The organism is Halogranum amylolyticum (assembly GCF_900110465.1).
Classification (GTDB): Archaea; Halobacteriota; Halobacteria; order Halobacteriales; family Haloferacaceae; genus Halogranum; species Halogranum amylolyticum.
In genome coordinates, this window is the sequence record NZ_FODV01000018.1 from 1 (window position 1) to 57,671 (window position 57,671).

General features: G+C 55.6%; 43 protein-coding genes and 9 pseudogenes (1 of these 52 running past the window's edge). 22 read left to right on the forward strand and 30 right to left on the reverse strand.

From position 1 onward, the window contains the following. A partial coding sequence (locus BSG17_RS20265; protein ID WP_170864893.1) for a ParA family protein occupies positions 1–163 on the reverse strand: 163 nt, incomplete at its 3' end. A 110-nt stretch (positions 164–273) separates the two neighbouring features. On the opposite strand from BSG17_RS20265, the gene BSG17_RS20270 reads away from it, so the two are divergent. Further along, positions 274–453, forward strand: coding sequence for a hypothetical protein (locus BSG17_RS20270; protein ID WP_089827231.1), 180 nt, complete (start codon positions 274–276; stop codon positions 451–453). Between the two features lie 343 nt (positions 454–796). Here BSG17_RS20270 and BSG17_RS20275 read toward each other — a convergent pair whose 3' ends face one another. Further along, positions 797–3,010: a TrmB family transcriptional regulator gene (locus tag BSG17_RS20275; RefSeq protein WP_089827232.1), complete on the reverse strand. Its 2,214-nt coding sequence runs from the start codon at positions 3,008–3,010 to the stop codon at positions 797–799. A gap of 295 nt (positions 3,011–3,305) precedes the next feature. On the opposite strand from BSG17_RS20275, the gene BSG17_RS20280 reads away from it, so the two are divergent. Genes BSG17_RS20280 through BSG17_RS20305 form a run of 6 tightly spaced genes read left to right on the forward strand, consistent with a single transcriptional unit; the run spans position 3,306 to position 10,302 of the window. Then, complete coding sequence (locus BSG17_RS20280) at positions 3,306–5,249, forward strand: glycoside hydrolase family 32 protein (RefSeq protein ID WP_089827278.1); 1,944 nt, start codon at positions 3,306–3,308, stop codon at positions 5,247–5,249. Positions 5,250–5,309: 60 nt separating this feature from the next. Continuing rightward, a complete protein-coding gene (locus tag BSG17_RS20285) occupies positions 5,310–6,449 on the forward strand; it encodes an ABC transporter ATP-binding protein (protein WP_089827233.1) in 1,140 nt (379 codons plus the stop codon). Between the two features lie 43 nt (positions 6,450–6,492). Then, positions 6,493–7,854: an extracellular solute-binding protein gene (locus BSG17_RS20290; RefSeq protein ID WP_089827234.1), complete on the forward strand. Its 1,362-nt coding sequence runs from the start codon at positions 6,493–6,495 to the stop codon at positions 7,852–7,854. A gap of 10 nt (positions 7,855–7,864) precedes the next feature. Beyond that, positions 7,865–8,788: a carbohydrate ABC transporter permease gene (locus tag BSG17_RS20295; protein WP_089827235.1), complete on the forward strand. Its 924-nt coding sequence runs from the start codon at positions 7,865–7,867 to the stop codon at positions 8,786–8,788. Further along, entirely contained in the window at positions 8,781–9,650 is an 870-nt protein-coding gene (locus BSG17_RS20300; protein ID WP_089827236.1) for a carbohydrate ABC transporter permease, read from the forward strand. Before BSG17_RS20295 ends, BSG17_RS20300 begins: the two co-directional genes overlap by 8 nt. 4 nt (positions 9,651–9,654) lie before the next feature. Beyond that, entirely contained in the window at positions 9,655–10,302 is a 648-nt protein-coding gene (locus tag BSG17_RS20305) for a hypothetical protein (protein ID WP_211609249.1), read from the forward strand. A 322-nt stretch (positions 10,303–10,624) separates the two neighbouring features. Here the strand turns inward: BSG17_RS20305 and BSG17_RS26350 are convergent, their stop codons facing one another. From BSG17_RS26350 to BSG17_RS20320, 4 genes and pseudogenes are all read right to left on the reverse strand, one after another. Continuing rightward, on the reverse strand, positions 10,625–10,951 hold the full coding sequence (locus BSG17_RS26350; protein ID WP_139246733.1) for a Zn-ribbon domain-containing OB-fold protein: 327 nt from the start codon (positions 10,949–10,951) through the stop codon (positions 10,625–10,627). Beyond that, a complete protein-coding gene (locus BSG17_RS20310) occupies positions 10,948–12,126 on the reverse strand; it encodes a thiolase family protein (RefSeq protein ID WP_211609250.1) in 1,179 nt (392 codons plus the stop codon). Before BSG17_RS20310 ends, BSG17_RS26350 begins: the two co-directional genes overlap by 4 nt. 270 nt (positions 12,127–12,396) lie before the next feature. Further along, a pseudogene (locus BSG17_RS20315) lies at positions 12,397–13,314 on the reverse strand (IS4 family transposase); the annotation flags it as partial. 108 nt (positions 13,315–13,422) lie between these two features. Next, positions 13,423–13,798 (reverse strand): annotated as a pseudogene (locus BSG17_RS20320) (IS4 family transposase); the annotation flags it as partial. Positions 13,799–13,932: 134 nt separating this feature from the next. On the opposite strand from BSG17_RS20320, the pseudogene BSG17_RS20325 reads away from it, so the two are divergent. From BSG17_RS20325 to BSG17_RS20340, 4 genes and pseudogenes are all read left to right on the forward strand, one after another. Then, positions 13,933–14,561: pseudogene (locus BSG17_RS20325) on the forward strand (IS6 family transposase). 56 nt (positions 14,562–14,617) lie between these two features. Continuing rightward, positions 14,618–15,880, forward strand: coding sequence for a CaiB/BaiF CoA transferase family protein (locus BSG17_RS20330; protein WP_089827239.1), 1,263 nt, complete (start codon positions 14,618–14,620; stop codon positions 15,878–15,880). A 536-nt stretch (positions 15,881–16,416) separates the two neighbouring features. Then, complete coding sequence (locus BSG17_RS20335; protein ID WP_342028360.1) at positions 16,417–17,199, forward strand: IclR family transcriptional regulator; 783 nt, start codon at positions 16,417–16,419, stop codon at positions 17,197–17,199. Positions 17,200–17,240: 41 nt separating this feature from the next. After that, on the forward strand, positions 17,241–18,440 hold the full coding sequence (locus tag BSG17_RS20340) for an MFS transporter (protein ID WP_089827241.1): 1,200 nt from the start codon (positions 17,241–17,243) through the stop codon (positions 18,438–18,440). A gap of 32 nt (positions 18,441–18,472) precedes the next feature. On the opposite strand, the gene BSG17_RS20345 is transcribed toward BSG17_RS20340, so the two are convergent. Then, positions 18,473–19,459 (reverse strand): NADPH:quinone reductase, encoded by a 987-nt coding sequence (locus BSG17_RS20345; RefSeq protein WP_089827242.1) that lies wholly within the window; start codon positions 19,457–19,459, stop codon positions 18,473–18,475. A gap of 164 nt (positions 19,460–19,623) precedes the next feature. Here BSG17_RS20345 and BSG17_RS20350 point away from each other — a divergent pair, with 164 nt between their 5' ends. The 3 genes from BSG17_RS20350 to BSG17_RS20360 all read left to right on the forward strand — a co-directional run bounded on the left by BSG17_RS20350 (position 19,624) and on the right by BSG17_RS20360 (position 23,255). After that, positions 19,624–20,730: a TAXI family TRAP transporter solute-binding subunit gene (locus BSG17_RS20350; protein ID WP_089827243.1), complete on the forward strand. Its 1,107-nt coding sequence runs from the start codon at positions 19,624–19,626 to the stop codon at positions 20,728–20,730. Between the two features lie 27 nt (positions 20,731–20,757). After that, entirely contained in the window at positions 20,758–22,779 is a 2,022-nt protein-coding gene (locus tag BSG17_RS20355) for a TRAP transporter permease (protein WP_089827244.1), read from the forward strand. A 65-nt stretch (positions 22,780–22,844) separates the two neighbouring features. Continuing rightward, complete coding sequence (locus BSG17_RS20360) at positions 22,845–23,255, forward strand: cupin domain-containing protein (RefSeq protein WP_089827245.1); 411 nt, start codon at positions 22,845–22,847, stop codon at positions 23,253–23,255. A gap of 265 nt (positions 23,256–23,520) precedes the next feature. Here the strand turns inward: BSG17_RS20360 and BSG17_RS26355 are convergent, their stop codons facing one another. After that, entirely contained in the window at positions 23,521–23,793 is a 273-nt protein-coding gene (locus BSG17_RS26355; protein ID WP_139246734.1) for a hypothetical protein, read from the reverse strand. 381 nt (positions 23,794–24,174) lie between these two features. After that, positions 24,175–24,629 (reverse strand): annotated as a pseudogene (locus BSG17_RS20365) (IS630 family transposase); the annotation flags it as partial. A gap of 8 nt (positions 24,630–24,637) precedes the next feature. Between BSG17_RS20365 and BSG17_RS20370 the strand changes: the two are divergent. Both BSG17_RS20370 and BSG17_RS28730 read left to right on the forward strand, forming a co-directional pair. After that, a pseudogene (locus BSG17_RS20370) lies at positions 24,638–24,799 on the forward strand (transposase); the annotation flags it as partial. 235 nt (positions 24,800–25,034) lie between these two features. Beyond that, a complete protein-coding gene (locus BSG17_RS28730) occupies positions 25,035–25,286 on the forward strand; it encodes an OB-fold domain-containing protein (protein WP_170864891.1) in 252 nt (83 codons plus the stop codon). Positions 25,287–25,445: 159 nt separating this feature from the next. Here BSG17_RS28730 and BSG17_RS20375 read toward each other — a convergent pair whose 3' ends face one another. The 3 genes from BSG17_RS20375 to aceB form a co-directional block, all read right to left on the reverse strand. Then, positions 25,446–28,547 (reverse strand): FAD-binding and (Fe-S)-binding domain-containing protein, encoded by a 3,102-nt coding sequence (locus BSG17_RS20375; RefSeq protein WP_089827247.1) that lies wholly within the window; start codon positions 28,545–28,547, stop codon positions 25,446–25,448. Positions 28,548–28,706: 159 nt separating this feature from the next. After that, a complete protein-coding gene (locus BSG17_RS20380) occupies positions 28,707–30,458 on the reverse strand; it encodes an L-lactate permease (RefSeq protein ID WP_089827248.1) in 1,752 nt (583 codons plus the stop codon). Positions 30,459–30,967: 509 nt separating this feature from the next. Next, positions 30,968–32,275 (reverse strand): malate synthase AceB, encoded by a 1,308-nt coding sequence (aceB, locus tag BSG17_RS20385; protein ID WP_089827249.1) that lies wholly within the window; start codon positions 32,273–32,275, stop codon positions 30,968–30,970. A 296-nt stretch (positions 32,276–32,571) separates the two neighbouring features. Between aceB and BSG17_RS20390 the strand changes: the two genes are divergently transcribed. From BSG17_RS20390 to BSG17_RS20400, 3 genes and pseudogenes are all read left to right on the forward strand, one after another. After that, positions 32,572–32,943 (forward strand): VOC family protein, encoded by a 372-nt coding sequence (locus BSG17_RS20390; RefSeq protein WP_089827250.1) that lies wholly within the window; start codon positions 32,572–32,574, stop codon positions 32,941–32,943. Positions 32,944–33,640: 697 nt separating this feature from the next. Next, entirely contained in the window at positions 33,641–34,399 is a 759-nt protein-coding gene (locus BSG17_RS20395; RefSeq protein WP_089827251.1) for an IclR family transcriptional regulator, read from the forward strand. Between the two features lie 127 nt (positions 34,400–34,526). After that, positions 34,527–35,522: pseudogene (locus BSG17_RS20400) on the forward strand (IS630 family transposase). Positions 35,523–35,577: 55 nt separating this feature from the next. Here BSG17_RS20400 and BSG17_RS20405 read toward each other — a convergent pair. The 7 genes and pseudogenes from BSG17_RS20405 to BSG17_RS26365 all read right to left on the reverse strand — a co-directional run. After that, complete coding sequence (locus tag BSG17_RS20405; protein WP_244531638.1) at positions 35,578–35,988, reverse strand: EamA family transporter; 411 nt, start codon at positions 35,986–35,988, stop codon at positions 35,578–35,580. Positions 35,989–36,493: 505 nt separating this feature from the next. Continuing rightward, positions 36,494–38,089, reverse strand: coding sequence for a BCCT family transporter (locus BSG17_RS20410; RefSeq protein ID WP_089827252.1), 1,596 nt, complete (start codon positions 38,087–38,089; stop codon positions 36,494–36,496). After that, positions 38,086–38,944: pseudogene (locus tag BSG17_RS20415) on the reverse strand (transposase). Before BSG17_RS20415 ends, BSG17_RS20410 begins: the two are co-directional and overlap by 4 nt. 154 nt (positions 38,945–39,098) lie before the next feature. Further along, positions 39,099–40,613 carry an aldehyde dehydrogenase family protein gene (locus BSG17_RS20420; protein WP_089827253.1) on the reverse strand — a complete coding sequence of 505 codons (1,515 nt, stop codon included), beginning with the start codon at positions 40,611–40,613 and terminating at the stop codon, positions 39,099–39,101. 118 nt (positions 40,614–40,731) lie between these two features. Further along, positions 40,732–41,931, reverse strand: a complete 1,200-nt coding sequence (locus BSG17_RS20425; protein WP_089827254.1) for an iron-containing alcohol dehydrogenase — start codon at positions 41,929–41,931, stop codon at positions 40,732–40,734. A 291-nt stretch (positions 41,932–42,222) separates the two neighbouring features. Next, on the reverse strand, positions 42,223–43,026 hold the full coding sequence (locus BSG17_RS20430; protein WP_089827255.1) for an IclR family transcriptional regulator: 804 nt from the start codon (positions 43,024–43,026) through the stop codon (positions 42,223–42,225). Positions 43,027–43,205: 179 nt separating this feature from the next. Then, positions 43,206–43,319: pseudogene (locus BSG17_RS26365) on the reverse strand (IS5/IS1182 family transposase); the annotation flags it as partial. Between the two features lie 1,116 nt (positions 43,320–44,435). Between BSG17_RS26365 and BSG17_RS20445 the strand changes: the two are divergent. Continuing rightward, positions 44,436–44,861 (forward strand): annotated as a pseudogene (locus tag BSG17_RS20445) (hypothetical protein); the annotation flags it as partial. Between the two features lie 176 nt (positions 44,862–45,037). Here the strand turns inward: BSG17_RS20445 and BSG17_RS20450 are convergent. Both BSG17_RS20450 and BSG17_RS20455 read right to left on the reverse strand, forming a co-directional pair. Beyond that, positions 45,038–46,237: an AGE family epimerase/isomerase gene (locus tag BSG17_RS20450; RefSeq protein ID WP_089827280.1), complete on the reverse strand. Its 1,200-nt coding sequence runs from the start codon at positions 46,235–46,237 to the stop codon at positions 45,038–45,040. Positions 46,238–46,312: 75 nt separating this feature from the next. Continuing rightward, on the reverse strand, positions 46,313–47,197 hold the full coding sequence (locus tag BSG17_RS20455; protein ID WP_089827257.1) for an NAD-dependent epimerase/dehydratase family protein: 885 nt from the start codon (positions 47,195–47,197) through the stop codon (positions 46,313–46,315). 143 nt (positions 47,198–47,340) lie between these two features. On the opposite strand from BSG17_RS20455, the gene BSG17_RS20460 reads away from it, so the two are divergent. Continuing rightward, positions 47,341–48,291 (forward strand): mannonate dehydratase, encoded by a 951-nt coding sequence (locus BSG17_RS20460; protein WP_089827258.1) that lies wholly within the window; start codon positions 47,341–47,343, stop codon positions 48,289–48,291. Between the two features lie 41 nt (positions 48,292–48,332). On the opposite strand, the gene BSG17_RS20465 is transcribed toward BSG17_RS20460, so the two are convergent. The 8 genes from BSG17_RS20465 to BSG17_RS20495 form a co-directional block, all read right to left on the reverse strand. After that, entirely contained in the window at positions 48,333–49,193 is an 861-nt protein-coding gene (locus BSG17_RS20465; protein WP_089827259.1) for an SMP-30/gluconolactonase/LRE family protein, read from the reverse strand. Positions 49,194–49,420: 227 nt separating this feature from the next. Continuing rightward, positions 49,421–50,248 (reverse strand): IS5 family transposase, encoded by an 828-nt coding sequence (locus tag BSG17_RS20470; RefSeq protein ID WP_089827260.1) that lies wholly within the window; start codon positions 50,246–50,248, stop codon positions 49,421–49,423. Positions 50,249–50,284: 36 nt separating this feature from the next. Continuing rightward, complete coding sequence (locus tag BSG17_RS26370; protein ID WP_139246736.1) at positions 50,285–50,428, reverse strand: hypothetical protein; 144 nt, start codon at positions 50,426–50,428, stop codon at positions 50,285–50,287. 124 nt (positions 50,429–50,552) lie between these two features. Then, complete coding sequence (locus tag BSG17_RS20475; protein WP_089827261.1) at positions 50,553–51,731, reverse strand: ABC transporter ATP-binding protein; 1,179 nt, start codon at positions 51,729–51,731, stop codon at positions 50,553–50,555. Positions 51,732–51,828: 97 nt separating this feature from the next. Continuing rightward, entirely contained in the window at positions 51,829–52,710 is an 882-nt protein-coding gene (locus BSG17_RS20480; RefSeq protein ID WP_089827262.1) for a carbohydrate ABC transporter permease, read from the reverse strand. Beyond that, positions 52,710–53,660: a carbohydrate ABC transporter permease gene (locus BSG17_RS20485; protein WP_244531642.1), complete on the reverse strand. Its 951-nt coding sequence runs from the start codon at positions 53,658–53,660 to the stop codon at positions 52,710–52,712. The genes BSG17_RS20480 and BSG17_RS20485 overlap by 1 nt, the downstream gene beginning before the upstream one ends. Positions 53,661–53,705: 45 nt before the next feature. Continuing rightward, complete coding sequence (locus BSG17_RS20490; RefSeq protein WP_089827263.1) at positions 53,706–55,121, reverse strand: extracellular solute-binding protein; 1,416 nt, start codon at positions 55,119–55,121, stop codon at positions 53,706–53,708. Positions 55,122–55,164: 43 nt separating this feature from the next. Next, complete coding sequence (locus BSG17_RS20495; protein ID WP_089827264.1) at positions 55,165–56,190, reverse strand: zinc-dependent alcohol dehydrogenase family protein; 1,026 nt, start codon at positions 56,188–56,190, stop codon at positions 55,165–55,167. Between the two features lie 279 nt (positions 56,191–56,469). Between BSG17_RS20495 and BSG17_RS20500 the strand changes: the two genes are divergently transcribed. Continuing rightward, positions 56,470–57,234: an IclR family transcriptional regulator gene (locus BSG17_RS20500; protein ID WP_089827265.1), complete on the forward strand. Its 765-nt coding sequence runs from the start codon at positions 56,470–56,472 to the stop codon at positions 57,232–57,234. 421 nt (positions 57,235–57,655) lie between these two features. On the opposite strand, the gene dgoD is transcribed toward BSG17_RS20500, so the two are convergent. Further along, a protein-coding gene (gene dgoD, locus BSG17_RS20505) for a galactonate dehydratase (RefSeq protein ID WP_089827266.1) crosses the window boundary here: on the reverse strand, positions 57,656–57,671 show its 3' end. 1,136 nt of this gene lie beyond the right edge of the window; 16 of the gene's 1,152 nt are visible here — the last part of the coding sequence; the start codon falls outside the window, past its right edge; the stop codon is at positions 57,656–57,658.

The following is a 57,671-nucleotide window of genomic DNA, read 5'->3' on the forward strand; positions in this document are numbered from 1 at the left end:
ATTCGTCGGTGAATCCGAGTGTGCGTGTGGTATAGCCCTGTGGGTCAGTATCGACGATGAGGACGTCGTGGCCTCGAGAAGCCAGTGCCCCGGCAATATTGATCGAGTTTGTTGATTTTGCGACGCCGCCTTTCTGGTTCGACACGGCTATATTTACGCTCATATCGTTCAAAGAACGATGTTCGCTCTTTCCTTGTAAATCTATGTCAGACAAATATCGCTCAGACGAGTCTAGCCTCTGATTCTATACTGGTAACGCCCAAAAATGAGGTCATGGAGAGCTTCGGCACTCAGCAGTTCACGCTGCTCGTGATTGGTGTGGCGATGATTGCCGTCGGATATCTCGGGTTAACCGGGCAGATCATAGATACTGATTATGTGCTTGTGGGATGTTTCATCGCGGTGATGGTGCTGTCATTCTCTCTTGGCCGCCAATCAGCACGTTATGTATAGCTCTCATTGACCCAGCTTTTGCTCAAAACAAACGCTGTCACGTCAAGGATCATCACTGCGTAGGATTCCCACCGAGCTACCTGCTTTATCATAGCCATACTCACGCAACTCATAGCGGAAGTCTTCGTACTCTTCAACGTCATACGTTTCCTCTCTACTGAAACTTGTGTGTTGAATAGAGCGCGTATATCTCGAGTCGTGAGTCATTCTATCTGCCTAATCACCATCTGGAGAAAAGATGGCGTCACCAGCGATACCAGTGCAAGAATAAGGAGACACCACCGATACTGCGATCCACAGCGAACTCCGATGCCGGAGGCGAATCCAACGCTTAGATCACCGGCTAAGTGTTAGAGAAGTACGTATCGTACTCTGCGATGAACGATCGTAGCTCCGCGGATTTGGGATCACGGTTGTGTCGCATGAAGAAACTAGCGACAGAGTTCGCGAGGACGAGTGACGCACCAGGCGACAAGTCCTCCGCGAGTGCGAGCGTCATCCCGCTGAGGAAGTGTTCTTCGGCGTTACGGAGTCGGTGTGGGTCCACTACTTGCGGCGCTCTCGCCGAGATTACTTCGTCTGGCGTCGCGACGATGGCACCGTTCTGTGATTGCATAACGTATCGTGAGACGCCGAACCGTTGTCTGAGACGTTCGACCGTCGGCTCCGTGTCATTACTGTCGTCGAGGAGGACGTCACGGAATCGCCGTGTTTGGCTTCGACTCGCGGTGATTGTCACCCTCGCGATATCGTCGAGAGCAGTGAGCGACTCACAGCCACGCTCGATCTCGGCCGATGAGAGGTGGGTAACTTCACCGGGGACGAAGTGAACGTGTTTCGGTGGCGAGGAGAGTCTCGGCCACAGCTCGGTTCGGAATGCGTCAACGATATCGACCAGTTCGGCCGTTGAGTACCATGAACCGATAGAGAGGACTGCGTTCCCGTCTACGTAGCCGGCGAACTCGTTTGCACCGACTCGGTCTTCGATAACTTGCCAGTTGATGTGGTCAAAGTTTGGTTCTGTGAGCAGGAATTTTCGGTCCTCGAACCAGACGTAATCGGTGCTTGTCACCTGTCCCAGCGTGACCAGTGTCTGATCTTGAAAAGTGTGAACGAACTCGGAACGAATAGGGTCGCCCAGCCGACCCATCAGTGTGACGTCGTATCCGAGTTCATCGAAGACGCCGCCGATATGCGCGACGAGGCCACCCGGTTCGGTTCTGGTCTCCCGCCACTCGATGCGGGGAGGCGCATCACTCGCTTCATACCGGACGAGTTCTTCACGAAACGCGTCGAACTTGCGAATCTGTTTGTAGTCGCCACCTTCCGTCCGGTGGATGAACTCGCGCATGCGGTCGATGAACGCGTCGAAACAGATAACCGCAGACACGTCGCTGGGAGTGTCCGGCAGTTCCGTTCGACAGGCCTCGAGATGTCGCTGTGTCTCCGAGTCAATCTCGCTCATGTGCGTTGTACCGTTCTGACGGAGTTTGATTCTGGAAGCAGCGTAATCGACGTTTCTGGCGCCGGCATCGCCAACAGTTACGACTGATGAATCGATTGACTCCGCGTCGGTACCGACGTTCACCGTCAGCGATGCACGGATGTCGTACTCGGTGTAATAGTAACTGGTAAGGGTTCCCCGTTTGGTCACTTTATCCCCGGTCTCCGTGTCATACCCCTCGAACTGGACCTCGAAGGCGTCGACGGGATACGCCGTCGTAAGTAACGATAGGTCGGCTAAACAATCTCGAATTCGAATGTACTCCTTCGGGAGAGTCGGCAGTTCCGTTTCGTCGCTGAGTGGAGTAGCTAGCGGCCAGATAGATTCCGAGAGGAATCGGTCAAGAACCAGCGCCAGACTGGGATTCGTCACGTAGTATCCTTGGCCGTCGTCGTCAACGTGTTCGTAGCCCTCCTGGACCCAGTACAGACCACGCCGCCGGTCTGCCGTGAGTGCGAAGTCTTCGCGGGTCGAGACAAACCGAACTTTGTCGACGGTGTCCGGTATCGACAACGCTTCGCTGAGATCGTCCGACTCCGGCGAGACGTTTGAGACTACAAGTCTGATCTGTTGCTCTGTGCAATTCGCGAGATCGTCAACAACCACCCCCAGTTTGCTGATGGGGACGAGCAAGAAGATATCCCGTTCGGCCGTCTTCATCAGGTCGCCGACGTACCGTTTGATCGTACTCTCGCTCTTGAACAGGGCAACCCCACTTTCAACCTTTTCGACGGTGTCGTGAAGTTCTTCGAGGTAGGTCTCTGCTTGCGACAATTGATCACGAATCGACGAGAACGATTCGCTGGGATCGACAGCGTAAGCCTTCTGCGGGTAGTCGTCGATGACTTCGACCAATCCGCGTTCGCGGAGATTCCCGACGATGTCGTACACCCGTTGTTTGGGGACATCGCTCGCCTCGGCGATGTCGGTCATCGTCTGGGTGCCTCCTCGAACGAGTGCGAGATACACCTCTGTCTCGTACGTCGTTAGGTCAACATTGGACTGGAGGGTCTCGCGAAGGCGTGCGAGTTTCGCGTCGTCCTCGGCGGTCATTGGCCTATTCTCGTACTACTACGGTAAGCCATTTGCTGATCTAGACTCGGTCTCGGTAGCACGTGTCGTAGTAACGCGACCGACACACATAATACTATAGACTTTCCTCACGATAGTTGTGAATATGGAATCCAGATATGGCCATGAACTCCATGAGGCCACTCATCGAACGGCGCGCCTGATTGTCGAGAGAGACGAACACAGCAGGTCGGCTGACGAGACGGTGTCACTGTCCGACCTTGCGAACGACGAACTCGCTGAGTACGACGTTCTGTGGTGGCATCGAGAACAGCCGATGGGTAGTTCCGCCCGAGCACGACTCGATGACGCCAGTAACAGTCTTCGTGAGTTCCTCTCCGCAGGTGGCGGTCTCTTGCTGACCCATGGAGCGGTTGAGGCAGCAGAAGCGCTCGGTATCGAGACGAGTCGACCGGATGTGGTCGAGCAGACGGACGCCGAAGAGTCCGGATTTCTGGTCCGGCCGCAGTATAAGCACCATCCCATCTTCGAGGGTATCGACACGCTCAGACCGGAGCCCGCACCCGCAAGTGATGCTGTAACTGTCGCTTACGACTCACTCTACCCGCGCGATGCAGACGTCCTCGCATCTCGTCATCTCGACGGTGAGGACTGCCCGAGCGAATCGTCCATTTTGTGCTGGACTGTCGGGGATGGACGCGTCGTCGGTGTTGGAAGCGATCTCTCCGGCCGACACACCGAGACGCAGCGGCGACTGTTCAAGAACTGTCTCGCCTACGCTGCGGGGGCCGAAGAAGCCCCAGCGACGACAGGCCGACCGAAGGACCGCGAAGAGTTCGAAGCCCTCCGTGAAGTGGTTCCAGACGAGAATCACCGGCCAGCGTATCACTTTACTGCGCCGGCGAACTGGCTCAACGACCCCAACGGGCTGGTGCAGTGGAACGGCCGGTACCATCTGTTCTACCAGTACAATCCCGCAGGGCCGTTTCACGGGAGCATCCACTGGGGACACGCCGTCTCCGACGATCTCGTCTCTTGGACCGACGAACCGGTCGCACTCGCGCCGGACCAAGACGGTCCGGACGCCGACGGCGTCTGGTCCGGATGTTTCGTAGACGACGATGGGACGCCCACGGTGATGTATACCGGTGGCGCGAGTAACGACCAGTTACCCTGTCTTGCACGGGCCACCGACGGCGCGTTGCGAAACTGGAAGAAGGATCCGCGAAACCCGCTGATTCAGCGGGTGCCCGATGAGGTAGATATCCTCCAGACTATCGATTGGGACTACGAGTTTCGCGACCATTGTGTCTGGCGAGAAGACGAGACGTGGTACCAGGTAATCGGCTCGGGTATCGACGGTGAAGGAGGCGCAGCTCTCCTCTTCGAGTCAGACGACCTGCTCGAGTGGGAATACTGCCACCCGTTGCTCACCGGCGATTGGCGACGCACGGGACCGATGTGGGAGTGTCCCGAGTTGCTTCGGTTCGACAACGGCGCGGTGCTGCACGTCTCCGACTACTCCAAGGTCGTCTGGTTCGCCGGCGAGTACGATGAGTCGACCCGTCAGTTCGACTCGGAGGAGACCGGTCTGCTCGACCACGGCGTCTTCTACGCACCGCAGTCGTTCGTGGATGACGACGGACGGACCCTGATGTTCGGCTGGCTAAAAGAGGACCGCGACGGGGAAGCCCAGTGGGACGCCGGGTGGTCCGGCGCCATGTCGTTACCTCGCGTCGTCTCACTCACTGAAGACGGAGCACTCCAATACTCGCTTCCGGAGGAAATCCAGAGGCTGCGCGAGACGCACCATTCGTACGCTGATCTCACAATATCTCCAGACGAACCGACGACGCTCTCCCCCGTCGAGGGTGACATGCTGGAGTTGAAACTCACCGTCGATGCGACGAACGTCGGCGAGTTCGGTATCGTCCTCCGCGAGACGCCAGATGGATCGGAGCGGACGGTGGTGCGGTGTAATATCCGAAAACGAACAGTGACCGTCGATCGATCGCAGTCCTCTCTAAGCGACGCCGTCAACGATCAACCTCACTCGATGCCTGTCTCACTCGAATCCGACGGGTCGCTGTCGCTTCATCTCTACTTAGATCGATCGGTCTTGGAACTGTTCGCGAACGATGCACAGGCGCTCGCCACCCGCATCTATCCGACCCGTGAGGACAGCACCGGCGTCTCACTGTACGCCGCCGACACCGACGTATCGGTTGAGGCGCTCGAAATCTGGGATCTTGGAGCCTAAGAAGAATTAATCACTTTCGTTGGGAAAGCTTGAAATAGCTGCGTGATAACGGTTGTGTCGATGAGTGGAATAACAATTGACCATGTACGAAAGGAGTATGACTCCGACTCCGGTCCGATACGTGCCGTCGACGACGTGAGCCTGGACGTCGAGGACGGGGAGTTCCTCACTATCGTGGGGCCATCCGGGTCGGGGAAATCCACGCTTCTTCGGATGATCGCGGGGCTAGAGGACATCACGAAGGGCGAGATCAGAATCGGCGACACCGTTGTGAACAACATCGCACCGCAGAACCGCGGTGTCGCGATGGTGTTCCAAAACTACGCGCTGTACCCGCACATGAGCGTTCGTCAGAACATGTCCTACGGGCTGAAACTGACTACGGACCTCGGTAGCGAGGAGATCTCCCGACGAGTCGAGGACACTGCGGAGATGATGGGCATTGGGGACCTCCTCGACAAAAAACCGAACAACCTCTCGGGCGGTCAACAACAGCGTGTCGCGACCGGACGTGCTATCGTTCGCCAGCCCAAGGTGTTCCTGTTCGATGAACCCCTCTCAAACCTGGATGCGAAGCTTCGTCTCCACATGCGGACCGAACTCCAGCGCATTCAGGAGGAGCTAGAGACCACGTCCGTGTACGTCACCCACGATCAGACCGAGGCGATGACGATGTCCGACCGCATCGTCATCCTCTCGGATGGGACAATCCAGCAGGTAGGCACGCCCGCCGAGGTGTACGCTGAACCGGTTAACAGATTCGTCGCAGACTTCATCGGGTCGCCGTCGATGAACTTCTTCGACGTGGAACTCGCGGGAGAGGCTCTGCACGGCGAGGACTTCGAGTATCAGATACCATCCGAACTAGCTGCGACTGTCGAGGCGAATAGCGTGAGCGACGCTCTCGTTCTCGGTATCAGACCTGAGCACATCAGCGTTGAGTCGGACGGAGAAGACACCATCACAGCGGAACTCGATGTCCTCGAACACGAGGGGAGCGACAACTACCTCTATCTCTCGAAGGGTAACACGGAGTGGACGGTCCGTGTCGACGGCAATACCCGCTTCGAGTGGGGCGAATCCGTCGAGTTCACGCTCCCTTCGGAACACCTCCACGTGTTCGACGCTGAGACAGGTGAGAATCTTGTCGTAGACGAGGGTATGACGGCTCAGACCGACGAATCTTCCGTGACCGTATAGTACGATTGAACAGCGATGACAATCCAATACGAGACCAGCGACCATGACAAGTTTAGACAACACAAACGGTAAGAAGAACCGGACGACGATCGACCGCCGCCGCGTGCTGAGTGCCTGCGGCGCTACACTCGCAACGGGCCTCGCAGGATGTGCCGGCCTGACCGGCGGCAGCGGTAGTGACGGGGGCGGCTCGAGCGGCGACGTTGAGATAGACTACTGGATGTACTTCGGTGCACAGGAACGCGAAGAGATGACCGCGCTGATCAAGGAGTTCAACTCTCTCGATAACGGGATACATGTCAACGAACAAGGCATCCCGTTCTCAGAATTCCTCAACAAGCTGTTCACCGCTGCCAATTCTGGCAACGCACCCCACGTCGCGAGCTACTACGGGTCGTACGGCCGCCACCTGGAGCCGATCACTCACCCTATCGACGACTATCTCTCGAACGGCGCGAAGAACAAGTACTTCGACATCGCCTGGGAGAATCTGCAGGTGGAGGGGTCGACGTACGCCCTGCCCATCGACATACATGGAAAGGCACTGTACACGAACGACAGCGTGCTGGAGTCAGCGGGCGTGGACCCCGACTTCACCGACTGGAACGCGTTCTCGAGCGCTTGCGACACAATCGTAAGCGACACTGATGCCCGTGCGTTCTCGTTCCTCAACTGGAAGAGCGGACAGGCGGCGTTCCGGGCGTATCTCATTGCGCTGACGCAGGCCGGCGGCGATGTCGTCACCGGCGAACCAGGGAATTACCAAGTGGCCTACGACAGTGAGGTCGGCAAACAGACAGCGGAGCTGATGACCAAGGTTACGGGCGATTTCGGCTGGGACGTCCCGCAGTTCCAGAGCGATTCCGCGCGCGTTGAGGATTTCCTCGCCGGCGATCTCGCGACGTTCATCGCTGGGACGTGGTCGGTCAACAACTTCGAGAACGAGGACGGTGAGCTTCCAGAAGACCTCTCGTTCAGCTTCCAGAAGCCGTTCTTCTTCCCCGGCGAGGGCGACGACGTGGCGTGGTGCGAATCGAACTCGCTGTACTTTCCGACGAACCCCGACCACTCCGAGGAGGAGAAGCAGGCGGCCGTCGAGTTCGCCGAGTACGTCACGCAGAACAACACGCTGTGGGCCTCCGCGGGCGGTCACCTGCCCGCCGCCGAAGCCGTCGCCACCTCCAGCGAGGTCAAGAACACTCCACTGTGGAAGGAGTACGGGACCATCAAGACGATGTACGAGATGGTCTCCAACAAGAAGGTCCGTTACCAGCCGAAGACGTCGATACACATCAACAGCGACCGATTCTGGGGACCGTTCCTCGACATGTACATCCAGAACACGGACGTGCAGTCGGGCGTGACGACGAGCGCTAACGCGCTCAAACAGGCACTCGAACAGTAGGTACACCAATATGAGTAACGTTGAAACGGTGGCGGACGCTGGGACCGCGAGCCGCTGGGAACAGTTGTTCGACCGATCGACGCGAGAGCTGCTTGTCGGGCTCCTGTTTGCAGCTCCGTACCTCGCGCTGTTCACAGTGTTCCTTCTGTACCCCCTGCTGAAGGGGCTGTACATGAGCCTGCACGAGTGGAACTTCCTCGAACCGTCGAAGTCGACGTTCGTCGGCTTGGAGAACTACGCGAGACTGCTGAACGACCCAGCGTTCTGGAACGCACTGTGGAACACGCTGGAGTTCGTCGGGATGACTGTTCCCCTCATCGTGGGGCTTAGCCTCGTCCTCGCGTTGGGCTTGAACCAGGAACTGAAAGGGAGCCGCATTCTGCAGTTCATCTACTTCAGTCCGTACGTACTGACAGTTGCCGTCGTGGGTATCGTCTGGGCGCAGATGTTCGCTCAGAGCGGAGTCGGGACGCAGTACTTCAGCTGGTTGTTCTCGGGGTCACCCCTGAACTCGAAGTTCTGGGCGATGCCGGTCATCGTCATTACGACGGTATGGTGGCAGGCGGGCTTCTACTTCGCCGTCCTGCTCGCATCTCGACAGAACGTGCCCGAACGACTTTACGAAGCGGCGAGACTCGACGGTGCCGGACCGTGGCGCATGTTCAGGGACGTCACGCTCCCGCACATGAAGAACGGACTCCTGTTCGTCGTCATCGCTTCGACCATCTTCCAGTTCCAAGTGTTCGGACAACCCTACCTAATGACGAAGGGTGGACCGGTCGGCAATACGGAGACGCTCGTCTACTACCTCTACCAGCTCGGGTTCCAGACACGTGAACTCGGCTTCGGATCTGCAGTGGGGTACACCCTGCTGTTGATACTAATCGGCGTATCGGCACTGAACTACGTTATCGTGGGGACCAACGATGAGTAACGCAGACGCTTCACAGTCGCTGACAGACCGGCTCACCGACCGAGACACTCTGTACCGCATCGGCCTGTACGTCGCGATGTACGGGCTGGCGGTGGTGTTCTTCGTCCCGTACTGGCGGATGTTTCAGCTCTCGGTAACGCCGATGAGCGTCATCTCGCAGGGCGGGTTCCACTGGATACCGCCGGAGGTCACGTTCGCTGTGTGGCAGCGCTACCTGCTCGAAGAACCAATCATCTACCAATGGGCGTTCAACACGCTGCTCATTGCCAGCATCACGACGTTTATCGTGCTTGTCGTCGACTCGATGATAGCGTTCTCCATCACGCGGTTGGACTGGCCCGGTCAGGGAATCGTCCTCGCGGTCATCATGGCGAGCTTCATGATCCCCGGCTACGTCAACATCATTCCGCTGTACACCCTTATCAACAACCTTGGACTGATGAACTCGTACTGGGCGATCATCCTGCCGTTCGCGGCCGGACCGCTCGGCGTGTTCCTCCTCGTGCAGTTCTTCCGGGACATTCCCGAGGAGCTAGAGGAGGCGGCGCGATTGGACGGCTTCTCGTCGCTGCGCATCTACGCGCGCATCATCCTGCCGCTGTCGACGCCGATACTGACCGCGCTTGGATTGTTCGTCTTTATCTGGAGCTGGAACCAGTTCCTCTGGCCGCTCATCGTGTTGAACAATGACGTGCTGTACACGCTCCCCATCGGCGTCGTGACACTACGGGACGTCAATGCGCTCGCGCCGAACGTCATCATGACGTCGCTCGCGATGGCGTCACTCCCTCTGTTTATCGTCTTCCTCCTGTTCCAAGACAAGCTCATCTCCAGCGTTCAGATGCAGGCGGGAACGGGATGATTTGATGACGAGAACAGATCAACACGCGTTCCGTTGGTCGGTCGTCCGAGTGCCCGGGTTCGTCTATCACAACGGACTCCGAATAACGCTGCTCAGCCTGGCGTGGACTGTAGCGTCACTCCCCCTAGTGACCATCGGTCCGGCGACGCTCGCGGCGTACGTCGCGCTTGGCGACCTCCGGAGCGACCGGAACGCGGTGGATTGGAGCCACACCCACACAGTCCTGCGTCGCAATGGCGTCGCGAGCGCCGTCTTCAGCGGAGTCCCAGTCGTATTTGGTGCCATCGCAGTGACCTACGGACTCACTGCACTCCGGGAGGGGTCACTAGCCGGCGAAGTCGTTGCACTGGTCGCCGGCTACATTGCGTTGTATCTCGCGCTCGCGCTGATACCGACGTTCGTGGCGCTCTCTAAGGGGGCCGAACCAGTCGCCGCGCTCCGGTACGGCATCGGCTGGCTCGCGAAGCATCCGACCGCCGCGCTGTCGATGGGGCTCCTGACACTCGCGATCCTAGCGCTGTGCGTCCTATTGACTATCGGCTTCGCCCTGCTGTTCGCCGGCCTCGCGTTCTCACTGCACATTGTCGTCGTTGAGGCGGTCGACGAAGCAGCCGTTACTGCTGAGACAACTCCTGCTGTCGTTCCACACTAGCGTCCTCCTCGCGGCGCCAGGATTTTTGATTCGTCTCGATGCCACAGTTTGTAGTGGTGGATAGAGCGACCCGTGAGACCAATCATATCATCCCCATCTCATTCATTGCACATAAACAATCATAGATATACCAGTCTGAGATACCCTCCGTTCACTTACATAGCCTCCGCGCAGAATCTGCTCGCTATATTCCGCATACCGATTCTGGCAACTCTCGAAGAGTAGATAAAGTGATTGTCTAAATCCTTTCGCTGATCACTTGGGATGGAAGCGGTTGACTCGCATCTTCAGGGTGAAACCATCTTTCAATTGCTAATCTCTGTCAATCGCCGGCAGGAACGAACTGTGCCCCGACCTGAGTTCCATCATCTTCTTCTCGAAGTGTGTTACCGTTGTCAATCTTCACATTATCACCAACATTGAGGTCTTTTCCAATCTGCGCAACTAAGTTTGCCCCTTCAAATTTGGCGAGTCCTAGCCGATTCGGTTTCCGAACACCCTTAGGGGAGACGTGAACAGATGTAATTGCAAGTAGTTCTCCGATACCTGATTCTTGTTTGTCCCACTGTTGACTCCCACATTCCATACAGTGGCGTTTCTTGTAGAATGTTCGATATCCACAGTTAGCACACTCTCTAATTTTTGTCATGCTTCCTCACCCTTAAGGACCGTACAAACACTATTATTTCCAAACCCTGCAACGTTGACTGCCAACCCACAGTTGATATCACTTACCGCGCGGTTCTCTGGCGCATCACCCCGGAGTTGCCAGACAAGTTCAACGATTTGAGAAATACCTGTCCCTCCGAGTGGATGACCACGTGCTTTGAGTCCTCCTCCTGGATTAATTGGAAGACTCCCGTCACGGTCAGTAGTCCCATCAACTGTAAGCTGCCATGCTTTGCCACGTTCTGCAAGGCCCAATTCTTCAACTTCTAACCACTCTAAAATGGAAAAGGCATCATGAATACATGCAACATCAATATCAGCGGGAGTTACATCGGCAGAAGCGTAAGCGGAGTTACCTGCCTCTCGAACACTTTCGATTTCAAGTGGGTCCGGTCGGTCTGCAACAGCATGGGTCCCGACAGCACTTTCACAGGCGGCGACTTCGACACCATTATTCTTTGTAGTAAGTAACACGGCAGCAGCACCGTCTCCTGTCGGACAACAGTCATAGAGGCGAAGAGGATCTGCCACTACTGGTGATTCGAGAATCTCTTCGACCGTTACCTGCTTATCAAAGTGAGCATACGGATTCTGACTAGCGTTATCATGATTTTTGACTGCCACATGTGCAAGGTCCTCCCTGTCGGCGTCGTATAGCCGGAAATAGCGATCTGCTGCTAGTCCCGCGAATGAGGGGAGAGTCACACCCTGCTCATACTCCGCGTCATGAGTGATTCGACTGATGATCTCAGTTGAAGTCGCAGTGTCGGCGGACGACATCTTCTCCCCACCAACGACAAGCGCAACCCGGGACCGTCCTGATCGGATAGCATCAAAAGCATCAAGGAAAGCACTTGCTCCGCTTGCACTTGTGTTTTCGATACGCCGTGCAGTAACGTTGGTAATCCCCAATTCGGAGGTGAGTGCATTCGCTAACCCGGACCGACGATTGAATGCTTCAGCAGCGGCGTTGCCTACATGAAGCGAATCTAAGCTAGTCGGCGATACATCAGCGTCATCTAATGCGCGATCTGCTGCAGTCGCTAGTAGTTCGAGGAGAGGCCGCTCGTCCTTCTTAGTGAATACTGTCATTCCGACACCGGTAATAGTAGGAGATTCTTCTAATGACTCTCCGCTTCCCGTCGATTGGGTCATTGTACGTGATAACATATCACCTACGCTAATAAAAATGTATTGTCCCTATAGAACGCAGTGGGTGGAGAACCTCAAGGAGCTCCATTCGTGCGGTTACAGCCGTGAGTGGCGAATTACCGGGCGTCGATATTTGAACAACGACTCTAGAACGGCTGAATTCAGCCGTTCATACAGTCATCGAATATTACTCCCAGTGTTACCCGAACACCGATGATAGAAGCTCTATTTCTGACCTACATTGCATTGGTCGTGTTTAGCATCTGTGTTCGGTTAAGCTCTAACCTCCGTTCTGAAAGCTTCAGCCACTCGTTCGCTGAGTAAGAGGCGTGATTTCTCTGGTTGGCGTGCGTTGCAAAACATGAGCTCAGCCAAGTTCGGCGGTGGATGTCCGAACGACTGGGCTAGGTCTTCGAGGATGAGCTGGGCGAAAGACCGGAAGGTCTTCGCCCAGCGTTCTCGTGGAAACATCGTTTCTGGGTGCATCTTCTGAAACACGCTAAGCAAGGCTCTGCTGACCGTGAGTGTCAGCAGAGCCGCTACCACAAGCAACTCCACGATTGCGGGATTGCTTGTCTGGAACTTCTCCAACCCGTACAGCGATTTCAACTCACGGAACAGCATTTCTACTTCCCACCGCACACCGTACAACGCCGCGACTTGCTCCGGCGTGAACTCATCCGGGAGGTTCGTGATGTACAGGTGATAGTCGTCGGTGTCCTTGTTGCGGACACCGACGACGCGGAACTCCATTGTCGCACTTGAGCGCTTCTCGCCGTATTGACGGCGCTTGAAGCTTACTTCGGCGGTTACATCGATGATCTCACGCGTGAGGTCACCGAGAACGTCCTGAAGACGACGGTCTGGTAAGGAAATGGCGCGGGCGCGCCATTTCCGACGTTCCTCCGTTATTCGTGGGTTTGCGTTCGTCTTCAGCCGACTCAGGAAGAAGCCGCCGTTCTCTTTAATGAGTGCGAACCGACGGTAGCTGTAGAAGCCAAGATCGAACAGCAACAACCGCCCTCGCAGCCAGTTCCCTGTGCGGAACTGGCTGCTCTCGTGGCTTCGTTCGTCGGTGAGTTCGAACCGCTCGATCGTCTGTTTAGTGAGGTTGTGGACGAGGTGAAGTTTTGCGCCTGATTGCTCAGGATGCGTAGCTGGAAACTCGCTCAGGAGCCGATGCAACCGGAATAGTGAGTAAGAGAAGTATTGCAACTACGAATCCATCGATTCGTACTCCAAAAGGGTCGGAACGGGCGCTTACAATTGGCCTACTCCCAGGACTTAGCTTGCGAACTACACGGTTGCATCGGCGATCATCACATCGCGGAACTGCTGGAGTTGTGGGGCGAGTGTGTGAGGGACTGCGACCTCCTCGAGAGCATGCTCGAGGAGGTCGCTGAGTAACTGTCCGAGTGCAGGTGTGATCGTAGAAGCTAGAGCGGGAGAGCGTCTGATTGGTCGCTGCGGCGTAGGCACGTTGAAACCCCGCGATAGTGCGGGATTCGCCGCCGACGGCGAATCCCAAGATGAGCGTCCAAACGAGGGCTGTAACATCGATTCTACGGTGGCGTTGGACGACATCGCGCTCGCGCGCGATGTCTTCGATAAGTTCTGCTGGAAAGAGGGAAGTGAGCCGCCGTCGAATAAGGTCTGGGGAGAGTTGGGATAGCACACCCTCTCCCCATGCGGTCTACAACGATAACTTAGCTAAGTGAGCGCAGTCTCTCGGTTTCTCTGCTTAACCGAACACGGATGTCGTGTTTAGTTAAGCGTGAAAAGTGAGGCGGGAGGATTTCTTTCTGGTCTATGGCAGAAATCGCCCGCCTCGCCGGTTGTATCGACTGGATCAACAGGGAGTTTGTGGAACGAGAGCGGACACACGAACCCGCGATGAAGCTCGGTATTCAGTCGCACATAGCGGGCCTCTCGCTGTCGAATACCGTCTCGTTGCTCGAAAGCCTGGGTGTCGACCGTTCTCGGAAAGCGGTTTACGACTGGGTGCAGAAGGCCGATCTACAGCCGATCGGTGGTCACAGCCCGAATCACGTTGCGCTCGACGAGACTGTGATTCAAATCAATTTTCAACAATACTGGCTGTACGCCGCCTGTAACCCCGAAACAAACACCCTGCTTCATGTCCAGCTCTTTCCAACGACGACGACCTCAGCAACACAAATTTTCCTCGCCGAATTGCGCGAGAAGCACTCCGTCGAATCTGCCGTGTTTCTGGCCGACGGCGCTCAACACCTCCAAACCGCGCTTTCCCGAGCTGGGCTCCGATTTCATTCTGGACGACATGGAAATCGGAATAGCATCGAGCGGATTTTCCGCGAACTGAAACGTCGTCGTTCTCGAACTGCTTCAGCCACGTTTTCCCTGAAACCGCTGAAAACTGGCTTCAAGCGTTCGCTGCCTGGCTCAATGCTCCAAACTAAACACGACCATTGCATTACACCAAACTCTTATTAACACTGTTCTGTATCTTCTTTACATGGCAGATGGAGAGGCAACTCCACAGAAAATACTCGATGGTATAACTGTAATAGACCTGACAACATTCGTGACTGGTGGATTTGCTACCATGATGCTCGCTAATCAAGGTGCGGAGGTAATCAAGGTAGAACGGCCTGATGTCGGAGACGATAGTCGTTACTCAGGCCCGCCATTTGTGGATACGAGCGAATACGATGGTCCAGGAAAGTCCGCTGCGAAGGACGGAGAATCACCCTACTTTTGGACAGTCAATTATGACAAGCGTAGCGTCGAACTCAATCTCAAGAGCCCCGAAGGTCTGGCGGTGTTGTACGATTTAATCGAAGAGGCAGATGTTGTTGTCGAGAATTTCCGCCCTGGAACAGCTGATCGACTTGGCGTCGGCTACGACGATGTTCGAGAGGTAAATGATGATGTCATCTACTGCTCCATATCGGCGTTCGGTGATACGGGACCTTGGAGCGAACGACCAGGATACGACCTGCTCATTCAGGGGATGAGCGGTATAATGAGCGTTACTGGGTCAGAAGATGGCGACCCAGTCAAGGTTGGGCTACCACAGACAGATCTTATTACAGCGATGTGGGCTGCGTTCGGTATTGTTGGCGCACTCTTCCGACGAGAGCTTACTGGAGAAGGTGACCGCGTTGAGCTGGGGATGCTTGACGCTTCCCTACCGTGGCTCACCAAACAGGCAGGGAAGGTGTTCGCCGGCGAGGAGCCGAGCCGTATGGGTACTAAAGATCCAGTCTTGGCTCCATACCAAAGCGTTCCCACAGCAGACGGTTTCCTAAATATTGCTTGTGGGAACCAGAAGCTCTGGGAAGAACTCTGTGAGGCAGTCAATCGGCCAGAGCTCATGAGTGATTCTCGCTTTGAGACAAACTCCACCCGTGTTGAGCACATGGAAGAACTGGAAGACGAACTCACACCGACGTTCAGCGAACGGACAACTGCCGAATGGGTAGAAAAGCTAGCGGAGGAGAAAGGACTCCCGGTGGGGCCGGTCTATGGGGTTGAGGAAGCACTGCAGAACGAGCAGGTACAGTCACGAGATGTAGTTCAAAAGATAGAACACCCTGCGGCTGGCGAGATCCCGGTCATCGAGCATCCCTTGAACTACGCGAATGCAGACGCAGGCTTTACCGATGCACCGCCGCTGCTAGGCGAGGACACTGAATCAGTAATCAAGGACCTTGGATATACTAACGAGGAGTTAGATAATCTGCGAGAGACAGGCGCGATACCGAACGAGAGGTAGCCATCATCTGGCTCCAGTATACCGCTGAGACAACTTTTGGAAGGTATCACGAGTCCAGTATTTTGATCTACTTATTGTAGGTAGGCCTGCTTCTCTGAGGGGCTTATTATTAGTATGACAAGTACAGTTAACCGTCACACTTTAGCTTGACTATCGTGAGCGCGCCTGGCGGATATTCCTAATATACGGGATAGAACTTAGGTTGTTGCGCTCGGTCTATTACAAGTATAGGTCTGTAATGGAAAGGTTCTCTACTGATTTCGGCCGCTTCAACTGTCAGGTAGATAGACTTCTGGAAGAACTGTTTTAACAACGATATCCTAATAGATGGGATTAGTGGTCACAGCGCATTCCAGATCGCCCTCATTCTGCAACTTTATCTTGGTCTTTCAGTCCGCGAAACGCTTGCTACGATGGAACGAAGAGAAAGATAGTAGTAGCAGGATTTAGGGGTACCGGGACAGTGAACCACCGTGGCAGAAGATGGCAATCTGAAGGCTCCTTCCCAGAATGTAAGATTTATCCCTGAGCATCCCATGGCTCCGACTATGAACGATGAGATAAAAACACACGCCAAAACGACGCAAACTTCCCTTGAGCTGGTCGAGGCTGTACGTGAGCTTAATGGGGCTACACTGGAAGAATTATCCGAACATGTGGGAATCTCCACAAGCACGGTACATCGTCACCTAGCGACGCTCAGAGACCACGGTTATGTTATTCAAGAGGGTGATGTCTATCGAATTGGACTGAAATTTCTCTCAATGGGCGGATACGCGCAGCGGCAAGTCGACGCGTATCCGATGATCAAGGAGAAGGTAGACCAACTGGCTGACGAAACGGGCGAACGTGCGCAATTCATCGTCGAAGAACGTGGACAGCGTGTCTACTTGTACACTGAGGTAGGAGAAAGCGCGGTCCAAACGGGGGCCCGTGTAGGGAAGCGAGGGGAAATTCATTCAAGTGCGGCCGGAAAGGCGATCTTGGCGAACCTTCCCAGAGACCGCGCTCGCAAAATCGTCAAAGAGCGGGGTCTATCTAAGACAGGCCGGAACACGATTACTTCGAAGGAGACGCTATTTGACGCACTGGACGAAATTAGGAATCGGGGATATGCAGTCAATAAACAGGAGACAACAGAGGGTGTACATGCCGTGGGTGTTGCCGTCATGGACTCTGAGGATGAAGTCCTCGGTGCACTCAGTGTTTCTGGACCCGCTAATCGATTAAAAGCGGATATCTTGACCGAGGAACTTCCCGAACTAATTCTTGGTGCTGTCAACGAACTCGAACTCCATATTGAGCATTCGGTCAACTGAGCGGAACTGTTTTTGCTGTGGGAAAAAAACACGAAGTCTCCATGCAGACAAACGATCTGAAGGTAACCCAGTTTACGACGCTTGGTCATGCCCTCTTTCATACATACGAGCTCTCTATTCCCCTATTCGTCGGATTATGGATGGAGAATTTTGGATTATCTGCATTTGTTATCGGTACTGTCGTAGGTGGAGGATACGCGCTCATCGGTATTGGTGCACCGGTCAGCGGCATATTGTCAGACTATTTTGGATCCCGGCGTCTGATCATCATTTCTATTTTGGGCATGGGAGTGGGATTCGCTTTACTGAGTTTGGCTAGTGGGATCGCAAGTCTGCTGCTTGCCGTTCTCCTGTGGGGGGTATTTGCCAGTATATATCACCCTGCTGGACTCTCTCTTATTAGCCGTGTTGCGACTGAACAGGGGACTGTCTTCGCTTACCACGGTGCGGGCGGTAATGTTGGCACTGCGCTCGGGCCACTGTCTACTGTGTTCCTTCTCTCGATCGTAGACTGGCGGATGACCGTGGTGATTCTGTCTGTTCCAGCCGTTATCGCCGCCCTCCTTGGCATCAGTATAGAGTTCAAGGAGAGTGAACGAGATGCGACAGCGCCAACTTCGCTGTTTGATGCCAGTCGAACTGTTGTCACAAGTTCTCGGAGGCTATTCACGCTTGGATTCACAGTCGCGTTCATCGCTGTGCTATTCTACGGAATATATTACCGAGGTCTGTTGACGTTCCTCCCCGACGTCCTCGGACAATCACCGTGGCTCTCCCAGACAGAATTTCTCGGCCGGTCGTTCTCACCGGCTGAGTACGTCTACTCAGGACTGCTGACTGTGGGTATCGCTGGTCAGTATGTGGGCGGTAAATTGACTGATAGCATTCCCAGTAAAATTGCTTTTCTAGGTGCACTGACCGGGCTTGTCGTTCTCGCATTGGCCTTTGTCCTTGTGTGGCACGTAGGCGCGACTGCGATCGTTGCTGTGAGCCTTGCGCTCGGATTTTTCGTGTATGGTACTGCTCCTATTTATCAAGTCATCATTTCTGAACAGGCAGCAGACGGTGTCCAAGGGCTTTCATACGGATTCACGTACTTAGCAATGTTCGGGATTGGGGCAATAGGAGCGAGCGTCGCCGGGACGGTTCTGACTTACGCTACGACCCCAAGTCTGTTTCTGGTACTGGCGGCAGTGGCGGCAACGGGGGCTTTCTGTGCCCTCGTTCTACGACGCATCTAACACCAGATTGCACATCCTCGCTCAAGTGCTACTCAGATGGTCGGATCGATGACGATCTTCCCCATCACTCCGGAGGACATCAGCTTCTCGTGGGCCGCTGGTAGCTCATCGAGATCAAATACACTGTCGATCTCTACAGTGAACCGTTTATCGGCGAGTCGTAGGGCTACGCGTTGTAGGATTGGTGCTTGTACGTCCGGTGATGCCGCAAGCGACATGAACCGCAAGTCAGCGTCAGCCTGTTTCGCGGTCATCGACGGACCTGGTGGAATTTCGATCGGTGATTCTTCGCCAATGATGACAATGCGCCCGCCGTCGGCGAGCCGTTCAAGATCGGCCTCAATATTGGCGTCGGCATGGGGCTCAAGCACGACATCGATCTCTCGACCATCCGCGGCAGCCTCAAGGTCGCCGATGAGGTTATCGGAGCGATAGTCGACGACAGCGTCGGCACCCATTGACCGGGCCATTGAGGCGGCTTCGCCTTCACGGGCCGTCCCAATTACGTAACCTCCGGCTTGGGCTGCAACCTGAATACCAGCGTGACCAACGCCGCCAGACGCGCCATGAACGAGACAGACGTCTCCCATAGAGAGATCGCCACGGCCAATGAGCGCCCGCCAGGAAGTAGCAAAGGCCATCGCGGCTGCTGCACCCTCTTGAAAAGACACCTCTTCAGGAAGGTGGGCCAACATGTTCTCCGACACCACCGTGTACTCCGCATAGGTCCCTGGCGAGAATATACCCAGACCGGTGGCGAAGACCCGGTCTCCTTCTGAGAAGTTACTGACGTCGTCCCCGACCGCCTCGACGACACCCGCCATATCCGACCCGCCGACGTGCGGAAGACCATTAGCTGGTGGGACGTTTCCCTCTCGTAGATACGTGTCGATTGGATTAATACTGGCTGCCTCAATTTGGACGAGTACCTGATTAGCATCCGGTGTCGGCTTTTCCAGGCCGTCTTCGAGCGTTAATACGTCCTCGTCGCCGTACTCGTGGTAACGAACAGCTCGCATACTTTGCCATTAGGACACCCACTATATAATATTGCGCCAGAATAATGTTGCGCCAGAACTAACAACACAGATCGGTTTTAATACACCCAACCTAAAGTTTAACACCCCCTGTCACTATTCTTGGTGTAAGTTCGGACCAGTAGGGTCACGGACGGGTCTGAAGAATGACTGAGAATAACAAACACTATCGGCGGACGTTCATTAAAGGAGCATCGGCTGCAGGTATACTCGGCATCGCTGGCTGTCTCGATCAGACTGCCGGAGGCGGCGGTGGCGGTAGCGGTAACGGTAGCGGTAGCGGTAGCGGTGGCGGCGGTGGCGGCGGATCAAACTGGACACTAGGGACCTCTTCCGAAGGGTCATCCTCGTTCCGTATCGGATCCACTTGGACACAGTACGCTGAGCAAAACGACCTGCTCGACGACGTTAGCGTGGAGGCAGTTGTCACGGAAGGGACGAGTGCTTCCTATAGAAGAATTGATAATAGCGAATTCGAGATGAGCGGCACGACGACGCAATTACTGGCTGACTCACCTGACGAAGGGGCCTTCTCGGACCAATCGCTGCAGGACTTCGACTCGATCCGGCAGGTCCGAGGGTACATGGGCTTCTACAACTTCGGCGTATACAATGCCGATGCGGTCAGCGGTTGGGATGATCTTGAGGGTAGTCCAGTAGCCATCTCTTCGTCTGGATCTGGGACCCGGCCGCCAGTCGAATGGCTTGTTGACCAAGAAATTGGTATGGACAACATCGACAACCGATACATGGCGTTCGCGGACATTCCAGCCGCACTGCGTTCGGGGCAGGTTGATGCGGCGTTTACTTGGACGGTCAACCAGACCATTCCGCAGGGCTGGTTCCAGGAAATCGACGCGACAGTCAACTGGAAACCCCTACAGTTCTCCGACTCCACTATTGAAAAACTTAACAACAAACTGGGATACTCCACGTACGTAGAGCTTGATTCGGAAACCGTTTCCAAGTTCGCTGAGAGCTATCAGGATGCGATCGACTCGTTCACCCTGACGTACCTCTACGTGGTCAAAAGCGATCGTGATCCGGAGAGGGTCTACGAAATAACGAAGATGACGTACGAGAACGGTGAGGACCTGCTTGAACAGGACGAGGTTATGGGTTTCTTCCCAGACCCCGACGCTTTCCTCGGAACACTCCACCCCGACGTTCCCGTTCATAAGGGAGCGTACGACTACTACACCGAAGAGGGGCTCTGGGAAGACTACGACCTGACTCCCCCACCCGAAGTTTAATCTAGTAACAGAATCCTTTTTGTACAAATGGCTCAAGAAACACCGTCAGACAATAGCCGCACGTTAGAGGATATCGAGCAAACAATAGACGAAAAGTTCAGAGACAACTATGGTGTTCCGATCTGGAACCAAGGACCACTGGAATTGCTCACGTACGCGATCGCTATCGTCTTCTTCGCGTACCACATGTGGTATGGCTATACGTTCGCAATCCCTGGTTCCCGTCACGGGATCATCCACTTGGCAATGGTCCTCTCGTTATGGGGGATCATTCAGATGCTTGGCGTCAATCGGTCAACGTGGCAGGGGAAGGTAAAAACGGCCGCGTACGGGCTCTATAGCGTGGTGTCGGTGATGCCGCTCTATATCATCCAAGACAACTTCGACAGCATTGTGACGGCCGCAGGTGTCTACCAAGACACCTATGTATATCTGGGGATCGTGGTCATCGCGCTAGTGTTGATCGCGCTCTTGCACATCTCCCGGCTCATCACCGGCGTCGTGCTGTTCGGCTTGGTCTATTCGTACTTCGGCCCGCTGATGCCGGGGATTCTAGCCCACCGCGGTCTGACGCCGCGTCGAATCATCACGATGAACACGCTTGAAATGCAGGGTCTGTTCGGGACGCTGTTGCAGATTTCAGCGACCTGGGTCGTCATCTTTCTTCTATTGGCCGGCCTGATGGAAAAATACGGCGGGATGGCATCGTTCATCAAGGGAATGACTCGCCTGGCCGCACGACGGAAGCACATCGAAATCGGGCAAGTGGCCGTCGCCGCGAGCATGTTCATGGGGTCGATCAACGGTTCGACCGCCGCGAACACCGCGACAACCGGTGCGTTCACCATTCCGTTGATGAAAGAGAACGGCTACCGGGCGAAGGTCGCGGCCGCGATAGAGGCGGTCGCCTCCTGCGGTGGACAGGTCTTGCCTCCGATTATGGGCGCAGGCGCGTTCCTGATGGCGGAACTCATCGATCCGAACTACTCCGACATCGTTGTCGGCGCCGTCGCTCCCGCGCTACTGTTCTTCCTGACGGTCGCCGTATCTATTTCGCTCGGCACTAGTCACACTGTGGGACAGAACATTCAGACGACGCCCGACTCTCGGAATGCCTTCAAGCGGATCTTCGATATCTTCAGGCATTTCGAGTATTTGGGGATGTTCACCATTCTGCTCTGGTACCTGATCGGAATCGGGGCAGACCCCATGGTTGCCGGGTTTTATAGCATCCTCGCGCTGATGGTGTTACGCCTGTTAAGAGTCGTCCTCGAAATCGCCACCGGAGATGACGAGGCCCAACCGGCCCTGAAGCAGTACCTCCGCGAGTCCCTTGAGGGCCTTCGGCGCGGTGCTGAGGCTACGCTCAATATTACCATCCTGCTGGCGAGCCTCGGCATCGTCATCCGGGCGCTCATTGTCACCGGTTTCGCCCAGCAGCTCTCGTCATATCTCGTTCTCCTGTCGGGCGGTAGCGTCATCACGATGCTGTTCCTTGCGATGCTCTCGGCGATCGCGTTCGGCATGGGTATGTCGACGACGGCCGCATACATGATCGTCGCCGTGCTGGTCGCACCGTCACTGACCGAAATCGGCGTCAACGAGTTCACCGCCCACATGTTCGTGTTCTACTTCGCTATCGTCTCAAACATCACTCCCCCGATCGCGCTGTCGGTTATCATCGGTCAGGGGATCGCAGGGTCGGACTTCTGGGAAACTGCACTCGAGGCGTTACGTATCGGCTTCCCGATGTTCCTGATCCCGTTCGCGTTCTTCTACAACGAAGCGCTACTGTACCCTGGACCGATGACGATCGTTGCGTTCCTGATCGTGTTTGCCGGTTTCATCGCTGTCAGCATCGGCCTTATGGGTCGCCTTCAGGAGGAGATTCCCGGGTACATGCGGGTTGCGTTCGTCGCACTCGGACTGGGCGCCATCTTCGTGCCGACGATGATCAGTCAGGCGGTCATCGCCGCCGCCATCGTCGCAGGGATTGTCTACTCTCTGCGTACTACCGAGATCAGCCCAATGCCGACAACCGAAGGATAGGTGTCGACTACTTCGGTCGGCCTTTCAGTGGCTGTTTTTATTACGATTGAAGATAATGATCTCCTATGACTGACGGATGGCAACTGCTCCGAGCTGAAGAGAATGACACGGAGGACGAGAAACCCGGACAACGTTGGGAACTCTCGCCTGAACTAAATATCGACGCGTTCAATATTAACGTCGCTGTACTTGAACCTGGCGAGCGACTCTCCCAGAATCACTTCCATTATCACGAAGAGCAGAAGGAACTCATTCACGTCGCCGTCGGATGCTGCAGGGTCGAAGTAGCCAACGATCGATTCGACGCTGAAGAAGGAGACACAGTCCGATTCGATGCCGGCGAGGCCGGTGTCCACCTCGTTCACAACCCCTTCAACGAACCCTGTCGTATCGTTGCGATCGGATGGCCGCCAGAGGGGCGCTATCCCGTCGAGAAAGTAAAGACGCGCGATGAACTACTCGAAGAACGAGGGTGACTGGCTGTCGATGGTAACCGACACGACGGCATATTAGTGCCTGACTTTCACCCATTCACGTATGCTCTGAGAAGGTCGATCAGAGCTGTGTATCTTAGACTCGCTCTTGTGTAGCATATTGTTGATGTAGAGCAGTCTTGCGACTCTGTAGTTCGACTACCGAAACCAAAACTGAGTCGTTGGGTGTTTGATCAGTCGATCTTTGTTCCGATTTGACGAGAGAGAACTACATCAATAATCTTCAACAGATGAGCGTCCAGCTAAATTATTGTCTCTCGTCAGTCGCAAGTTCATTGACCAAGATTCGGAGATGTTCGGTTTCAGCTGCGAGCTCATCGTGGCCATTCTGGGTCAGCAGTGTTGCGACGTCGTAGAGGTGGGTCTCGATTTCGTCGAGTCGATCCAGAGGATCCCTTGAGTGAGATCGATCAGGGCTCTTTGCAAGAGAATCAATAAGGATGTAACAAAGGTGTACATCAGCGGCAAGCCGAGGGTCAACACTGGAGTCAGTATAAGCAGCAGTGGTGAGGTCAGTCATCTTGAGAGCTAACTCCGCGAGATCGTCGCCTATTTCGGTTGCTAGGGGCCCGTGACCCTGCTGCTGATAACGGTTGGGACTGGTTTTCGTTAGATTCGTCCTTTTCATGTGTATGGAATTGGCTGGAGACTGTCTCGACACGTTGTCAGCGTCGACCACTGATAGAGTACCTGTCAACAGTGTGCTCCACACCGGGACACTGAATTGTGCACTGGTACCGTGAGTGCGACAGGTTTGGACCAGATGAAGATAGGGCACTTCATCTGCAACAGTGGATTAACTGACCTGTGGAATGTGGTTGAATTCGTATTAAAGGGATTATTCTATAAGCATATCAAGCAGTGGTCTGCGACAATTCTTTCGGTACGTCTATAGTAGTCGTTAGAAGTTGTTGCTCACATCTGGAATAGAAAGTCGGTCAAGTGCAGTGTCGCTCGCTGTGTTGTATTCGTCGAGAGACTAGAATTGGTTGCCAAGAGCGTCTTTCAGTTGTCTCCAACACTCTTCGACTGGGTGTAACTCCGGTGAGTACGCCGGCAACCTCACGAGAGCGAGGTCGTCACGGACCTGACGGTCCGTGACGAACGTCGCCCGGAAATACAGTGCTCCATCAAGTACGACAACAAATCTTCTTGGAATTCGTCACACAATGCGAGAATGAAGTGCTTCACGTGATCGGCGGTTACGTACTCCTCGAATCGAGAGAAGAAGCGATCACCGTTCTCGGTGATCGCGCCGAGTACGCACGTCCAGTCATATTGCCCAGAGAGTTCGACCGATGGACACGTATCGCGCGGAAACCACGCGGTATGCGGCTCAACTTGCACGGATTTCTTGGGTGAGATTGTCGGCGTATACCCCCGAGTTGAACCCGGTTGAAGAGTGCTGGAGACAACTGAAAGACGCTCTAGACAACCGATTCTTTGAGTCTCTGGACGAACACAACACAGCGAGCGACACTGCACTTGACCGACTTTCTATTCCAGATATAAGCAACTACTTCTGACGACTACTATAGTTTGGCAACTCCGCGGAGAATTCCCCTGACTGCCAAGTTTCCAGTGCTAACCGTGACCTGCCGTGAACGTCGCTGGGTTCGACAACAACAGCGTTTGCACACTCCTGGAAGCATGAGCGCCAACCAGACTGCATTCACCCTCACCCGAGGGTCACGATGCCTCGAATGTGACAGATAGTTGTACTATGCCTGTCCTCTCTGCCCCAACTGTGGCAGCCGTGATGTGGAACCGTTTGAACTCGGAGACGGAGAACTCATCGCTCGAACTGTCGTTCACGTCACTCCAGAGGACGTACCGACACCGAATACACTGGGGATTGCCCGATTTGATGGGGATGTCCAGATCACTGCTTCACTTACAGATCCCTCACTTGAACCTGGAGATGTAGTTCGGCTAGAAGGTGAGTACGTCCTCCGCGGCAACGGAACGTCGGTAGTCCACGGACCACGACTTCAGCCTGTCGACGACTCCTAACTCGTCTCCTTATCCAGCGGACTGCGAGCGTCGTCACACTCACCCTGCGTGTGGCCGATTCGAAACGTGACAACGACTCGGGCGCACAGACTGCCTCTTTTCGTTTGCACTACATGTTCGAGAAGAGAACCAGGGTTGGTCTCTGTTACAGTCGGCAGTTCAGTCGTTCGCTGAACGAAGCACAACTTCGCGGTTGCCGTTGGCCGCACCTCGTTCCTCCGCCCGACTAGATTCTGATTCAGAAAGGGCTTCTACCATCTTTTCGATCGGATGCGGTGGCTGTGATTCGTCGTCGCGGTCGCCGATCTGTGAGCGGCAGGACGCACCGGGTGCGGTAACGACGTCGCCCGGGCTCTGTTCGATCTGCCGGAACAGTATCTGGCCAATCGCTTGTGAGAGCTCGTAATGTTCTGCTTCGTAGCCGAAGCTCCCAGCCATCCCACAACAACTGCTGTCCAACGGGTCGACCTCGTATTCGGCGCGACGCAAGACTCCGACCGCGTGGTGGTCCTTCATCGTGGCCTTCTGGTTACAGTGACCGTGGTAGCTCAGTGTCTCGTCGGGGACGTCGAACTCTAGCGCTTCGTCGACACGCATCACGTCGAGATACTCCATGATGCCGTAGGAGGACCCAGAGACGAGTTCGACGTCTCGACCCTGGAGGAGGTCCAGATACTCGTCTTGGAACATCACCGCGTCGGAGGGTTCGATGAAGACAACAGACCATCCCTCGCCGACATACGGCACGAGTTCGTCAACGTTGTGGCGAGCGTAGTCCGTCGCCTGGTCGAGGAAGCCCATCGAGAACGAGGCTCGGCCGCTGGGGTTGATGTCGTCCGGAATGTGGACGTGGATATTGGCAGCCTCGAGCACTTCGATCGCTGCTTTCCCGGGTTCCGGATGGCTGTAGTTCGTGTAGGTATCCGGGAATAGCAGGACCTTCGCCGTCGCCTCGTGTTCGGGAACAGATGCACCCCCTCGTGCTTCGAACCACTCGACCAGCGTCTCTCGACGGAACGTCGGGAGTTCACGCTCTCGAGAGATGCCCAACACTTTCTCCATGACGATCCGTGCACCAGGGAGTTTCGGGGCGAGATTTGACAGCGGTGCGGTCTTGCTCCCAAGCTCCGAAAACCAGTCGATGTTGCCGAACAGGCGACTTCGAAGGCTCGACCCCTCTTCCTGGTGGTATTCGTGTTTGACCTCTGCTTTCAGCTTCGCCATGTCGACCCCGGTCGGACAGTCGCTCTTGCAGCCCTTACAGCCGACACAGAGGTCGAGCACCTCCTTTTGAAACCGATCGGAGTAGATCTCGTCTTCCGGTAGCTCACCAGAGATCGATGCACGGAGCATGTTGGCCCGCCCTCGAGTCGTTTGTATCTCCTCTTTGGAGGCGCGGTAGGTTGGGCACATCACATCAGAATCTGTCTGACGACAGGTCCCACAGCCGTTACACAGTTCGACCAGATGAGAGAACCCGCCTTCGTCTTCGAAATCGAGACTGGTCTGGGGTTCCACCGACTGATAGTGCGGCCCGTATCGGAGGTTCTCTCGCATGTCTGCGCCTACACCACGGTCGTTGTCAGGTCCGGGATCTTCCGGCCCGTCTCGGTAGACGACGTTCCCTGGATTCATCTGCCACTCGGGATCGAACGCTGTCTTCAACACCTTGAACGCGTCCCAGAGTTCGTCACCGTACATCTTCGGGTTGAACTCGGTTCGAGCCATTCCATCACCGTGCTCGCCCGAGAACGCCCCGTGGTGCTCGACGACGAGATCGGTTACATCACCAGTGATCGAGTGCATCTTCTCGATCCCTTCCGTCTCCTTGAGATTGAGGATCGGACGGATGTGAAGTGTCCCGCTCCCCGCGTGAGCGAAGTACGCGGCCGACGTCCCGTGATCGTTGAGTACCTCCTCGAACTTCTGAACGTACTCCGCTAACTCCTCGGGTGGAACGGTAGCGTCCTCGATGAACGGGTACGGTTTCGGATCTCCCTCGAGACCCATCAGCAGCGGAATCGCTGCCTTACGGAGCTTCCAAATTCGGTCTTGATCCGTCTCGGAGTAGGCCTCGATCACCTCGAATGCGTCGCCGTCGGCATGGAAGTGCTCGTTCGTGTCTTCGATCGCAGCCTCGAAGTCGTCGACGAGTTCGTTGTCCCACTCTAACATCAACGCTGCTTTGGCGTCGTCGGGAATCGGTTCAGCGTACTCGGAGTAACCTTCGGATTCACGAGCGAGTCTGAACACTTCGTCGTCCATGAGTTCGACCGCACTCACGGGGAACTCCAACGCCTCCGGGACGGCCTCCATCGCATCGACGAGCGTATCGAAGAAGTAGAGTGCCAGTGCGGTCTCACTCGGCTGTGTCACCAGTGACACCGTGGCTTCGACAATCACTCCGAGGGTCCCTTCGGCGCCGACGAACAGCTTCGAGAGATTGATCACCTCCTGACCGGCTTCGTTCTCGTAGATTACTTTCTGGAGGTTGTATCCCGAGACCGATCGCTTGAGCGAGGGATACCGGCTCTCGATCTCTGCTTCGTGTGACTCGACGAGGTCACGGATCGTCTCGTAGATCCTGGCCTCCAGATCGTCTTTCCCTACGATCTCTTCGTACTCGTCACTGTCGAGAATGACCTCGCGAGTGTGAATCAGCGATCCATCGGCGAGGACCACTCGAAGCTCTTCGGTGTACGCGTCAGTGATACCGTAGCGCACTGAGTGGGCACCAGTCGAGTTGTTTCCGATACCACCACCGACCGTCGATCGATTCGAGGAGGCGGGATCGGGGGCGAACTTCAACCCGTGCTCGGCGAGCCGGTTGTCGAGATGGTCTTGTACGCAGCCGGGTTGAACCGTGGCGAGCTGGTCGTCCAGGTCGACGCCGACGATATCGTCCATATACTTCGTGAAGTCGATGACGACACATCCTGGCCCGACCGTTTGTCCACCGAGCGAAGAACCGGTTCCACGAGGGAGGATCGGAACGTCGTGCCTTGCCGCGATTTCGACCACTGCGCGGACGTCTTCAACGTCTCGCGGTAACACCACCCCGGCAGGTCGGGCCTGATAGATGCTGCCGTCGGTCGAGTAGAGGATCTGTGCGTACTCGTCGAACTGGACTTCGCCAGTCACGTGTTCCCGTAGCTCCGCTGCTAACGCTGCGTACTCTTCGACATCGGGCCGATCCTGAGCAAGGGACGTTGCTGACGTTTGCAGTTTCACGGGGTTGTAGAACTCATCTTCCACTGCCATGATTTGAGCTATCTTGTCCCAGTGTGTCTATCATTATAAATAACGTGGTAGTGGCAGATGTCGTGCATTCTGGTCGTTACTCCTCACTTTCGAGTAGATCGTCGTTCAACAGCTAAAAGGAAACAAGAGAGTCAGTTGTACTGTGAGTTCTCAGACTCGTTAGAACACCCCGGGGAAGAGGACGAAGTTGAACAGCAGTGCCAGTAACCCCGTCATGATAGCGTAGTAAGCAAGCGGGATCAGCTCATACCGGATCACACGGCCTTCTTCGCCGACGAGACCGACGACTGCGAGCGCAGCGACGACGTTGTGGACCGCAACTAGATTTCCGATCGCACCGCCAACTGCCTGTGCACCTAACAGGATCGTCCGTGACACGCTGATGTCTGTCGCGACGCCGTACTGGAAGGTTCCGAAGAGGATGTCGCTCACCGTGTTCGAACCGGCGAGGAACGCACCGAAAGCACCGACCACTGCCGCGAAGAACGGGTAGGTGTTCCCAGCGATGCCAGCGACAGCCTCCGACAGCACGATAAGCATACTGTCTTGTCCAGTTGCGGCACCCGACTGAAGCATAATCTGCACCGTCGCGACCGCAAATAGCAGTGCGACAACCGCGGGTGCGATCTTCTCGAACGTCTCGAGCCACGCTGTCTTGATCTCGTTCGTTTCCATCCTGTGGATCGGAATCGTCAGCAGGTGGACCCCCACGAAGACCGCTCCCGGGAGGTACAGCACCTGAATCGAGTTCGAGAGATCCGTTCCGAGGATGTTCGTCCACTGGAGGACGAGGGTGTTCTGTAAGAACACAGTCAGTGGGTCCCAAACGCGAGTAAGCACAAGCAGGGCGGCCATCAGTCCGTACGGCAGCCATGCCATCCAAAGCGACATCTCGTTCGTCGTATCCACAGGTGGATGCGCTTTCTTCGAGGAGACTTCCCCACCGTCAGCCATCACCTCTCCCTTCTTGTCTATCGACTTCCCAGGCTGAATGTCTCCGATCCAGTGATCCGGCCACTCGGTCTGGTCGGCGAAATCCCACTCCTCGTCGGGATGGAAGAAGCCAAGTTTGAGCGCGCTAACCGTCACCAGCAAGCCGACCATCGCACCCAAGATTCCGGGGAACTCGGGGCCGAGGGCGTAGGCAGTGAGCCAGTAGGGAACCGCGAACGACGCCCACGCAAACAGACACAGTGGGAAGACTTCCAGTGCCGGCTTGATAGACCGGTCTTCGCCGAAGAAGCGAGTCATCATTGCCACGCTGATAAACGGCAGGAACATTCCAACGATCACGTGGAATGTCGCCGCCCAGACGGCGATATCACCCACCCATTGGGCGATACTCCCGTATCCTGAGGCAAGCACCTCCGTGCGGATGGACTCAACCGACTCGAAGATATCGATCATGCCGATGATAAGCGGTGTGCCCACCGCGCCGAAGGTAATCGCCATCAGATTGCCGGTCAATGCGACCACGACGGCCGCCATCGGAGGGAAGCCGAGACCGACGAGAAGTGGTGCGACGATGGCTGCGGGCGTCCCGAAGCCTGCAGCACCCTCGATGAACGAACCCATGAGGAAGACTAACAGGACGACCTGCACGCGACGGTCTTCACTTATCTCAGCGAAACCGCTGTTGATGCTGTCGAACGCTCCAGTCTCTTTGAGCGTGTACAAGAGCAAGATGGCACCGAAGACGATCCACATGATGTTCAGTGCCGTGATGAAACCGTTGATACTCGCAGCCGCAATCCACTGTGGGCCCATATTCCATCCCAGATATCCAGCCCCGATCGCAACGACCCAGGCAACTGGCATCGCACGCGTCGCTGGCCAGAACCGTCCCACCATCAGGTACGTAATTGTCAACAACGGAAGCAAGGCAGCCGTTGCTGTGATAGCGTCAACCATACTTTATCTCACGATTTCAAACGACTGGTTACTGAGAATTCCAGAGCGGCGGCTGGAACGACTATTCGACTCGTCGGCTGTGATATCATCTAACACTTTTCACACCCTGCTCCACTATGGAGACTAACATAATAAATAATTTATGATGATTCTGGAGGGGAGGAGTCCCGATACTCTTCGCGAGTACACCGTGCAATCCCGACTACCAGGGGAGTGACCGAAGTCGTCGACACGGTTCTCAACCACTCACTCGGCTTCGCTGTACGAGCATGTAGTTGGTTCCGCGACCTTCGAGAGATTGTCCCTGGTGCGTATCGTCCCACTCATCAACCGATCCGTAAACAGCAAAATCACTTCATCAGAGATTCACCACCGCTCGTAGATCTTTTGGTATCTCGACATGAAGCGAGTTCTGTGATGACTGATTCCCGGACGAGCCGTCAACCGAGCAGACGGCCCCGTACAGCCATCACCAATCGAGTGCCGAGTGGCCCGTAAGGAGTCGCCCGTTAGTTACCGACGCTGGTGGCGCGTTCGACGACGTCCGCACCGTACATCTCCTCCAGCTCTTCGTGCTGGTCCGGTCGGTGCTCGTAGACGTCCTGGAACAGTGTGACTGGTGTCTGAGCAGCTTGGTAAGTTGCCTCGTCCCACATTCGGTCGTTGCTAAGATTAACCTCGATGTCGTCGATGACGAGCGTCGTGGACCGGGTCATCGCGATGGCACCCTTTCCTGCTTCCTTGGCTGCCTCGAACTCTTCCATGGAGTCGACGATGTCGTCCATGCTGGGAACGTACGCGGTCATATTCAGCAATTCCTCACGTAGTTCGTCCTCGTCGAGTTCCTGTTGATCACCCTTGACCTCCAGCAGGTACTGCCCGTCGCCGATCGTTTCCAGTGAGATGTCGCCGCCGGAGTAAACTTGCTGTCCGTCCTCTTCATCGAGTTCAACTTCGCGGTCGCCGACTTCCAGAAGCCAGCTACCGGTCTTGGGCGGGAGTGGAGCCGTGTTGGCTTCGACGACCTGTCCGGGCGTCAGCGACCAGATTCCGGTCATACCTTTCGCTCGATTCTCGGTCATCCGCTTGTGGTACCCCTCGACGTCACGAATGTCGTCGTATGGGCCGTCGACGGCGATGAGCTCAGCGGCACTGGCTCCGCGAGAAGTGTTGTGACGCAGTTCGGGCCACGGCGGAAGCTCGCCGGTGGGCGTCATGGCTCGCATCGCCTTGGTGTAGTCGACCTGGCCGTCGACAAGTAAGAACAATCGCTCGAGGTTATTGGAGGGCTTGCCCATCTCCTCACGGAGGTCGCCGAGGGCTAATTCGGCTTCACCGCTCTCGACGATCACAGACATCGAGAGACTTCCCTCTTCGAGTCCGTGCTCGTTTTCGATGATGGTGATGAATTCGTCAGCCTTCTTCCAGTCGTCGATATCACCGACCTCCGGAATCACGAACCCGTCAAGATTCTCCACGGCTCCGTTGGCGGGGTCGGCGACTTCCAGCATCTGCTGAAACCCTTGGTATCGAGTCGTCGGCGATTCACGGTGCCAAACGACGCGAGGGTGAATCTCACCGGGGAAGTCGGATCCGTATTCGGAGATGACGTCGACGATGTTCTGAACGCCCTCGTCACGCATGGACGGCGCCGTTGCATCCTCGTTGTCTGGCACCCAGACGTCAGGGGCTTGCATCCCACGGAGCTGTGCTGCGCTTTGAATCATCTTTGCCGAGTCGTCTTCGCCTTCCACCGCTGCTGGAGAGGTGAAGAACGTCCGCACGAATTCACGCTCGTAGTGTCGACTGATGCTCATGGAGCATAATGTCGGTCTTTTCGTAGGGTAATAAACACACCGGAGTATGCAATATCTTCACGTAGAGTACGTACTGAACGGAGACTCCCTAACGCCACCACTGTCGATAGCCTTGGATGGAGTTCTTAATCAGGTCTCACGGGGGCGTTCAAAGAGGGGTTTGTTGCCCACTCGCACGACGATAGTTCGTGGTCGAGGAGGTTATGGTCGCAACGGGTGATCGGAGTCGGCGATACCGTTCGAAAAGCATTGCCGGCGACAGTATGCTTAAGTAGCGACTCCCGATGAGTGACCGTATGGAGTTGATTCACGTCAATCTCAACGTCGCGAATGTCGACCGTGCAGTGAAGTTTTACACCGAACAGCTGGGCTTCGAGGAGACGTGGGGGTTCGAAGCATCTGACGGTCAGACCGTTCACCGATACGTCGCAGCCGACAACGGGATCGAAATTCAGTTATCCGAGACCCAGGGCGAGACGTCGTTCGAGGAAGGAACTGCCTGGGATCACGTCGCGTTCCTCGTCGACGACGTCGATGCAGCGTTCGAGTCGATCGAGAACCACGGTGTCGTGAAGGAACCAGCAGACCAACCGGAAGCAGGCGCTCGAACCGCCTTCATCCGTGACCCCGACGGTCACAAAATCGAACTCGTCGAGTCGCTCGACTAATCAGGGAATCGGGGTTCTCGTAACACGGGACGTCGGTAAACTGAGCCCTCACGACGATCTCTTTGGCCGTTTCAGTGACCGCATTGACCATCCACTCACAACAGAAACATCGCCTGTGATCGTCTCCATTGCGGCGGCATACGCTGTGATGCGAACGCTGAACACACTTGATCGTGTCCGATCGGGGTAGATTCGAGTACTTCGTTCACTTGTTGCGTCGCTCGCTGATCTCGATGTAGTGGACCATCTACTCGTACACTTTCACGGCCGCCTGTACCACAGAATCACCATTCAGCCTGACGTAGCTCGAGTTGTATGGTAACAGCCACCAGTTCATAGAGTCTGAACACAGAAATTTGTCGAAGGAGTTCCCACACCACGTGCGAATGACACGGGTTGGTACGCATTTGTAGAGCTGTACCGACGAGTTTCTTAATATTTTCATGTATCACAATCAACTATGGGATATCAGTATGTTCAGACTGGATGAACACGAAGTCAATCAGGTTGTCGAGCTCCGAACCACTACCGAACGACTTGATTGTCTGTCGAAGTAGGGTACTTAAAACCAGTGCGTGTGACCCACCAGATCTCAGTCGCAACCTAAATTTAAGTGAGTATTTTTGAAAGTCTGTTCAGACAGGCTGAACAACCATGCCGTCAAAGAAATTAAAAGGACAAGTATCGAAAGCAGACTATGGAATCAGGCGCGCCCTCGGTGCAAGCCACCGAAACGAGCCTCCGCATCATCGAAGCACTCGTTGACCGAGAGGGCTCAGGAGTCACAGAGTTGGCTCATCACTTGGATCTTCCGAAGAGTACGGTGTACAACCACCTCAAGACGCTCGAACGTAACGAGTACGTGGTGAAGCACGACGACATGTACGACGTCGGACTCAGATTTCTCCAACTCGGCGATTACGCTCGTAATCAACGGCGGCTGTCGAGGATTGGTCCGCCGGAGGTCGACAAGCTCGCGGAAGAGACCGGTGAGATGGCAAACCTCCTCGTCGAAGAACATGGTCGCGGCGTCTTCATCTACAAATCGAAGGGTTCCAACGCCGTCCACATGGATACACACGACGGGAAACGGGTTCATCTCCACACGACTGCCTTCGGCAAGGCGATTATGGCATATCTACCGAGAGAGCGGGTCGACGAAATCATCGACAAACACGGCCTTCCAGAGGCGACCTCAGCAACCATCACAAACCGCGAGGACTTGTTCGACGAGCTCGAGTTAATCAGAGAGCGCGGTTACGCGTTCGACCTTGAGGAACGACTCAAAGGACTCCACTGCATCGCTGTCCCTATCATGAAGAACGAGACCATCGTCGGAGGATTGAGCATCTCGGGGCCAAAGTCCCGGATGAACGGTGACTGGCTCCGAGAAGAACTGCCGTCGATCATCCAGGGGACGGCCAACGTTATCGAAGTTAACCTCACGTACGGGTGAGTGATGTTACATAGATAGAATTGTAATGAGTGGCGGTGAGCGGGCTCTGGACTCACTTGTGATGGGTTGTGTTCTACTATTCTATAGTAGACGTTAGAACTTTCTACCCAAGTGTTAGTGGTTACACATGGACCATCTCGACGTGATCTCTGTCGAAGAACTTCAGCGGGCGCTCGACGAGGTTGAAGGAAAGAAGCCGACACAACGGCTTACCGCAGCGATTGCGGACAAAAACGGTGTCAGACAAACAGAGCTTGCCGAGTGGTACGGTGTGCAGAGACGAACGATTTACAGCTGGCTCAAGCGGCTCGAAACAGAGCCGCTTGAGCAGGCTGTTCAGGACGATTATCGGTCAGGAAGACCACGTAAGCTCACTAAATAATAACAGAAGTAGTTGGACAAACGCTTCAGCAGCCACCCACTGAAGCAGGAATCGACGCGCCGGCGTAGACGCCGGCGCTCCTCAAGGATTTTCTCGAAGAAACGTTCGACGTTGACTACTCAATCCCCAGCTGCCGGCGGTTGATGAAAGAAGCGGGTTTGAGTTATCAAAACCCTTGTCGAACAGCCGCCGAAGCCGAGCCTGAAGACAGAGACGAGTTTCACGACGAACTCAAAAAAGCGACGAGAGATGGACGTCACGATAGTTTGTATCGACTACACCAGGACATCCGTGCAAGTTGAGCCGCGTACCGCGTGGTTTCCGCGCGACACGCGTCCATCGGTCGAACTCTCTGGGCAACGTGACTAGATGTGCTTACTCGGCGCGATCACCGAGAACGGTGATCGCTTCTTCTCCCGATTCGAGGAGTACGTCACCGCCGACCACGCGAAGCATTTCATCCTTGCTCTGCGTGAAGAATTCCAAGAAAATCTAATCGTTGTCCTCGATGGTGCACCATACTTCCGGGCGTCGGCCGTCACGGACCTGACGGCCCGTGACGACCTCGCCCTCGTGAGGTTGCCGGCGTATTCACCTGAATTGAATCCAGTCGAAGAGTGCTGGAGACAGTTGAAAGACGCTCTCGGCAACCGATTCTTGGATTCTCTCGACGAACTTAATGCTGAGATTGACAAGGCACTTGACCAAATTGCTGTTCCGAGCGTGAGCAGCTATTTTTGATTGTTACTATAACTCTTCGACCTGCTCGTCCCTTATCTAGACAGTGCTGACGATATTAATATGTAATGAGGGCGATAGCTATAATCGCCAGTACGACGCCTGCGGCTTTCGGAATTGAGAACGGATCTCCGAGAACCGTCATTCCGATCACGGCTGCGACGACGAAGTACAGCGCGCCGATGGTGGTAACCGTTGCCGTCGATCCGATCGATAACCCGATGTACGTCGCGACGAGTCCCATGGCGGCAAAGACGCCAGCCACGACGGCGAACGCTCCTCCTCTCGGAGTGATCGTAGAGGACGCGCCTGAGGCGATCCCGTACCCGATGGTAAGTATCATCGCGGTCCCATAGGAGATAGCCGCCGCCGTCACGGGATCGATCGACTCCGACGCGTAATTAGCGAATGTTATCCACAGTCCCCACGTCAGCATCGTGACTATGCCGAACAATACGCCCGAGCTCACAGTGATTTCTCACCCCACTCGCCATTTTTCGATTCGAACGAAAGGAGAGACATCGTGCGAATCGTTTTTGTGTTCCGGATGCCACCCATGGCGAATCTATTGCTGTCTAGTTGTAATAAAACTTGACATTAATTATACCAGGTATTTAAAACGCTGCGAATACGGCGTGCGGAACAGCGCATGTTAAAGCTCCTCGAAACTTGCTGAGAACGCGACACATGGTTTCACTACTTCGAGACCGACCTATCGGGACGAAACCGGCGATTGGCGCAGGTTTTTGCGGCAATCTCGGACGAGCGAGAACGGGAATACGTACGCCATGTGTCGAACGTAGCTACTCCGAGGCGCCATCGCAGATCGAACGCATCAGAAATTCGACAAAGATTCGTTCGATCGCAGTGTCGCGTTCTCTCGGTCCAGATCACCATCCCAGTACGTTCGATTGCCCTCCACACACTGTTTCGACGTCTGACGGAAACCCTATTCGAGCGGATATTAGATCGAACTAGTCGTCATCGTCGGCCTTGGGAGCGGATTCGGGGTTGTGACGCGTAATGAAATTGGATCCCTCAGCCAGCGTTAATTCATCCCGATAATAGTCTTGAGCGGTGATGTAACTCGCGTACGCTATCGCGACGAGGAAGACCGTGAACGGGAGCGCAAGCACCGTCGGAAACGCCTGCATCGCGTCAAACACGGGGAGCTCGAGCGTCATGATTCCGATGAACGCGAGGAGGACGCCCCACCACGCTCGGTTCCGAGAGTTCGGGTCCTCGTCGCCGAGCGTGATCGAAGAGAGGATGTAGACAGCGGAATCTAATGAGGTGAGAACGTATCCGGCGATCACGAGAATGAATAGAACACCGAGGACCGATCCATATGGAGTGAGATTGACCGCAGTCGCGATGGCGGCGGGAATACCTCCGTTGCTCAGGGCGTTGGTGGTCGAATCGATATACCCGGGAGCGAGCACCCAGCCGCCGACGATCGTGTGCTGGACCCAGAGCAGTCCTCCCGGGATGAGGATCAGACTGACAAACGTCTCTCGAATCGTTCGTCCTTTTGAGACGCGAGCAACAAAACTGCCGACGAACAGTCCCCACGCCGCCCACCAGGCCCACCAGAAGCTGGTCCACTGGTGTCCCCAGTTGCCGTCCGCCGTCGGGGCGGTATAGAACGAGAGCCGGAGGAGATTGTCTAGCCAGATCCCGCCTGCGTCCAGACCGATGTTTACGATGAACAGTGTCGGGCCGACGACAAAGAGGAATGCGAATGCGAGGAGCATCAGCACGGTCGTCGCCCGCGCTGCGTTACGAATTCCCTTGTGAAGCCCTAACCAGACGTCGGCAAGGAAAATAAGGCCGAGAATCGCGAATAATCCGTACGTGACGAGCGTGGCCGAGAGTCCGAATACGGACCCGATCAGTGCCGAAAACACTTGTGCAGAGAATCCGATGGCAGCTGCAACGCCGCCGACGATAGCGATCAGCGCGGCTAAATCGACCACCCAATAGAGCCACTTGTGCCGGTCATCATCGACGATGACGCGCAGCATCGCACTGAATTTGTATTCGTCGGTTCCTCTGGTATAGATGATCAATCCAAACGCGAGGGCGAACGGTGGATACCACATCGCGAGCCCGGGGAACACCTCGTGGATGAACATGAACGCGAGTGCCAGCGATTCTATCGACGCCCCGGCGACGGGAGCGGGATCCGGCGGCGGATACGCGACAATCGAGATCGGTTCACCCACGCCCCAAATGATGATCGAACCGCTGTATCCGACCGTGAATACCATCGCGAGCCACGAAAACAGGCCGAACTCTGGTTCGGTATCTTGCCCTCCTATCCGTATCTTTCCGTACTTCGAGAAGACCATGAACCCGGAGAAAACGAGCAGCCCGAATCCGAGCAACATGAACCACCATCCGAAGTACTGCAACACCCAAGTGAAGGCCGCGTTCATCATATCGTTCAGATACTGGGGACTCTGTAATCCGACGATTGCCAGGAATAACAGTGCTCCAATCGTCAGGATAAAGAGGCCTCTTTCGTCATTCTCTGCGTCTTCTAATCCAAATATGTACCAAGGATTCATGATTTCGATCGTATTGGTTTCGCGGCTGCGGACGGAACGCCAGCACGTCCGTGCCCTGTGTTATCGCACACTATGGTATACCATGACCACATCAGACAACTTATATTTTTTGGAGTATTTCGAGAAAAACAACCTGTAAGAAATGGCGAATACGACGTTTCAGCCATCCAACGCTGGGTGTAGTCACGTTCTCGAATGAGCGCGTTGTTGCTGACAGTGTTCGCAGACGACCCCACACTAGTGAATCAACGGCTCCACGCAGAGATTGTAGAACTCGTATTCAGAGTGCCAATCCTGGAAGCCGTTATCAGCAGTGACCGTATGCAGGTCGTCCACCGGAACGCGGATGACCTGCGGCCCTGATCTCGTATCATGCGGCCACTGTGCATGGCATTGCACGTCAAGAACAGCGAGTGACTCTGTATCGGTCAGTGTCGCCACTTTCATCGTCTCAACTGTCTGATTCGACCGATTGAGATAATACGCAGAGACGTGGCCTCGATCGAAGAACGTGCTGTCGAGAGCAGCGAACCCAGATTGCGGGTGTTGCCGCGTTGAAACGTGCAACAACGCCCGCCAGACCCACATCTTCATCGGGTCGGACGACTTGTTCAGCGTCGTGTGATCTGGGACGTCACTCCTGTCCAATTCAAGCACGTCCCGTATGTCACCCATGTACTTCAGCCGATTTGCGGTTTCACGGAAGCTGTGTTCTTCTTCGAGCCGAAATCCGTGAATGACGACGTGCTTCCAGCGGACGAACTCGCCAGTGGCGGGCTCGTCCGCGTGCTTCTCCAAGGCTTGTTTGGCTAGCCGCTTGAACCAGTCAACGAAGTCGAGGAGATCGACTTCCACCACACCCGACCTCCTCGGCTACATCCTTACTGATTTGACGGTCTCTCCCGACGCCGTCTGTCTATTCAACACAGCACACAAGAGCGAAATACAATAATGATATACCGACTTCCCGTCACCGGGGCCGGTAGCTTACACTAATTACCTAAACTAATTACAACGTGGGTTCGCTGAGATTGACATAAACGGACTTCGTTCGCTGATAGTGTTCTAGGACCTCCGTTCCGAGGTCTTTTCCGATACCCGATGCTTTGAAACCGCCGTACGGAGCTTCTGGGAGGATCGGACCATATTCGTTCACGTACACGAGGCCTGCATTGAGATCGGCTGCGGCGTTGTGAGCGATCGAAGTTCGCTCGGTAGCGACCCCGGCAGCCAATCCGAACTGCGTGTCGTTCGCGAGTTTGATTGCCTCGTCGTAGTCCGAAAACGTATTAATCGTCTGAACAGGCCCGAAGATCTCCTCTTGGGCGATACGCATATCGTTTTCGACGTCGCCGAACACCGTCGGCTCGATGAACCATCCGTCTCGAAGCTCTTCGTTTTCCGGGGGGTCACCACCGGTGAGCAGCGTTGCACTCTCCTCTTTCCCGAGTTCGATGTAGTCAGTGACCGTTTCGTACTGTGCTTCCGACGTCAACGGCCCCATTGTCGTCTCCTCGTCGAGCGGGTCTCCCAGAACGTACGATTCGGCCGCGTCGACAAAACGGTCGACGAATTCGTCCCGAATCTCTTCGTGAACGAGCGCTCGGGAGAACGCGTCGCAGATCTCGCCCGTACTGTAGAAAATTCCGTCCGCGACGGCATTGACAGCTCTGCCGAGATCCGCGTCGGGAAAGACCAAAAACGGCGACTTCCCGCCCAGTTCGAGCGTCACGGGCGTAACGTTGTCAGCGGCAGCCTTCATTACGTTCGTTCCAACACTCACGCTACCGGTAAACGAGAGTTTGCGGACATCCTCGTGATCGGTTATCGCCGCCCCGACTTCCGACCCGGTGCCGGTGGCGATATTGAGAACGCCGTCGGGAAAGACTCCTTCCGATAGTTCGGCGATTCGTATCGCCGTCAGTGGACAGTCTGCTGACGGCTTGAGAACAGCGGCGTTGCCGGCCGCCAGCGCGGGTCCGAGCTTCCACGCGGCGGCCCAGATTGGAAAGTTCCAGGGGAGAATCTGTCCGACGACGCCGTACGGTTCCTTCCTCGTATAGAGGTGTAGATCGTCGCCCGTCGTTATCTGGCGTCCGTCCTCCGCCCGACAGATCGACGCGTAGTATTCGATCGTGTCTATGGCCCCCTCGACTTCACCGCGCGCTTGGGAACGCGGTTTCCCGGTGTCGACGCACTCCAGTAGCGCGAGTTCGTCAACATGATCTCGGAGTTTCTCCGTCCATTCGAACAGCAACTTCGATCGGTCTCGAGGCGTCGTTTCGGCCCACTGGGTCTCGTAGGCTTCCCACGCCGCGTCGACCGCTCTATCGACGTCTCGGGCATCACACCGCGGAATCGTCGTGATTGGTTCACCGACGACCGGATCGGTCGTCTCAAGTTGCTCGTCACTCGAATATCCCCTTCCGTCTATCCACGCGTCCCAGTCACTGATCTCGTTCACTTCCGCTCGCGCCGCTGCGTGCGCTTCTCGTATCGATCCGCTGAATGTCTGTGCTACCATTAGCGATAGGACGTTCGATACGAACGTTCTTAGATTTTTGGGTGGCAATACCATGATGAGCTTTGCCAATCGAGGCTGCAGAAAAATTGTGAGTGATCGGATGCGGACGAACCGCTACTCAGTAGGCGTCCTGAGCGATCTCCAAGAGATCGTTGGCGTCGGCGTCGCGGGGATTGTCGTGAATTTCGATCGTATCGAGTGACTTCTCGGCGATCTCTGGGAGATCGTCTTCGGCGACACCGAGTTCGCGGAGACTCGACGGCAGATCGACCTGGTCGATGAGTCTCTCGACGGCTTCGACAGACTCCATCGCTGCCTCCTCAGTCGAAAGATCAGACGTGTCCACACCCATCGCCTCAGCAACGTCCGCGTATCGTTCCGGGACCGCCTCGAGGTTGTATCGCATCACCGCGGTCGTGTATGCGGCGATCGCTTCTCCGTGTGGAATCGAGGGGTACATTCCACCGGTGGTTTCGGCCAGCGAGTGAACCGCACCGAATCCGGCGAAGTTCTCGCAGAACCCGGCCACGTGAGATCCGAACATCATCTGCTCTCGAGCTTCCATGTCCCCGTCTTCGTACGCTCGCGGAAGGTATTCGGGAACCAGACCGAGCACGTGCCTGGTCATTGGTTTCACGATCGGCGGACACGCCGCGGAGACGTGATTCTCGAGAGCGTGGGAAAACGCGTCGAATCCGGTCGCAGCGGTCTGTCTCGGCGGTAGCGACTCCGTCATGGCGGGATCGACGAGCGAAATCTCCGCACCGAGGTATGGACTCCCCGGATACAGCGGCGACTGCCCGAGCGCCATTTTGAACTCCCGCTCTTCGTCCGTAATGACGGCCCAGTAATCCACTTCGCTGCCCGTTCCGGCCGTCGTTGGAACCGTAACCAGGGGAAGCGGATGGTTCTCGATCGGCTCTTCGGCCACCTCTTCGGCTGACGTGACCTCGTAATCGGCGACCTCTCCTGGATTCGTCGCCATTAGGGATGCTCCCTTTCCGACGTCGATCGAACTCCCCCCGCCGACGGCAACGATGACGTCACACCCTTCGCGATTCGCCATCGCCGTTGCCTCGTTAACCATCCCCGTCGTCGGATTTGGTTCCACTTCGTCGTACACCGTCTGTTCGATTCCGCTCTCCTCAAGAGCAGATTGGATACCGTCGAGCAGACCGGCGTCGATAATTCCCTGATCGGTGACGATGAGCGCTTTCTTCCATCCCTGGGACTCGACGAGCTGACCCGCTTTCTGACTGACTCCCGTTCCGAATTCGACCCAGATTGGAAACGTTAGGGTGTACTCCTCGAGACTCATCGTTTTCCTCCGGTTCGCAAACACTCGATACCCGAGCTACACGCCTGGTCCGTACTGGAGACGGACGCTATATGAATGTCTGTCATTACCATGCGCAGACGAGGGTACTTTGCTCGTTCACATAAAACTAACGACAGCAACAAATAGTCAGCGACCCCGAAAAGCAGTTTGCTCGGAATCTCGCCCGTTTTCGTATTCGGAAACCCAGCGGTCGGGAAGCAGACAACTCGCGGCGTTCACTTCGATCGAACCGCCTGATAATCGATCCGCGATTCAGTCAGGATATCACTCTCAACAATCGTGCGTGTAGAGTTCGGTGAGTTCGCGCTCGAGATCGTCGACGACTTCCTCCAGGACGGTGGGGATCACCGTTTGGAGCACATCCCCCTGAAGTCGATAGCTGGGGCCGGACACACTGATCGCTCCGACGATACCGCCCGCCGGTCCGTTAACAGTCATCCCGACGCTCCGTAGCCCGTCAGTGTATTCCTGATCGTCGATTGCGTATCCGCGTTCGTCGATTCGTTTAAGCTGGGCAAACAGTTCCGTCCTCTCAGTAATAGTTTGATTCGTGCGTGCGGGCAAGCCCCAGGTGTCAAGTATCGCATCGACCCGTTCGCGGGGATACGCTGCGAGAATCGCCTTTCCTGTTGCCGTTGAGTGCATGTGATAGTACGTACCGATCCGCGCACGGTACCGTTCCGCTCCGTCGTCAGCGTACTTGACCCATTTGTGATACGATTCCAAGACAGTGATTACTCGACCATGATCCTCAACGGTGAAGTCCACTTCCTCCTCGGTCTCGGTCGTTAACTTCTGAATCGCTTCTTCGATCAATCGATGACCTGTGAGTCGGTTACGGGCATGCTCTCCGAGATTAAGAAACCGAAAACCGAGGGAGTACCGCTCTCCGTTTTTATTGAGATACCCTCTTGACTCGAGCGTTACGAGGTGTTTGTATACGGTACTCGGTGCGAGTGATAGCTCATTCGCGATTTCGGTTACTGTCGCATCCTCCCGCCGCTCGATTGTTTCGAGAATATCGATCGAGGTCTCAGTCGTCTTGACTGTGTGTTTGGTAGTGTCCTTCATCATGCCCATAAGTAAATATGGCCCCCTATATAGTAGTTTGTAATAGGGAAAATGACTCGGCTGCGAAGAAATGGTTCGGAGAATAAAACGTGGAAATTATCTCGACTGAGGCAACTACTGCCCGACCCCATGTCCCTCAAGCCCATTGTTTTCGACATACGAAATTCGCTGGCTCCCGTTCGCAAAGTAAATTCGAAGTCAAGATACTCAAACAGCGACACCGTTTTGGTCGCCACGACATTCAAGAAGTCGTCTCCCGAAGCTACGTCTTGCAGGTCTTGAGTTTTGCTGGACACAATTCCCACGCCCTGCGGCCTCGTACGTGACGCTTTCTATGACACGCTCTCAAACAGCAGACGCCGGGAGAACGTGCGAACTAGAAGGTGCCGAGATCGTGGGCGGTTCGACTGACCGGACAACCGCATGACGACAGACGGAAGGCTCGCTCTCAGTTCGACGCTCTACTCTGGAATTACATTAATAGGTTTGTAATGTGTTCTTGGATGTGGCTCCCGAGCGGCAGGAGTTGGTTCCGTTCGAGATGGCCACGATGTACTCCCCATCTGACCGTATCACCAACTCACCCGTGACTGCGCGTATATCGGCGCTTAGAGCGCATTCGACACCATCGAACAGAAAGGATACATGCTCGGCCCGTCAAGTGGTCGTACAGAGAGTAGAGGAGCCGGAAGTTCCAGGTCGGGCGTCGGATAGATCATCGTCCGACAGAGGTCTGTCTGGTTAGGCGTGACTTCGTAGTACTCGCCGCGGAAGGGAACCACCTGATAGCCGTCGCCGACGTCCACTTGCTGTGCTAAGCGTATCAGCGTGGAGGCCGGCTGCATTCACAAGGTACGTCGTATCGATGGCACTGTTACTTGTCGTCAAGTGGTAGCCCGACGGCGTCTCGTCGATTCGCGAGACAGCGTGACCTGTGTACAGGTCAACATGTTGAATCTCTCGTGCGAGTGCGTAGGAGAGACCGACGCAACCGCCACCGACGATGGTGACGTCATGCTGAATCATTGTGAACTACGCACACAGTGGGACGACTGTGCAATAGCTATGCCACTCCAGACAGCGTTCTCTCTCTCGCCTAGAGTGTCCAATTAGTTCCACTCCTCAAAGCAAACCATAAGTACATTTATATTTGGGTTGGGCGTGGCGGCCCTAGAAAATATTGCTCAAATAAGCGAATGTGTGGCTCTTTTATTGTGTTATAGTTCAAAAAGCGGAAGAAGTCAGAATTATCCCGAGATAGGACCGAGATTGTCAGTACTGGTATGAGGGGGGGAGAATAGAGTGAGCTCAGATCAGCCGCTTTAGTAACAAGTGTGAATAACGAATAAGATAGAATTAATCGGATAATCTAAGCTTGTGTAGGAACTACCACATACTCACACCGAAAATCAATCAGACAGTCGGAGCGGAAGTTCGACGAATGTTGGTATCGCGAGCGGACGGCGACATCAACGAGACGCAAAGCATCTCGTTCGCACACCGGAAACCGTGGGTTTCTGGGGACGCCCGTTAGGGCGTTCGCCGTCCGACCCCACGCTGCAGGGCTTTCACTCAGAGAGACAGAAGCGATTCTTCGTCTCCTCGGCGTAGAACGCTCGTTTCAAGCGATCTTCCAGTGGGTATATCGTCTGGCTGACAGCGTTTTAGACCCACCGAAGGTGACGCCGAGGCGGGTCGCGGTCGACGAGACCGCTGTCAAAATCAACGGTGAGTGGTCTTGGTTGCACACTACAATAGGCCTCGACACAAAAGAGATTCTTAACGTCGCGTTGTTCGAGTGTCATGGGACAGGTCCGGCGGTTGCGTTTCTCCACGGGTACGTTTCGCGTCCATATTCATAACCTATCTGCCACAGCATTTCAGAGAATAATACGACACTAGATAAACAAACCCCGGTGGGGTTAAAGGTAGCTCTACGACCATATTCGCAAAAGCCAACTCTATAGGGGGGATACACACTGAGCCCGCCCTACACTCCAACGGTAATCCCTGTTCAGAGGTCTTGAGCAGTCATTTGGAGCACGTCATAACAGGCCCCAAGTGAGTGATAACCTGTTTTGACTTCTGGTGTTGAGTCGATATCATCGTGAATCTGGTTGTCTGGTGTGAGTTTGAAGTACCAGTTTCCGTATTTTTGGTTAACCATGTTTTCCCACGCGTAGTCCCAGATGCGGTCGTACCACTCCCAGTAGGTCGAATCATCGGTTGCTTCAGCAAGGCGGGCAGCAGCGGCAAATCCTTCGGCGAGTTTCCAGTAATACTTTTCAGATGCAATCGGCTCACCATCTCGATCAAAGTTGTAGACGAACCCGCCATTGTTGTCGTCCCATCCGTATTCGACCGCCGCGTCGAAGAAATGCCGTGCACGGTCGACCAACCACTGTTCGTCGAGGTACTCAGCTAAGTGCAGGAGTAGCTTCGTCCACTCCATGAGATGGCCGGGCTGATAGCCCCACGGTCTAAACAAGTGGGTCGGTTGGTCTCGATTGTATTCCCAATCGTGTTCCCAATTGGTGGTGTAGTGTTCCCAGAGCAACCCATCACCCTTATCAGCTAAGTCCAAGGCAAGTCGCTCGGCAATAGTGTATGCATGGTCGAGATACATTTCTTCGCCTGTTGCTTCGTAGGCGCTAATCATCGCCTCACACATGTGCATATTCGCGTTCTGCCCACGATATTGTTCAATTTCGTTCCACTCAGCGTCTAGTTTCCCCTTACAGAGCCCGTGCTCGTCCTCCCAAAAGTGCTCATTGATGAGTTCGAACGTTTCATCAATGTGGTCCGCTGCTCGCGGGATATTTGCTTTTGCAGCCGTCGAGAGTGCAAAGAGGACGAATGCATGTCCGTAACACGTCCGTTGGGCGTCTGTGACATCGCGGCCTGAGAGCAGCCATGGGTAGCCGCCGTCATCCTGTTTGTGAGCTTCGAGGAGGAAGTCCACCCCATGATGAGCGGCAGAATGACACCAGTCTGGACCACCCAGCATCTTACCGACGCTGAAGTTGTAGACGAATCGGGCCGTCGACACGACCATCTTGTTCTTGCCATCGTACACGTGGCCATCGACGTCACTTAACTGTGAGATATATCCTCCAAATCGGTGGTCGATACAATCTGGATAATAGAAGTTCAGAAGGCTACGCACGTGCTGCTGCAACCATCGTTCGTCTCGATATAGGTGATTCTCAATCATCATTCACTCTCCACTTGGGTATTGTTTGTCGAACAGTTCGAAGGCGATGTATCTCGGGTTTTGATTGCCATAGTCTCAGTAGTCTCTCCAGCTGTGCTCGGGTTTCCAGTCCAGAAGGCGTTCTGCCTTCGAGAGGTCAAATAGCGTCTCATACTCCGTAAACTCCCCTCGGGTCTCTGCTTCGGGGAAGAATTCTGTAACAACCTCGCTCGTCGGAACCGCAGCGGTCGTATCGCCAGCGACAGCCCAGAACGATTCGTGGCCGTCATAGTTTGCCTCCACAGCCTTCCGTGCAATCGCTGTGGCGTCAGCCATGTGGATGTACGAGAACATGACGTCGCGGCCACTCCAGGGGTCGTCGTTTTTAAGCGCGGCCATCGACCGGTCTGCTTCGGCGAAGTTCTCAACTACTTCCTGTTCGTTCGGTACCCACGGATAGCGGAGTGTCGAGATCGTCACATCCGTATCGGGGCGTCGTCCGAATCCATCTGCAGTAACCTCCATTGCGTGTTTCGCGATACCGTAGATGTCATCAGGAGTCCGCGAGTGGTTTTCGTCGATCGGAAGGTTGTCTACCTGTGGTGGCCGCTGCTGATGCTCGGCACCCATCGCATTGATGCTCGACGCGAGACAGCACGATTCGAGACCAAGTGCCTCGCTAGCTTCGAGAAGATGCACTGCAGAGAGTGTGTTACTCTCGTACGTTCGGTACTCCTGATAGCTGTAGGGGTCCGGAATCGTCCCCATGTGGATGACGGCGTCGGCGTCGGCCTTCGCTAAGGCACCGTAGGTTTGACCCGCGTCCAGAAGGTCAGTCGTGATGTACGTGTCCGAAACCTCCTCACGGCGTTTGCCTCGGCTAATGTTCGCTGTCTCGTATCCATGTTCGGAGAGGTCTTCGAGAATTGCTCGTCCAATTTTTCCATTCCCGCCAGTCACCGCTATGGTGGAGATTGGCATACACAAACGGTCGGTTGTTGCGGTCTAAAAGCCACCGAAAGGGGGAGTAGTTGCGAAGGTTAGTCCGTGATCGGTGGAATCCGTTCATATATGACTTGATGATAAGCTCTAAGAGTACTGGTCCAAACTACCGAACACGTACCATGGACATCTCGCTCGTGCTCCCACCAGAGCCAGACGACCGTTGGACGCTCGCAAAACAAGCAGGTGTGAATCACGCTGTCTTCCACTCTCTGGAGATCGGTGACGGTTCTCGTCCCTACGAGTATGACGAACTACTCCGAATCGTCAATACGTACCGTGACCACGGTATCGAGCCAGCTGCTTTCGAAGGGAGCGTTCCGGTAACTGACAAGACACGTCTCGCTCTCGATGGTCGCGACGAAGAGATTGAGCAGTTCTGTACGCTCGTTCGGAACCTCGGCGAGCTCGGTGTTGACGTCGTATGTTACGACTGGATGGCAGGTCTTCGGTGGGCGCGTACGTCTGTCACAACCCCCATTCGTGGAGATTCGCTCACGAGTGCCTATGACGACAGCCAGATGCGTCGTGGACCGACACCACCCGCAGCTGAGCGGACGACCGAAGAGGACCTCTGGGAGAACCTCGAATATTTCCTCGAACGCGTTGTTCCCGTTGCGGAGGAGGCCGGGGTGTACCTCGGACTCCACCCGGATGACCCGCCGATCTCTGATGTTCGTGGGATGCCTCGTATCATCAACAGTGTTGACGCATACGACCGCGCTCTCAACCTATACGACTCACCACACAACGGCGTTACGTTCTGTCAGGGGAACTTCTCGGCGATGGGCGTCGACATCCCAAGCACGATTCGGCACTTCGGCGATCGTATCAACTTTGTCCACTTCCGCGACGTCGACGGCCCTGCAGACGATTTCGTCGAAGTATGGCACGACGAGGGACCAACTGACATGAAGGCCGCGATGGAGGCGTACAAGGATGTCGGCTTCGACGGCCCAATCCGCCCTGACCACGTCCCCACGATGGCTGGCGAAGACAACTCTCTCCCGGGGTATCACATCAAGGGCAAACTCTTCGCAGTCGGGTACATGAAGGGACTTCTCGAAGAATAATTGGAATAGTGAGACAGCATTGTGTGACGGGATAACTGCGATCAGACGTCGATTCGCGACCGAAATTCTTCACGGCCTTGAGCATCGGGAGAGAGTCGAAACAACGCTCCCGCTCCGTCACCCTCGGACTCTCGATTATCTCCTCCAGCAGTCGTGACGTACATATCACGGTACTCCTCACCGCCGAAGGTGACGCTCGCGACTTTTTTAGCGGGGAACTCCACCCGGTCAAGTTCTCTTCCGTCCGCTGTGTACTGAATCAATGCGTGACCATCCCAGCGGGCTGACCAGATGTCACCGGTCGTATCGATCGTCATCCCGTCTGGAACACCCGGCTCATCCGACGTCGTAAGAAATTCGTCGTGGTTCGTTAGTTCCCCCGAGGTTTCGTCGTAGTCGAACTGGTGGATCGTCCGTGCCTCTGATTCGGTGACGTACATCGTCTCGTAATCGGCGGTGAATCCCATGCCGTTCGGGATGTCGAGTCCCTTAAACACGACTTCGTACGACCCGTCAGTGTCGAATCGGTACAGCCGACCCAACCGGTCGTCTGTAGGCATCGTACCCGCAAAGACACGTCCACGAGGATCAGCGATGACGTCGTTGAACCGGGAGTCCGTCTCCTGTGAGATTGACTCGATGAGCGTTTGCACGTTGCCGTCTTGCCACCGCTGTACCTTACCACGAGATTCAAACAGTAAGAGTGAGCCATCATCTTGGAGAGTGAAGCCACCGATGGCATCGTCAGTCTCGTAAACAATGCTATGTTCTTCGACTGCTGGGCGATAGCGGTATACAACCCCGTTCGGAATGTCACACCAATAGAGGGCATCGTGATCTGGATGCCAGAGTGGGTTTTCACCCGTCGTACACCGTGTATCAACGATTCGTTGGATATCCATACGAGGATGAGACATCGAGTTATTACAAAAAGGTACGGAAACAGCCAGTAAACGAGCGTCTCGATATGAGCCACTTTCTAGCTCATGTAGGTCGTGACCTTCTGCGATGGCTACCGAGTCCGGGTCGTCCAATGCGATTTGGGGGTGTGGTTGTTCCCGTGTTCTTGGCCAGATAGCACATTGTTATATTCATTCGGTTCTAGTGAATCGCCATACAGCGGTTGATTTCACTGTGTTGCGGCACGCTTGATGTTGTGAACGACACATTTCACGACGAGTTCACGAAACTCTCGATACCACGTTCGCGCTCGCACGGCGTCGCCGTGCGTGCGCTTGATCGACGAGAAGACGGTCTCACACATCGATCGTTGGCGGTAGCGAGGCCCATCGACCCGCGCGTTATGCGCGTGGTCGATGGGCCGGAAGATGCGATGTTTAATCAGCGGTCTCACGTCCTCTTCCCGCAGCTTCTCGCGCAAATCCATCCAGTCGTAGCCTTTGTCGGCGGCGAGGCTGTGCAGGTCGCCTGCGTTGCGGCAGGCGACCTGCCAGCCGAGCTGTGTGTCGTGCGTTTTCTCGGTCGTACAGTGAACGTCGAGAATCGCTTGAGTTTCTGTGTCGACGAGAGCGGTCGTTTTCCGTGTTTGAACGCGATAATTCGTTCGGCGGCAGTAGTGCTTGCTAGCGTTTTCACGGTCGAAAAACGTGGCATCGATGGTGGCGTGACCCGAGGGGTCGTGCAGCTCCGACGAGAGTCGGAGCAGCACTCGCCAGACCTTCATCTCGAACCTATCAAACCCCTTAACCAGCGTCGAGTGGTCAGGGAGATCGCCCTCTTTGAGGCCAATCTCCCCAAGAATATGCGGCATCTCGCTCAGCAGATCGAGTGCGTTGCGGCACGATTCATCGAGGTAAACCCGCAGACAGTGCAGCGACACGAGGGCGTAGTCGGCGAAGCTGCCACCCCCTTCGGGGGCGGCGACTTCGCCTCGGCCACCAACAGCGTTTTTAGCTAACGTGACGGCTTTGCTCGTGAAGCGGGAGATCTTCGACATAGAGCATCGCCGATTTCCCGCTTCGTCTTCCAAATTCTAACGGTCGAAACCGACGCCGTCTAGTGATTCACCAGAGCCGTCGTTCCAGTAGATGAGTCCGTTAGGGTCGTTGAGCCAATTTGCAGGCGGCGTAAAGTGATAGATCGGACGGTGAAGCTCATCGGAGACTGTATTTCGCATCGCGGTGAACGCTTCTGAATCCTTGGGCCGACCGATTGCTTCGTATCGAAGCGTGTGTGAATAGATGAATAGCTACTCTATCGACGCTGCAGACGGCAAAAGCGACAGAGAGTCGTTCTCGGAGTCAGTCGGCCCCCGCACTTGCGTCCTGATCCTGAAGCCGTTGGGACAGCACCGTTTCGACGTCCTCGTTCAGTTTTCGCTGGTGGATCGTCTCACCGGTCTCCATATCGAAGAGGTGGACGTCCTCGCTCGGGACGTAGGCGTACAGCCGCTGTCCTTCGGAGATGGGCTTTTGACCGTCGATCTCGATGACAAACGTCTCGTCGTGAGACTGGTTCACCGGCTGGACGTAGACGTATGAGATACTGCCCATCGGCTCGACAACGTCGACGACCACCTCGAAACTATTCGTCCCGACGGGATCGGTCGAGAGGTCGAAGTCCCCCGGGCGGCCTCCCATCGTCACCCTCTCTCGGTCGCCGACGTTCGACAGCATCCGCTCGGAGAGGTCGTACTCGAAGCCGTTGACGGTGAGTGTCCCTCCCTCTACGTCTCCCTTGAAGAAGTTCATCGACGGTGACCCGATGAAGCCGGCGACGAACTCGTTGGCCGGCCGGTAGAAACACTCTAGCGGTGTTCCGACTTGCTGGAGTTCGCCGTAGTTGAGGACGACGAGACGGTCGCCCATCGTCATCGCTTCCGTCTGGTCGTGCGTGACGTACAGCGTCGTCACGCCCAGTTCGTTCTGGAGACGGTTGATCTCCGTGCGCATCGTCGTCCGGAGTTTGGCGTCGAGGTTCGAGAGGGGCTCGTCCATCAGGAACACGTTCGGGTCACGAACGATAGCTCGACCCAGCGCGACGCGCTGTTGTTGCCCCCCGGAGAGTTCACCGGGCTTGTTGTCCAGGAGTTTCCCGATGCCCATCATCTCGGCGGCTTCGGTCACCTTCCGTTCGATCTCGTCCGCTGAGAGGTCCGTCGACATCTTCAGCCCGAACGACATGTTCTCCTCGACGGTCATGTTCGGATACAGCGCGTAGTTCTGGAACACCATCGCGATGTCCCGTGCGCGTGGTCCGAGCTGATTGACGACCGTGTCCTCGATGAAGACGTCCCCCTCGCTCTGCGTTTCGAGCCCAGCGACTATTCTCATGAGCGTCGACTTGCCGCTCCCCGACGGACCGACGAAGACGATGAACTCGCCGTCCTGCATTTCGAGCGAGACGTCGTCGACCGCGACGACCGAATCTCCTTCCTCTCCGAAGCGTTTCGTGACGTCATCCAGCGTGATACGTGCCATTAGCGTGCCTCCGCAGTGCGGCTGTACGGCCCCGCCGCGGGGGTGTAGTCGGTGGCCTGTGCGTCGCGTCCGTCTGTTCTCTCTGTCGTGTTCGTACTCATTCTTTAATCACCACACCGAAGCTGAGACCGGCAGCGAGGTACTTGTTCACCGCAATCAGGAAGATGACGACGGGGATGATCATCGCCGTCGAGGCGGCCGCGAGCATCCCCCACTCGATAGATCGAGAGCCGATAAACGAGTAGACGAACAGCGTCACCGGTACCGCCTTGAAGCTCGTCAGCACGAGGCCGAAGAGCAGCTCGATCCACGCGAAAATGAAGCTGATGATCGCGACCGAGAAGATCCCGGGCTTGGCCGCCGGAAGGACGACCTTCATGAAGCCCTGGAACTGGGTCGCGCCGTCGACGCGGGCGGCCTCCTCGAGCGTCTCGGGGATGCCGTCGAAGAACGCCTTCATCACCCACACCACGAGCGAGAGGTTGATGCTGACGTACATGATCACCATCCCGATGCGGGTGTCGAACAGGTTGAACGCCCGGAAAATGACGAAGAACGGGATGACGACGGCGATCGGCGGGAGCATCCGTGAGGAGAGGATCCACACGAGGATGTCTCGCTCCATCGGGAGGTCGTACCGCGAGAGGACGTACGCGGCGGGCACGCCGATCAGCAGGACGAGGATTACCGACGCCCCGACCATGATGAGGCTGTTAGCGAAGGCGGTGAGGAACGCTCCGTCCTGGACGAGTCGGATGTAGTTGTACACCGTCGGCAGGAACACCCAGTCCGGCGGAAGCTGGTTCGCAGCCCCTGGGGGTTTCAGCGACATCGACGCCAGCCAGTAGAGGGGGAACAGGACGACGACCGACCATCCCAGGAGGATGGCGTGGCGAGCCACCTTCACAAGCGTCTCCTTGGTGTCTTTGTCTAGCCGCTGGGAGCCCGCGGAGTCGAACGTCTGGTCTTCGGTCGCCATCAGTCCCACACCCCCTCGAAGCCGACCTTCGCGATGACAATGTTCGCGATCGCCACCACGAAGACGAGGTAGACGACCGCGATGGCGGCCGCGACCCCCGACGAGTTGTTGATGAACATCTGCTCGTAGATGTTGATGCTCACGAGTTGTGTGGCCGTCCCCGGGCCGCCCTGAGTCAGCCCGTAGACGACGCCGAACGTCCGGAACAGGTCGATCATCCGGATGAGGGTGGCGACGAACACCACCGGCTTCATGTACGGGATGATGACGTGGACGTAGCGCCGCCACAGCGGTGCGCCGTCGACCTTCGACGCCTCGATCAGCGTGATGGGCACCGACGAGAGGCCGGCGTAGAATATGATGAACATGAACGGCGTCCAGTTCCACGTATCGAGGAGGATCACCGTCAGGAGCGGGATCTCAGAGAGGAACGCCGGCGCCGCGAAGGGCGTCGCCGCCTCTATCAGATACGGGATGACGCCGATCTCACTGTTGAGCATGATGCGGCCGATGGTCGCGAGCGAGACGGGCGCGACCGCCATCGGGATGATGAACAGGACGCGGTAGAACGACTTCGCCCGCGAGGACTCCACCCCGGCGACGAGTGCTGCGAGGAGGAACCCGAGGACGCTCTCGAGCAAGAGCGCGCTGACGACCACCGTGATGGTGATGACGAACGAGTGGATCGCGCCACCGCGCGTGAACGCCGTCTCGTAGTTACTCAGGCCGACGAAATCGGCCCCGAAGACGTCCATCGTGGGCTCCGCGATGACGCTGAGGTAGAGGTCGTAGGCGCCGGGGAAGAAGGTAATCATCACCATAACCAGCACCATCGGTGTTACGAACCAGTACGGGAGGTAGTCGTTCCACAGTTGGCGCAGCCTGCCGTGGCTCGACTCCCGCGTCGGTTCTGCCTGTGTCTGTGACTGTGTTTGTCCTGATGTGCTCATTGGTCTGTCACTGGAGTTACGCATGCGGTTCCGGACATAGTCGGGTCATTCGCTGTAGATGTCTTCTGCGACCTTCGCTGCTTGCTTCATCGCTACCTCCGGAGCTTTCTGCCCAGCGATGGCCCGCTGGAGTTCTTCGGAGTAACGCTGGCCCCATTCAGGATATTTCCGGTCGAAGGGGTCGGGCTGTGCTTGCTTCAGGGATTCGAGCGTAACCTGGGCAAAGTCTTCTCCAACGCGTGATTGGAACTCGTCGTTCTCCCAGACTGACTGCCGCACCGAGAACGCTGCGTCGTTCTGTAGGTGCATCCAATCGTTCGTTGGTTGCGAGGAGGCCCACAACATGAACAGGAACGCCTGTTTGGAGTTTTTCGCGTTCTTCGAGGTGGAGATCTGCCAGTTGTAGGCGTTCGGCCCGAACGTGCCGTCGGACGGTGCCGGTGCCTTCGCGATGCCGATAGAGTCGGCGACCTGTGAGTCCCCGCCCGTCAGGCCGGGCCAAAACAGGTTGGCGTCGGCGACGATGTGACCGGCGCGACCCTCCTGCATCGTCGAGAGCACGTCAGACCAACTCTGCGTGGACGTTCCCTGCGGACCGTAGTTCCGGAGCAGGTTCGTGTACCACTTCGCCGCGTTGATGACAGGGTCAGTGTCGAGTCCGGAGTCGGTGGGGAAGTCCGTCCAGAGTTTGCCGTCGTTCTGACGGAGGAAGGTGTTCAGAATGTAGATGTTCATCCCGTACCCCTTCTGGCCGCGGCCGACCGTCCCGACCACGTCCGACTCGTTCTCGTGGATCGTCTTCGCGTTCTCGACGAAGCCTTCGAGGTCCTCCGCGACCGAGAGGCCGTGTTTCTCGTAGAGGTCCTTCCGGTAGAACTGGGTCTGCACCTCGACGGTGATCGGGATGCCGGTCCACTTGTCGGTGTAGCCGCCACCGTGGGCCTGCCACTGCGAGGACTCGAAGAGGTCGTCTGGCTTCCACCAGTCCTCATCAAACAGACTCTCGTCATTGAAGTAGGTGTCCAGGGTCTGAAGCCATCCCTCTTCGCGGAACTGGTTGACGACTTGGTCCATGAAGAAGACGTCGAACTGGCCGGCACCGGTGCTCACGTCAGTCTGCCGCTTGGTCCGGAACTGCTGTTCCGGCAGGATGTTCCAGACGACGTCGATGCCGGTGAGTTTTTCGAACACCGGCACCGCGGGTTTGATCGTTTCGACCCACGGATGCTGGACCGCACCGATGTTGATTTTCGACCCTTCGAACTGCTTCCAGTCGATGTCTGCATTTTGATACTCCTCAAGCGGGATAACGAGTTCGTCCGACCCGCTCCCGCCGTTTCCGGACGAGTTGCCGCCGCCCTGGGCCTGTTCTCCACCGCGTGTGCAGCCAGCGAGTGCAGTGCCAGCCGCGGCGCCCGCAGCCGTCTTTATGAATGTCCGTCTCTCGAATTTTTTCGTCATGTGTGTCTGTTGTTCTGTAGTTAGTCAGTCACTCTGTGCTGCGCTACTGGTTGGGGTAGACGACCTTCTTCAAGCCTTCGCGAGCCTCCATTTGCTCGAATGCCGTCTCAATGCCATCGAGGCCGAACTCGTCGGTGACGAGTGTATCGACGTCGATGCGACCATTCTGAAGCAGCGTCACCGCCCGCGCGAATGTGTTCGGCGTGAGCGAGTAACTCCCAACGACCTCCCGTTCCTCGAAGAAGAGGTTGAACGGCGAGAGCTCAACAGTCGCGTCTTCAGGGGGAACACCGAAGATGAGCGTTCGCCCGCCTGGCCCTGTAAGCGCGTACGCCTGCTGGATGGTCTCAGGGAATCCAACAGCCTCGATAGCAACGTCGACGTCGCCGACGAGGTCCGGAATGGCAGTCGCTGGATTCTCGTCACTTGGGTCTACAGCGTGATCGGCTCCAATCTTGCGGCCAATTTCCCGTCGCTCAGCAACCGGTTCTGAGAGGACAATGGTCCCGGCACCACTGGTCCGCAATGTCTGGATGAGCAACTGACCGATAAACCCCCCACCGATTACGACCACGGTTTCACCGCTAGTCAAATCGATCTGGTCGATACCGTTGATGACGCATCCCAGCGGTTCAGCGAACGACGCTGTCCGGTAGTCGAGGTCGTCAATGGACTCAACGTTCCCAACTGGGACGGTAACGTACTCCGCGAACGCGCCGTCAATGATGTGCTTGGCTGCTCCACCAAGAGAGGTGAGGTCGTGACAGAGGTTCTCCCGTCCGGACTTGCACGCCCGGCACTCGTTACAAGGAATCGAAGGATTGATCGCTACTCGATCACCAGTCTGGAAGTCGTCAATCTCCTCACCGACAGCGGCGACCTCACCGGCACTTTCGTGACCAGGCACCATCGGATAGTCGACCGTGAGCGATCCACTGTACATGTGTAAATCTGTCGTGCAGACGCCACAGGCATTGATTTTGACGAGGAGCTCGTTTGGACCTGGTTCCGGTCGCTCCGTATCGTCGATCTCCACCGTGTGGGCGTCAGTTAGTGTGGCGGCCTTCATTGTATTACGCCAATCAGTGGCAAGACAAAGAGGTACATAAACGTTCGCATCGGATTGTTGATTAGCATCTCACAGTGCTCTAAACCCAGGTTTTCGGCGCTTTGTACTTGTTTTGCAGAGAAGAACGCACGTAAAATCCACAACATATATCTAAGTAATATTATTAAAATGATGATTCATGAAGGTAGTATAGCAGTCGACCCGAGCCTCTACTGCCATCTGTGTTTTTCTCTGGAGAACAAATACTAAATAGGTACAGGTAGTTCACCCGAAGCATAGATGGGTGAAAATACCACAAAACGAGTACAGGCGACAGTCAACTCGTTCCGGATTTTAGAACAACTACTGGAGGCCAAACAGTCGATGGGGGTGACCGAACTTGCGGATGCAGTCGGACTCTCAAAGGGAGTAGTTTACACCCACCTCAGTACCCTCTCTGAACTCGGATACATAAAAAAGGAAGAGCAACGATACCTTCCCTCACTCGGACTGCTCAAACTCGGAGAAGACGCTCGGAGAGGCCTCTCAGTATTCACACAGGCCAGACACCATATCGAGAATCTCGCTCGGGTAACAGGTGAAGTCTCAACGTTGTTTATCGAAGAGGATGGCCTCGGCGTCTGTGTCTACACTGCTGTCGGCAATGGATCGTGGATGCCTGACTATACCTGTGGTAGTCGGATGCCACTCCACGTCAATGCAACTGGGAAAGCCATTCTTGCGTCGCTTGAGCAAGATCGTGTCGACGACATCATCGAAGAACATGGACTTACCAGAATGACGAATGAGACAGTGACGATCCCCGAGACGCTTAACTCCGAACTCAGGAATATCAGTGAGAGTGGCGTTTCGTTTTCCAGAGGAGAACAGTTCGTGGACGTTGTTGGGGTCGCAACAACGATCGACCTCGATGGGCGCGAGCCAGTAGCTGCGATTGGTGTCTGTGGTCCAAGCAGCAGACTGAATGGGCGGTATCTTGAAGAGGACATTACTGGCCAAGTCATCAGCACAGCCAAATCAATACAGGTCGACTTAGCAAGGTAGGTTTCTTACATCCAATACGCGATCTCGAACCTTTGAAAGTTCCAAGATCTATACCGTTCATCCGGAAAATCCCTCCCCCCACAACAAGATAGTCTTCAACGCCCCCAATTATCATCGAGTCGTCGCGTTAGGCGATATCCTCACACTTGGCGTTCGTAGTGCCAATCTCTTCGCCATGGTAAATGGAGGGTGTACTGTGGGCGGCAAACGGAAACGTCGCGAGGAGCTTCGCGCTCTCGATTCTTACGGATTCTCACCGTTCGGATGCTCGATGGAACTGTAAACCTGAAAACTCCAAAGCTCAGGATTCCTGCGTTGACGAGACGCATTGCGTCTCGTTCGCCCACCAGAACGCGGAGCGTTCTGGAGACGTCTTCAGGCGCAGGAGTATATCAATGAGTGAATATGTTCTGCAGGTGTATTACCACTCAGCGAGG

Excerpts from the sequence above, each read along its gene's own strand:
- BSG17_RS20270 (WP_089827231.1), top strand. The coding sequence starts at position 274 with ATGGAGAGCTTCGGCACTCAGCAGTTCACGCTGCTCGTGATTGGTGTG.
- BSG17_RS20275 (WP_089827232.1), bottom strand. The coding sequence starts at position 3,010 with ATGACCGCCGAGGACGACGCGAAACTCGCACGCCTTCGCGAGACCCTC.
- BSG17_RS20280 (WP_089827278.1), top strand. The coding sequence starts at position 3,306 with ATGGGTAGTTCCGCCCGAGCACGACTCGATGACGCCAGTAACAGTCTT.
- BSG17_RS20285 (WP_089827233.1), top strand. The coding sequence starts at position 5,310 with ATGAGTGGAATAACAATTGACCATGTACGAAAGGAGTATGACTCCGAC.
- BSG17_RS20290 (WP_089827234.1), top strand. The coding sequence starts at position 6,493 with ATGACAAGTTTAGACAACACAAACGGTAAGAAGAACCGGACGACGATC.
- BSG17_RS20295 (WP_089827235.1), top strand. The coding sequence starts at position 7,865 with ATGAGTAACGTTGAAACGGTGGCGGACGCTGGGACCGCGAGCCGCTGG.
- BSG17_RS20300 (WP_089827236.1), top strand. The coding sequence starts at position 8,781 with ATGAGTAACGCAGACGCTTCACAGTCGCTGACAGACCGGCTCACCGAC.
- BSG17_RS20305 (WP_211609249.1), top strand. The coding sequence starts at position 9,655 with ATGACGAGAACAGATCAACACGCGTTCCGTTGGTCGGTCGTCCGAGTG.
- BSG17_RS26350 (WP_139246733.1), bottom strand. The coding sequence starts at position 10,951 with ATGACAAAAATTAGAGAGTGTGCTAACTGTGGATATCGAACATTCTAC.
- BSG17_RS20310 (WP_211609250.1), bottom strand. The coding sequence starts at position 12,126 with ATGACCCAATCGACGGGAAGCGGAGAGTCATTAGAAGAATCTCCTACT.
- BSG17_RS20330 (WP_089827239.1), top strand. The coding sequence starts at position 14,618 with ATGGCAGATGGAGAGGCAACTCCACAGAAAATACTCGATGGTATAACT.
- BSG17_RS20335 (WP_342028360.1), top strand. The coding sequence starts at position 16,417 with ATGGCTCCGACTATGAACGATGAGATAAAAACACACGCCAAAACGACG.
- BSG17_RS20340 (WP_089827241.1), top strand. The coding sequence starts at position 17,241 with ATGCAGACAAACGATCTGAAGGTAACCCAGTTTACGACGCTTGGTCAT.
- BSG17_RS20345 (WP_089827242.1), bottom strand. The coding sequence starts at position 19,459 with ATGCGAGCTGTTCGTTACCACGAGTACGGCGACGAGGACGTATTAACG.
- BSG17_RS20350 (WP_089827243.1), top strand. The coding sequence starts at position 19,624 with ATGACTGAGAATAACAAACACTATCGGCGGACGTTCATTAAAGGAGCA.
- BSG17_RS20355 (WP_089827244.1), top strand. The coding sequence starts at position 20,758 with ATGGCTCAAGAAACACCGTCAGACAATAGCCGCACGTTAGAGGATATC.
- BSG17_RS20360 (WP_089827245.1), top strand. The coding sequence starts at position 22,845 with ATGACTGACGGATGGCAACTGCTCCGAGCTGAAGAGAATGACACGGAG.
- BSG17_RS26355 (WP_139246734.1), bottom strand. The coding sequence starts at position 23,793 with ATGACTGACCTCACCACTGCTGCTTATACTGACTCCAGTGTTGACCCT.
- BSG17_RS20375 (WP_089827247.1), bottom strand. The coding sequence starts at position 28,547 with ATGGCAGTGGAAGATGAGTTCTACAACCCCGTGAAACTGCAAACGTCA.
- BSG17_RS20380 (WP_089827248.1), bottom strand. The coding sequence starts at position 30,458 with ATGGTTGACGCTATCACAGCAACGGCTGCCTTGCTTCCGTTGTTGACA.
- aceB (WP_089827249.1), bottom strand. The coding sequence starts at position 32,275 with ATGAGCATCAGTCGACACTACGAGCGTGAATTCGTGCGGACGTTCTTC.
- BSG17_RS20390 (WP_089827250.1), top strand. The coding sequence starts at position 32,572 with ATGGAGTTGATTCACGTCAATCTCAACGTCGCGAATGTCGACCGTGCA.
- BSG17_RS20395 (WP_089827251.1), top strand. The coding sequence starts at position 33,641 with ATGGAATCAGGCGCGCCCTCGGTGCAAGCCACCGAAACGAGCCTCCGC.
- BSG17_RS20410 (WP_089827252.1), bottom strand. The coding sequence starts at position 38,089 with ATGAATCCTTGGTACATATTTGGATTAGAAGACGCAGAGAATGACGAA.
- BSG17_RS20420 (WP_089827253.1), bottom strand. The coding sequence starts at position 40,613 with ATGGTAGCACAGACATTCAGCGGATCGATACGAGAAGCGCACGCAGCG.
- BSG17_RS20425 (WP_089827254.1), bottom strand. The coding sequence starts at position 41,931 with ATGAGTCTCGAGGAGTACACCCTAACGTTTCCAATCTGGGTCGAATTC.
- BSG17_RS20430 (WP_089827255.1), bottom strand. The coding sequence starts at position 43,026 with ATGATGAAGGACACTACCAAACACACAGTCAAGACGACTGAGACCTCG.
- BSG17_RS20450 (WP_089827280.1), bottom strand. The coding sequence starts at position 46,237 with ATGATTGAGAATCACCTATATCGAGACGAACGATGGTTGCAGCAGCAC.
- BSG17_RS20455 (WP_089827257.1), bottom strand. The coding sequence starts at position 47,197 with ATGCCAATCTCCACCATAGCGGTGACTGGCGGGAATGGAAAAATTGGA.
- BSG17_RS20460 (WP_089827258.1), top strand. The coding sequence starts at position 47,341 with ATGGACATCTCGCTCGTGCTCCCACCAGAGCCAGACGACCGTTGGACG.
- BSG17_RS20465 (WP_089827259.1), bottom strand. The coding sequence starts at position 49,193 with ATGGATATCCAACGAATCGTTGATACACGGTGTACGACGGGTGAAAAC.
- BSG17_RS20470 (WP_089827260.1), bottom strand. The coding sequence starts at position 50,248 with ATGTCGAAGATCTCCCGCTTCACGAGCAAAGCCGTCACGTTAGCTAAA.
- BSG17_RS26370 (WP_139246736.1), bottom strand. The coding sequence starts at position 50,428 with ATGCGAAATACAGTCTCCGATGAGCTTCACCGTCCGATCTATCACTTT.
- BSG17_RS20475 (WP_089827261.1), bottom strand. The coding sequence starts at position 51,731 with ATGGCACGTATCACGCTGGATGACGTCACGAAACGCTTCGGAGAGGAA.
- BSG17_RS20480 (WP_089827262.1), bottom strand. The coding sequence starts at position 52,710 with ATGGCGACCGAAGACCAGACGTTCGACTCCGCGGGCTCCCAGCGGCTA.
- BSG17_RS20485 (WP_244531642.1), bottom strand. The coding sequence starts at position 53,660 with ATGAGCACATCAGGACAAACACAGTCACAGACACAGGCAGAACCGACG.
- BSG17_RS20490 (WP_089827263.1), bottom strand. The coding sequence starts at position 55,121 with ATGACGAAAAAATTCGAGAGACGGACATTCATAAAGACGGCTGCGGGC.
- BSG17_RS20495 (WP_089827264.1), bottom strand. The coding sequence starts at position 56,190 with ATGAAGGCCGCCACACTAACTGACGCCCACACGGTGGAGATCGACGAT.
- BSG17_RS20500 (WP_089827265.1), top strand. The coding sequence starts at position 56,470 with ATGGGTGAAAATACCACAAAACGAGTACAGGCGACAGTCAACTCGTTC.